At 45.5% G+C, this 54,385-nt stretch carries 54 protein-coding genes and 1 tRNA gene; 38 read left to right on the top strand and 17 right to left on the bottom strand.

Translation table 11 applies throughout. The features are described from left to right. Positions 1 to 26: 26 nt before the first annotated feature. The 4 genes from B3850_RS08275 to B3850_RS08260 all read left to right on the top strand — a co-directional run bounded on the left by B3850_RS08275 (position 27) and on the right by B3850_RS08260 (position 4,529). On the top strand, positions 27 to 1,010 hold the full coding sequence (locus B3850_RS08275; RefSeq protein ID WP_286873834.1) for a hypothetical protein: 984 nt from the start codon (positions 27 to 29) through the stop codon (positions 1,008 to 1,010). Then, positions 1,007 to 2,335, top strand: a complete 1,329-nt coding sequence (locus B3850_RS08270; RefSeq protein WP_286873832.1) for a glycosyltransferase family 2 protein — start codon at positions 1,007 to 1,009, stop codon at positions 2,333 to 2,335. Before B3850_RS08275 ends, B3850_RS08270 begins: the two co-directional genes overlap by 4 nt. Beyond that, positions 2,335 to 3,387 (top strand): HlyD family secretion protein, encoded by a 1,053-nt coding sequence (locus B3850_RS08265; RefSeq protein WP_286873830.1) that lies wholly within the window; start codon positions 2,335 to 2,337, stop codon positions 3,385 to 3,387. The genes B3850_RS08270 and B3850_RS08265 overlap by 1 nt, the downstream gene beginning before the upstream one ends. A gap of 128 nt (positions 3,388 to 3,515) precedes the next feature. Further along, on the top strand, positions 3,516 to 4,529 hold the full coding sequence (locus B3850_RS08260) for a helix-turn-helix transcriptional regulator (protein ID WP_286873828.1): 1,014 nt from the start codon (positions 3,516 to 3,518) through the stop codon (positions 4,527 to 4,529). A 4-nt stretch (positions 4,530 to 4,533) separates the two neighbouring features. Here the strand turns inward: B3850_RS08260 and B3850_RS08255 are convergent, their stop codons facing one another. After that, a complete protein-coding gene (locus tag B3850_RS08255) occupies positions 4,534 to 5,457 on the bottom strand; it encodes a metallophosphoesterase (protein ID WP_286873825.1) in 924 nt (307 codons plus the stop codon). A gap of 327 nt (positions 5,458 to 5,784) precedes the next feature. Beyond that, positions 5,785 to 6,024, bottom strand: a complete 240-nt coding sequence (locus B3850_RS08250) for a hypothetical protein (protein WP_286873822.1) — start codon at positions 6,022 to 6,024, stop codon at positions 5,785 to 5,787. Between the two features lie 395 nt (positions 6,025 to 6,419). Between B3850_RS08250 and B3850_RS08245 the strand changes: the two genes are divergently transcribed. Next, positions 6,420 to 7,576 (top strand): IS3 family transposase gene (locus B3850_RS08245; RefSeq protein ID WP_414653518.1). Its coding sequence is split into 2 segments (ribosomal slippage): positions 6,420 to 6,654 and positions 6,654 to 7,576, totalling 1,158 coding nucleotides; the frame shifts between segments, so codons are not numbered across the junction. Here B3850_RS08245 and B3850_RS08240 read toward each other — a convergent pair. Then, the gene (locus B3850_RS08240) at positions 7,565 to 9,157 is read right to left on the bottom strand and encodes an AAA family ATPase (RefSeq protein WP_286873814.1); all 1,593 of its coding nucleotides are present in this window, start codon (positions 9,155 to 9,157) and stop codon (positions 7,565 to 7,567) included. The genes B3850_RS08245 and B3850_RS08240 overlap by 12 nt on opposite strands. 161 nt (positions 9,158 to 9,318) lie before the next feature. On the opposite strand from B3850_RS08240, the gene B3850_RS08235 reads away from it, so the two are divergent. From B3850_RS08235 to B3850_RS08225, 3 genes are read left to right on the top strand one after another with little or no spacing between them, the layout of a single operon-like run. Continuing rightward, positions 9,319 to 10,911: a hypothetical protein gene (locus tag B3850_RS08235; protein WP_286911624.1), complete on the top strand. Its 1,593-nt coding sequence runs from the start codon at positions 9,319 to 9,321 to the stop codon at positions 10,909 to 10,911. Then, positions 10,908 to 12,026 carry an ATP-binding protein gene (locus B3850_RS08230; protein ID WP_286873807.1) on the top strand — a complete coding sequence of 373 codons (1,119 nt, stop codon included), beginning with the start codon at positions 10,908 to 10,910 and terminating at the stop codon, positions 12,024 to 12,026. The genes B3850_RS08235 and B3850_RS08230 overlap by 4 nt, the downstream gene beginning before the upstream one ends. Further along, on the top strand, positions 12,023 to 13,129 hold the full coding sequence (locus B3850_RS08225) for a DUF2201 family putative metallopeptidase (protein WP_286873805.1): 1,107 nt from the start codon (positions 12,023 to 12,025) through the stop codon (positions 13,127 to 13,129). The genes B3850_RS08230 and B3850_RS08225 overlap by 4 nt, the downstream gene beginning before the upstream one ends. 24 nt (positions 13,130 to 13,153) lie before the next feature. Here B3850_RS08225 and B3850_RS08220 read toward each other — a convergent pair whose 3' ends face one another. Next, positions 13,154 to 14,170, bottom strand: coding sequence for a hypothetical protein (locus B3850_RS08220; RefSeq protein WP_286873804.1), 1,017 nt, complete (start codon positions 14,168 to 14,170; stop codon positions 13,154 to 13,156). 162 nt (positions 14,171 to 14,332) lie between these two features. Here B3850_RS08220 and B3850_RS08215 point away from each other — a divergent pair, with 162 nt between their 5' ends. Beyond that, positions 14,333 to 14,986 (top strand): HEPN domain-containing protein, encoded by a 654-nt coding sequence (locus tag B3850_RS08215; RefSeq protein ID WP_286873801.1) that lies wholly within the window; start codon positions 14,333 to 14,335, stop codon positions 14,984 to 14,986. 19 nt (positions 14,987 to 15,005) lie between these two features. Here the strand turns inward: B3850_RS08215 and B3850_RS08210 are convergent, their stop codons facing one another. Beyond that, positions 15,006 to 15,260 carry a hypothetical protein gene (locus B3850_RS08210; protein ID WP_286873799.1) on the bottom strand — a complete coding sequence of 85 codons (255 nt, stop codon included), beginning with the start codon at positions 15,258 to 15,260 and terminating at the stop codon, positions 15,006 to 15,008. A gap of 125 nt (positions 15,261 to 15,385) precedes the next feature. On the opposite strand from B3850_RS08210, the gene B3850_RS08205 reads away from it, so the two are divergent. The 3 genes from B3850_RS08205 to B3850_RS08195 are packed head-to-tail and all read left to right on the top strand — an operon-like array spanning position 15,386 to position 22,299. Continuing rightward, positions 15,386 to 16,555, top strand: a complete 1,170-nt coding sequence (locus B3850_RS08205; protein ID WP_286873796.1) for a hypothetical protein — start codon at positions 15,386 to 15,388, stop codon at positions 16,553 to 16,555. Positions 16,556 to 16,582: 27 nt separating this feature from the next. Further along, positions 16,583 to 19,171 carry a PD-(D/E)XK nuclease family protein gene (locus B3850_RS08200; RefSeq protein ID WP_286873794.1) on the top strand — a complete coding sequence of 863 codons (2,589 nt, stop codon included), beginning with the start codon at positions 16,583 to 16,585 and terminating at the stop codon, positions 19,169 to 19,171. A 14-nt stretch (positions 19,172 to 19,185) separates the two neighbouring features. Then, positions 19,186 to 22,299, top strand: a complete 3,114-nt coding sequence (locus B3850_RS08195; protein WP_286911623.1) for a UvrD-helicase domain-containing protein — start codon at positions 19,186 to 19,188, stop codon at positions 22,297 to 22,299. Here the strand turns inward: B3850_RS08195 and B3850_RS08190 are convergent. Genes B3850_RS08190 through B3850_RS08180 form a run of 3 tightly spaced genes read right to left on the bottom strand, consistent with a single transcriptional unit; the run spans position 22,271 to position 26,753 of the window. Further along, complete coding sequence (locus B3850_RS08190; protein ID WP_286911622.1) at positions 22,271 to 24,202, bottom strand: FG-GAP repeat domain-containing protein; 1,932 nt, start codon at positions 24,200 to 24,202, stop codon at positions 22,271 to 22,273. The genes B3850_RS08195 and B3850_RS08190 overlap by 29 nt on opposite strands. A 9-nt stretch (positions 24,203 to 24,211) precedes the next feature. Further along, a complete protein-coding gene (locus tag B3850_RS08185; RefSeq protein WP_286873780.1) occupies positions 24,212 to 24,715 on the bottom strand; it encodes a hypothetical protein in 504 nt (167 codons plus the stop codon). Positions 24,716 to 24,731: 16 nt separating this feature from the next. Further along, positions 24,732 to 26,753, bottom strand: coding sequence for an AAA family ATPase (locus B3850_RS08180; RefSeq protein ID WP_286911621.1), 2,022 nt, complete (start codon positions 26,751 to 26,753; stop codon positions 24,732 to 24,734). Between the two features lie 110 nt (positions 26,754 to 26,863). On the opposite strand from B3850_RS08180, the gene B3850_RS08175 reads away from it, so the two are divergent. The 4 genes from B3850_RS08175 to B3850_RS08160 all read left to right on the top strand — a co-directional run bounded on the left by B3850_RS08175 (position 26,864) and on the right by B3850_RS08160 (position 29,931). Continuing rightward, on the top strand, positions 26,864 to 27,529 hold the full coding sequence (locus B3850_RS08175) for a hypothetical protein (RefSeq protein ID WP_286875355.1): 666 nt from the start codon (positions 26,864 to 26,866) through the stop codon (positions 27,527 to 27,529). 54 nt (positions 27,530 to 27,583) lie between these two features. Next, the gene (locus B3850_RS08170) at positions 27,584 to 28,699 is read left to right on the top strand and encodes a helix-turn-helix transcriptional regulator (protein WP_286875356.1); all 1,116 of its coding nucleotides are present in this window, start codon (positions 27,584 to 27,586) and stop codon (positions 28,697 to 28,699) included. A 58-nt stretch (positions 28,700 to 28,757) separates the two neighbouring features. Further along, a complete protein-coding gene (locus B3850_RS08165) occupies positions 28,758 to 29,204 on the top strand; it encodes a hypothetical protein (RefSeq protein WP_286875358.1) in 447 nt (148 codons plus the stop codon). A 286-nt stretch (positions 29,205 to 29,490) separates the two neighbouring features. Then, positions 29,491 to 29,931, top strand: a complete 441-nt coding sequence (locus tag B3850_RS08160) for a helix-turn-helix domain-containing protein (protein ID WP_286911620.1) — start codon at positions 29,491 to 29,493, stop codon at positions 29,929 to 29,931. Between the two features lie 94 nt (positions 29,932 to 30,025). Here B3850_RS08160 and B3850_RS08155 read toward each other — a convergent pair whose 3' ends face one another. The 3 genes from B3850_RS08155 to B3850_RS08145 form a co-directional block, all read right to left on the bottom strand. Further along, positions 30,026 to 31,024 carry an NADP-dependent oxidoreductase gene (locus B3850_RS08155; protein WP_286875362.1) on the bottom strand — a complete coding sequence of 333 codons (999 nt, stop codon included), beginning with the start codon at positions 31,022 to 31,024 and terminating at the stop codon, positions 30,026 to 30,028. A 217-nt stretch (positions 31,025 to 31,241) separates the two neighbouring features. Next, a tRNA-Val gene (locus tag B3850_RS08150) sits at positions 31,242 to 31,318 on the bottom strand. A 98-nt stretch (positions 31,319 to 31,416) separates the two neighbouring features. Further along, on the bottom strand, positions 31,417 to 32,460 hold the full coding sequence (locus B3850_RS08145) for a DUF3080 domain-containing protein (protein ID WP_286875363.1): 1,044 nt from the start codon (positions 32,458 to 32,460) through the stop codon (positions 31,417 to 31,419). A 30-nt stretch (positions 32,461 to 32,490) separates the two neighbouring features. Between B3850_RS08145 and B3850_RS08140 the strand changes: the two genes are divergently transcribed. Then, positions 32,491 to 33,099, top strand: coding sequence for a riboflavin synthase subunit alpha (locus B3850_RS08140; protein WP_286875365.1), 609 nt, complete (start codon positions 32,491 to 32,493; stop codon positions 33,097 to 33,099). Here the strand turns inward: B3850_RS08140 and B3850_RS08135 are convergent. Both B3850_RS08135 and B3850_RS08130 read right to left on the bottom strand, forming a co-directional pair. After that, complete coding sequence (locus tag B3850_RS08135) at positions 33,093 to 33,302, bottom strand: CPXCG motif-containing cysteine-rich protein (RefSeq protein WP_053953839.1); 210 nt, start codon at positions 33,300 to 33,302, stop codon at positions 33,093 to 33,095. The genes B3850_RS08140 and B3850_RS08135 overlap by 7 nt on opposite strands. A gap of 76 nt (positions 33,303 to 33,378) precedes the next feature. Next, on the bottom strand, positions 33,379 to 33,501 hold the full coding sequence (locus B3850_RS08130) for a hypothetical protein (protein ID WP_286911619.1): 123 nt from the start codon (positions 33,499 to 33,501) through the stop codon (positions 33,379 to 33,381). Here B3850_RS08130 and thrS point away from each other — a divergent pair. The 7 genes from thrS to B3850_RS08095 all read left to right on the top strand — a co-directional run bounded on the left by thrS (position 33,500) and on the right by B3850_RS08095 (position 40,446). Continuing rightward, positions 33,500 to 35,413: a threonine--tRNA ligase gene (gene thrS, locus B3850_RS08125; protein ID WP_286911618.1), complete on the top strand. Its 1,914-nt coding sequence runs from the start codon at positions 33,500 to 33,502 to the stop codon at positions 35,411 to 35,413. The genes B3850_RS08130 and thrS overlap by 2 nt on opposite strands. 22 nt (positions 35,414 to 35,435) lie before the next feature. Continuing rightward, a complete protein-coding gene (gene infC / locus B3850_RS08120) occupies positions 35,436 to 35,981 on the top strand; it encodes a translation initiation factor IF-3 (RefSeq protein WP_129496489.1) in 546 nt (181 codons plus the stop codon). 73 nt (positions 35,982 to 36,054) lie between these two features. Beyond that, a complete protein-coding gene (gene rpmI / locus B3850_RS08115; protein WP_053953836.1) occupies positions 36,055 to 36,252 on the top strand; it encodes a 50S ribosomal protein L35 in 198 nt (65 codons plus the stop codon). A gap of 14 nt (positions 36,253 to 36,266) precedes the next feature. Then, positions 36,267 to 36,620, top strand: a complete 354-nt coding sequence (rplT, locus tag B3850_RS08110) for a 50S ribosomal protein L20 (protein WP_053953835.1) — start codon at positions 36,267 to 36,269, stop codon at positions 36,618 to 36,620. A gap of 134 nt (positions 36,621 to 36,754) precedes the next feature. Then, positions 36,755 to 37,735 carry a phenylalanine--tRNA ligase subunit alpha gene (pheS, locus tag B3850_RS08105; RefSeq protein WP_286911617.1) on the top strand — a complete coding sequence of 327 codons (981 nt, stop codon included), beginning with the start codon at positions 36,755 to 36,757 and terminating at the stop codon, positions 37,733 to 37,735. A 26-nt stretch (positions 37,736 to 37,761) separates the two neighbouring features. Beyond that, a complete protein-coding gene (gene pheT / locus B3850_RS08100) occupies positions 37,762 to 40,149 on the top strand; it encodes a phenylalanine--tRNA ligase subunit beta (protein WP_286874867.1) in 2,388 nt (795 codons plus the stop codon). Between the two features lie 3 nt (positions 40,150 to 40,152). Beyond that, complete coding sequence (locus tag B3850_RS08095; protein WP_126751387.1) at positions 40,153 to 40,446, top strand: integration host factor subunit alpha; 294 nt, start codon at positions 40,153 to 40,155, stop codon at positions 40,444 to 40,446. Positions 40,447 to 40,472: 26 nt separating this feature from the next. Here the strand turns inward: B3850_RS08095 and B3850_RS08090 are convergent, their stop codons facing one another. From B3850_RS08090 to B3850_RS08080, 3 genes are all read right to left on the bottom strand, one after another. Beyond that, entirely contained in the window at positions 40,473 to 41,153 is a 681-nt protein-coding gene (locus B3850_RS08090) for a ChrR family anti-sigma-E factor (RefSeq protein WP_286911616.1), read from the bottom strand. Beyond that, positions 41,143 to 41,763, bottom strand: coding sequence for a sigma-70 family RNA polymerase sigma factor (locus B3850_RS08085; protein WP_053953830.1), 621 nt, complete (start codon positions 41,761 to 41,763; stop codon positions 41,143 to 41,145). The genes B3850_RS08090 and B3850_RS08085 overlap by 11 nt, the downstream gene beginning before the upstream one ends. A gap of 82 nt (positions 41,764 to 41,845) precedes the next feature. Continuing rightward, positions 41,846 to 42,427: an LON peptidase substrate-binding domain-containing protein gene (locus tag B3850_RS08080; RefSeq protein WP_053953829.1), complete on the bottom strand. Its 582-nt coding sequence runs from the start codon at positions 42,425 to 42,427 to the stop codon at positions 41,846 to 41,848. A gap of 137 nt (positions 42,428 to 42,564) precedes the next feature. Between B3850_RS08080 and B3850_RS08075 the strand changes: the two genes are divergently transcribed. The 11 genes from B3850_RS08075 (at position 42,565) to B3850_RS08025 (ending at position 51,255) form a co-directional block, all read left to right on the top strand. Beyond that, positions 42,565 to 43,533 carry a YbgA family protein gene (locus B3850_RS08075; protein ID WP_286875945.1) on the top strand — a complete coding sequence of 323 codons (969 nt, stop codon included), beginning with the start codon at positions 42,565 to 42,567 and terminating at the stop codon, positions 43,531 to 43,533. 12 nt (positions 43,534 to 43,545) lie between these two features. Beyond that, on the top strand, positions 43,546 to 44,952 hold the full coding sequence (gene phrB, locus B3850_RS08070) for a deoxyribodipyrimidine photo-lyase (RefSeq protein ID WP_286911614.1): 1,407 nt from the start codon (positions 43,546 to 43,548) through the stop codon (positions 44,950 to 44,952). Further along, positions 44,945 to 45,379, top strand: coding sequence for a nuclear transport factor 2 family protein (locus B3850_RS08065; protein ID WP_126751381.1), 435 nt, complete (start codon positions 44,945 to 44,947; stop codon positions 45,377 to 45,379). The genes phrB and B3850_RS08065 overlap by 8 nt, the downstream gene beginning before the upstream one ends. Then, entirely contained in the window at positions 45,376 to 46,101 is a 726-nt protein-coding gene (locus B3850_RS08060; RefSeq protein ID WP_286911613.1) for an SDR family NAD(P)-dependent oxidoreductase, read from the top strand. Before B3850_RS08065 ends, B3850_RS08060 begins: the two co-directional genes overlap by 4 nt. After that, on the top strand, positions 46,102 to 47,376 hold the full coding sequence (locus tag B3850_RS08055) for an NAD(P)/FAD-dependent oxidoreductase (RefSeq protein WP_286875923.1): 1,275 nt from the start codon (positions 46,102 to 46,104) through the stop codon (positions 47,374 to 47,376). It abuts the gene before it with no gap. Further along, positions 47,373 to 48,092 (top strand): DUF1365 domain-containing protein, encoded by a 720-nt coding sequence (locus B3850_RS08050; RefSeq protein WP_286875925.1) that lies wholly within the window; start codon positions 47,373 to 47,375, stop codon positions 48,090 to 48,092. The genes B3850_RS08055 and B3850_RS08050 overlap by 4 nt, the downstream gene beginning before the upstream one ends. A 21-nt stretch (positions 48,093 to 48,113) precedes the next feature. Beyond that, positions 48,114 to 49,349, top strand: coding sequence for an SAM-dependent methyltransferase (locus B3850_RS08045; RefSeq protein WP_286911612.1), 1,236 nt, complete (start codon positions 48,114 to 48,116; stop codon positions 49,347 to 49,349). A 27-nt stretch (positions 49,350 to 49,376) separates the two neighbouring features. Beyond that, positions 49,377 to 49,877, top strand: coding sequence for a DUF2878 domain-containing protein (locus tag B3850_RS08040; RefSeq protein ID WP_286875931.1), 501 nt, complete (start codon positions 49,377 to 49,379; stop codon positions 49,875 to 49,877). Further along, positions 49,874 to 50,392, top strand: a complete 519-nt coding sequence (locus B3850_RS08035) for a chalcone isomerase family protein (RefSeq protein ID WP_286875933.1) — start codon at positions 49,874 to 49,876, stop codon at positions 50,390 to 50,392. The genes B3850_RS08040 and B3850_RS08035 overlap by 4 nt, the downstream gene beginning before the upstream one ends. Next, positions 50,392 to 50,922 (top strand): DUF3833 domain-containing protein, encoded by a 531-nt coding sequence (locus B3850_RS08030; RefSeq protein ID WP_286875934.1) that lies wholly within the window; start codon positions 50,392 to 50,394, stop codon positions 50,920 to 50,922. Before B3850_RS08035 ends, B3850_RS08030 begins: the two co-directional genes overlap by 1 nt. Positions 50,923 to 50,997: 75 nt before the next feature. Continuing rightward, on the top strand, positions 50,998 to 51,255 hold the full coding sequence (locus tag B3850_RS08025; RefSeq protein ID WP_053953854.1) for a DUF3912 family protein: 258 nt from the start codon (positions 50,998 to 51,000) through the stop codon (positions 51,253 to 51,255). Between the two features lie 74 nt (positions 51,256 to 51,329). Here the strand turns inward: B3850_RS08025 and B3850_RS08020 are convergent, their stop codons facing one another. Further along, on the bottom strand, positions 51,330 to 51,746 hold the full coding sequence (locus tag B3850_RS08020) for a hypothetical protein (RefSeq protein ID WP_286875936.1): 417 nt from the start codon (positions 51,744 to 51,746) through the stop codon (positions 51,330 to 51,332). Between the two features lie 139 nt (positions 51,747 to 51,885). On the opposite strand from B3850_RS08020, the gene B3850_RS08015 reads away from it, so the two are divergent. The 3 genes from B3850_RS08015 to B3850_RS08005 are packed head-to-tail and all read left to right on the top strand — an operon-like array spanning position 51,886 to position 54,304. Continuing rightward, entirely contained in the window at positions 51,886 to 52,647 is a 762-nt protein-coding gene (locus tag B3850_RS08015) for a Nif3-like dinuclear metal center hexameric protein (RefSeq protein ID WP_286911611.1), read from the top strand. Positions 52,648 to 52,658: 11 nt separating this feature from the next. Then, positions 52,659 to 53,438 carry a methyltransferase domain-containing protein gene (locus B3850_RS08010; protein ID WP_286875942.1) on the top strand — a complete coding sequence of 260 codons (780 nt, stop codon included), beginning with the start codon at positions 52,659 to 52,661 and terminating at the stop codon, positions 53,436 to 53,438. Next, positions 53,435 to 54,304, top strand: coding sequence for an NAD(P)-dependent oxidoreductase (locus B3850_RS08005; RefSeq protein WP_286875944.1), 870 nt, complete (start codon positions 53,435 to 53,437; stop codon positions 54,302 to 54,304). Before B3850_RS08010 ends, B3850_RS08005 begins: the two co-directional genes overlap by 4 nt. The last annotated feature ends 81 nt before the right edge of the window (positions 54,305 to 54,385 follow it).

The raw sequence follows: 54,385 nt of genomic DNA, 5'->3' as shown, positions 1-54,385 counted from the left end.
ACACAGAATATTGAACACTCTCAACGATACAGCCGAAAATTGAGCCATCTAAAAGTTATATCTTTAGCTACCCTTTGCTTAGCGCTTTTGGCTTAGAACCCGAGGAAACCGGGCGATTTTTGTCCAGTCTTCAAAATAACGACTGGATAGCTAAAGACAGCTTAAAAAATCGCGTTCGTTACTGCGCAAGTTGCCACTCTGGTCACTTAAACTATATTGATGTTTGCCCCAAATGTGAAAGCATCGATACTCACAACCAAAGTAGCTTGCACTGTTTTAGTTGCGGGCATGTTGGCGGCGAGGAAACATTTAAAACAAGCTCTGCAATTAGCTGTCCGAACTGTATGGCGCGACTGCGTCATTTGGGGGTTGACTATGATCGCCCCATAGAAACACAAAAGTGCCGCTCCTGTGACAATTTATTCAGTGAGTCTTCCGTTGTCGCGCAGTGTTTGCATTGTCATGTATCCAATCCAGTAGACAAACTTCATATAAAAAATATTCATAGTTACTGCCTAAGCTCGTTTGGACAGACCATTGCACGCCAAGGTATTGAACATATTAACTTTACGCCTGAAGTTGGCGAGAACATGCCAATATCGCAATTTTATTGGTTAGTCGGATGGTTAGACAGACTGGCCCAGCGGCATAGCGTTAACCATTGCATTATTTCTTTAGCGGCCAGTAATTTATCAGAGTTTCTCAGCGAAAAAGGTGAAGTGGAAGGTATGCTGAGGTTAGATGCAATAAAAGAGCGACTCCAAAGCGTTGTTCGAATGACGGATGCGTGTTGTAACGATGCTGATGGCAACCTGTTAATGCTTTTACCTATGACAAAGTCAACTCAGCTTGGTGTTGTTATGGAGAAACTTGAAAGCGTTAAAAATCAACAACACGACCAATTCTTGGAGCTAGAAGTTAAAGTTGTTGAGTTACCAGGGAGTGTTGGGAGTAATGCAGGAGCCTGGTTAACTGATACTTTAAATTCTACTGAACCTAAGCTGTTATGAGTGAAGTCAATAGCATACTTTATTTGCTGATAGACACCTTTCATCAGGCATCGACAGACTTTCTTGGGGCATTTGGGTTAATTCCAGTGTTTATTCTTTATGAAGCTCCGCTCGTAATATTGATAGTGACAGGTATATTAAAATACCACTATCAGCAAATGACTAAGCACAATGAACTCAGCTTTTACAAACCTAAAGTTTCTTGCATTGTCACCTGCTATTCGGAGGGCGAGTCAGTTGCTTTAACAGCTCGGTCATTAGCTGAGCAAACTTATCCTGGCGATATAGAAATAATTTTGGTTGTCGATGGGGCAGCTAAAAATAAGGAAACGTACCAAGCTGCAATAGCTGCCTCTCGAGAAAAGTTAAAAGAGAATAGAAATATTCTGGTTTTACCAAAATGGCAGCGTGGTGGTCGGGTATCAAGTTGTAATGCGGGTCTTGATATTGCCTCAGGCGAGATTGTCATGGCACTAGACGGTGATACCTCTTTTGATAACGACATGATTGCACGTATAGCGCCACATTTTGAAGACCCTAATGTACCTGCAACCAGCGGCGCTATTAGAGTCAGAAATGCAGGGGGCTCGTTGGTTGCTAAATTTCAAAGTATCGAATATTTGTTGTCAATGCAGGCAAGCAAGACTGGGTTGGCAGAATGGAACTTACAAACCAATATTTCCGGGGCGTTCGGTGCATTTCGGCGCTCGGTTTTAAAGCGGGTCGGTGGTTGGACGACACACAGCGCTGAAGACTTAGACTTAACAATAAGATTAAAACAGTATCAGAAACGTCACCCAGAATGGCGCATACCGTTTGAACCTTTGGCTATTGCAAAAACAGATGTACCAACGTCTTGGAAAGATTTAATAAAGCAGCGGCTTCGTTGGGATGGTGACTTGTTCTTTATTTTCTTTAGAAAACACTGGTCCTCTTTTTCTACCAAGCTTGTTGGTTTAAAGCATTATTTATTTACGTTGCTCTACGGCTGGATTCAGAATGTTGTCATTCCATTTGTTGTAATTGGTTATACAGCCTATTTGTTTTTAACATTACCGATAACCGTAGCTTTTAGTATTTTTGTGGCCGTTTACATTATTTATGTATTAGTTCTGATGTTTTTTTATATTTTTACATTGGTTGCGTTATCAGAGCGAGTTAGAGAAGACTTACAGTTATTTCCGTTGCTCATTATTTTCCCTTTCTATTCCTTCTTTATGCGAGGAATCGCAATTTTTGCACTTGTGAATGAGCTGGTTAGGCGCTCACACCAGGAGAGTGCAATGGCACCTTGGTGGGTATTCAAACGTGGTGGTAAATTTTAATGAAAATAAATTTTGGTGTTTCCGATAAGAAAAATAATCCAGACGTTGATAAAGGGGTGAAGCTTGGCTACGCGCCAGCGAAAAGAGTTGGATACCGCTGGCGTTGGTATTTGTTGCTTGCTTTGTTTGTCATTCCGCTACTTGTTATCGCTTGGCTTATAGCTAAGCCGCATATTTTTATTCTGTCAGAGGGCGTAATAACAACTGATCCGATACAGCTGAAAGCGCCTTATGCTGCTCATGTAAAGGCGGTTAATGTTGGAAGAGGGGAGACGGTTGCAAAAAATACGTCACTAGTTCAACTGGCGTCTGAAGAGTTGACTGTCGAAATAAGAAAAATTGAAGAAGTACTGGCAACTTTATCTTCAGGTGGGGAGAGTTATAACGAGCGAATACTGCAACAGCTAGAAAAACAAATTAATGTTGCGGAGCAGGGAGTGTCTGACCAGGAAGAGTTTCTGGCTATCTATCAGGACTTTAAACGCTCAGGTGTTATACCAACCCATGAAATGGCGGTTATTTTAAGGTCTGTAACAGAAAGCAAAATAACTTACGAGAGTGCGAAAGCAAATCGCTTACAGGTTCAGCAAGAGTTAAAAGAGTCATCTGTAGCTGGTACAGTCACTCAACGTCGTCAAGAACTTGAGCGGCAGTTAGCAAGTTTAAAAGCACGGCAGGAAAAACTAAATATTCACAGTTTGAAGGAGGGGAAAGTAATAGATGTTTTAGTAAAGCCTGGAGAGTATGTACAAGATAACCAAACGGTTGCTTTAGTTTCAGGAAACAAGGAGCCAGTTATCTTTGCGTATTTAGAGGCTAAGTATTTTGAATATACAAAAGTTGGTAATAAAGCAACGGTAGAATTACCCAACGGTGATGAAATTAGAGCTAAAGTCACCGAACCACCTCAATTAACACAAAAATTACCGCCGGTTCTTGTTGGTCCATTTGATAATAAAACAGCAGTGCTAAAAGTAACTTTGGAACCAGACTCCGCTTTAAGTACAGCGATTGAAGGGCTACCAGTAGAAATTTATTTTGATTATTGGTGATTTAGTAGCAACCGCACCCTGTGAAGAGTAAGGGATCTGAATAATTGCGTAGGCGTGGTTTTGTGAATGTTACCTTTAGTACTTTCTGGTAGGCTAAAACCTATTGTTAATTGCAAAAGGAGCTTGCGATGTCATCACAAGGCTCACGACAAACGTTACTGAGACAGTGGGAATTACTGAAATTCTTGCCGACACGGCCACCGGGCATGACGGCAAGAGACATTTGCCAACAGCTCAATGACGAAGGCTTTGACGTGTCTAAACGCCAGGTCGAACGCGACTTAGACCAGCTGTCGCAGTCATTTGCGTTGGAATGTAACGACAAAGGCAAACCCTACGGTTGGCATTGGATGGAAGGTGCCGGTGCTGACATGCCGGCCATTTCTGCCGCCGAGGCGCTGTCCTTAACTATGGTTGAAAAGGTGCTAAGCCCGTTAGTGCCTAACACCGTGTTAAAATCCATTGCACCACGGCTGAATCAGGCTAAGGACAAGTTAGCGAAATTGCATCAGGGTGCTTCTTTAGGCTCCTGGAAAAGCAAAGTAGCCTATGTACCAGCAACCTTGCAGCAGCTTTCCCCTTCTATTAACGACAGCGTGCTTAATAACGTACAGTTGGCTTTGCTGCACAACCAATGCGTTGACGTGGTTTATCAGCCAGGGTCACAACCCGACGCAACTAAAACTTATACCTTGCATCCGCTGGCTATTGTTCAGCGAGGCGTCAGTACCTATTTAGTGGCCTGTGTTGACCCTTATGACGACCCGCTTTTATTCGCCCTACATAGAATGCATGACGCAACGCCGCGTGACGACAAGCAGACTAAAATTCCAGAAGGCTTTACCTTAAAAGGGTACTTAGAAAAGGGCGCTTTACAATTCTCTGACGGCAACACTTTTACATTAAAAGCACGCATTAACGACAACTTAGCCATGCACTTAACCGAAACACCGCTTAGTGACGACCAGCAAATAACGGCCGACGGCGAAACTAATATACTGACGGCAACCGTTATCGACTCATGGCAACTGCACTGGTGGGTGAAGTCTATGGGTGCACAAATTGAAGTGCTTGCGCCCGAAAGCTTTCGCGACAGCATAGTAGAAGAGCTTAAAGAGACGCTGGCGGCTTATAACCGGTAATGCGTCAGAAATACATTGCTTCAACGCTTTCTGACGTAAAAAACTGAGCATTACTTAGCGGCTGTCCGTTTAGCCGGTAGCCGACCATAGGGCCGTCTTTGCCTGCCGACCAGTCAACACAGGCAATGTGGTCGGTTTGTACGCAGGGTTTGCCCTGCATCCAGTAGTGACCAATAAACAGCGGCTTTTTGTTGTCGTAACCGGGCATGGCAGCCCCGGGAATTTCAGCGTCGGGCAGGTTGTTAATGTCGTCTACACCAATGGCCAGTTCGCGATAATGCGGATGTGCCTCGCGCCACCAGCGAGTACGAATTTCAGTGCGCGGGTGCCCGCTTTTATCTAAAAACGAGTAGCCTTCCGGTAGTGTGACTTCCCAACCTTTGCATAGCATCTCGATGGCATTGAACAGTTCATGATGCTTGGTGTTAGCGAGCACCCAAGCGTTTTCGTGCAATACACCGTTGGTCGCATAATTCGCTAATACCTCTAGAGACGGCCGATGCCAGCAGGCATGCACCACACGTAAATTGGGTAAGTCTAAATACATGGGCAAGGTTTTAAACCAAGCGATGGTGTTAGCGTACCAGGTAGGGTCTTGTTCAGCTTCTTTTAAAAAGGCCTCGTGCTGCTCGAAGTTTTTCTGAGAGTGCTCGCGCAGGTAGCTGCCTTTGTGGTCCTCAGTAGCCCAGGCCACCGCATTAAATTCGTGGTTGCCCATAATGCAAAGGGCGTTACCGCTTTCAACCATGCGGCGGATAATATCGACAGAGCGACGCTGCTGTGGTCCTCGGTCGACTAAGTCGCCCACCGAAATTAATGTGCGCTCTGAGTGTTGGTACACACCGTTCACTTCCTCATAACCCATATTGCTGAGCAATGCTTCAAGCTTGTCAGCCTGTCCGTGAATGTCTCCAATAATGTCGTACATGTATGTCCTTATTTATTTCGGTAACGGTAAATTATTGCGCTGGTGCTTCGGTTTTTTATCGTAATAAAAAATAGCGCCCTTGGGCGTGAATTCAATATCGTACAGATGGTTAAGATACCGATGCAAGCGCTTGGCAATGAGTCTATTAATTTACGCGAGCTCAAAGTCACGCCCGTTGTAATACAACTTGTAATCGAATGAACCGACGGTAATAGTTTCTGAAAACGTTGGGGAGTTTGGCATTATGGTTTGCATAGCGTCCTTGATTGCTTAACACAGGACAATAATAAAGTTTACGTGCGACATAACGTGTCGCAAGTGGACAGGTTATTTAGAAAGCAGCCACCATAAGCCGAAACTGGTTGTAACAATGCTGACAATGACTAAGCCGCGGTACTCCATTTTTATTCCTGTATAGTTTTTGTTTATACCCTGCTTGCTAACGTAGCTTTTGTATGAGGGCAAGATATTAGCGGTAATTAAAACACCGCCGGCTAAATACGCCAAAGTGCTACTACTAAAGATAAAAGCCAGCAGCATAGTGATACCAAACCAGCTCCAGAACATAAGTCTTTCCTTTTATGATTTCTTAATAGCTATGCTTATAGTGTATGGGTGCGTGCGTCATATTACGTCGCGCTACAAAACGGTTGATTTTAGGTGCGACCCAAACTGTCGCAGTTTGAGGCTAATGTACTAAGCATGGACATCACAGAGGAGGTGAGTGGGCAGGGAGGCTGCTTAATTGAAATGCTAATTTAGTGAATGACTAACAAATTTGATAGTGCCATTTTCAATATCCGTCTGGTAATGTAGGCAATAACGTACAAGAAGCTAATAATAATGAAATCTATGCAGATAAGGGACTATCATGCGAAATGCAATATGATTTTAAATGACTGAATCGCCACTGATTTGCTAGACACCTCATAGCCATAGATAATGGCATAAAAGAGGTGCTTATGAGTAACAACCGATACCCTGAAGAATTTAAAATCGAAGCTGTCCGGCAAATTACCGATAAAGGTTATTCTGTTGCTGACGTTTCAAGACGGCTCGATGTTTCCGTTCATAGTTTATATGCCTGGGTTAAGAAGTACGGTCCAGAAGCAGAAAAACACGCTGCTCAAACCGAAGAGCAGGCTGAGCTAAAGCGCTTAAGAAAAGAATTACAGCGTGTCACTGAAGAGCGTGACATATTAAAAAAAGCCGCGGCGTACTTCGCGAAGCAGTCCGACTAAGGTACGCCTTTATTAAGCATCACAAGGACTGTTGGCCGATACGTAAGTTATGCCGCTTACTGGACGTCCATCCAAGCGGTTATTATGCGTGGCGCAAAGAGCCTTGCTCGCGTCGACAAAAGCGCGATATTCGCCAGACAGGCCTTATTAAGCAATTCTGGTTAGAATCTGGTGGCGTCTACGGTTATCGAAAAATCCACAGCGATTTGTGCGAATATGGAGAGCGGATTGGTATCAATCGAGTTCACCGGTTGATGAAACTAAGCCAGCTTAAGGCTCAGGTTGGTTATCGTAAGCCTCGCCACCGTGGTGGTGTCTCTCATATCGTTACGCCTAATAGATTAAACCGGGTGTTTAATACTGAGCAGCCTAACCAGGCCTGGGTAACCGATGTCACCTACATTAAAACCCATGAAGGCTGGCTCTACTTAGCGGTGGTTGTTGACTTGTTCTCGCGACGGGTCATTGGATGGTCAATGCAGCAACGAATGACAAAAGAGTTAGTTCTTGATGCGCTACTCATGGCCATATGGCGACGAAAGCCTAAACAGAAAGTAGTGGTGCACTCCGATCAAGGAAGCCAATATACAAGCCATGACTGGAGCTCCTTCCTAAGGAGCAACAATCTGGAAGGCAGCATGAGTCGCCGTGGAAATTGTCATGACAATGCTGTTGCTGAGAGTTTTTTCCAGCTACTTAAAAGAGAGCGTATTAAGCGGAAAATATATTCAAACCGAGCCGAAGCTCGACGAGATGTATTTGACTACATTGAGATGTTTTACAACTCAAAACGCCGGCACAGTTCCAATGATCAGTTATCGCCGGTAGAGTATGAAAAACGTTTTGAAAAAACGGCTACTGAGTGTCTAGTGAACTAGTGGCGATTCAATTCTTATAAGGCAATCTTCAAACACAATAGGATTTGGGTGTATAAGCGTTGCAGAATCCGCAAAATACATGCCGCCGTTACAGTCATAACAGAGGTATCGAGCTAAAGCGGTTTTTCCTGAGCCTGTCACACCGCTAATAAGCAAACGAATACTGTCACCCTGGGTGCAAAACGTTTCAATACGTTGCTTGGGTAGAGCACATTCTACTGGAGCATGTGAAAACTCAAACTGGCCGAGCTCTTTGCTGTAAACATTGGGTAGATCCGGGTAGTTAAGGCTAATAATGTCATCTATGGACAGGCTGCTGTCCTGTAACCGGTTAGTGAGCAGTCTCATTTGAGCGATGGAGGCCGGGGTTTTTACCTTAAAGGCTGCTAAATTTTTTATGGTTTGCTGGCTTGCAGCCTTCTTTTTAAAGGCTTGCTGTAATAACTTAACGGCGGTTGAAAAGTTGACCTCGGGCATTTGCAGTACGTAGTCAAAGCGGCGCAGGAATGCCGAGTCGAAAAAACGCGTTTCGTTGCAGATCCAGTATGAGGTTGTCTCACGCCTTTCCAAAAGTTGGTTTATCCAGCCTTTGCGTTTCTCCTGGGTTTTCTTTTCGACTAAAACGTCTTCCACTTCATCAAATAAAATATGGTTTCTTGGTGAGCCGCTTAACAAGGCGTTCATACGAGAAAACCGTGACAGACGATACGTATTGGTATTGTCATATTCATCGTCATTAATGACGTGCACATCAAACAGGCAAGCATCGGCATACTCTGCTAATGCCTTTGCCAATTCTGTTTTGCCGGTGCCAGGGGGACCAACAAATAAAATACTCATCGGTTGCGTGTTACCTAACGTCGCCTGTTTTACGCAGTTTTTTAATAACGTCAGTTTATTTCCTAAATACTCAAAATCGTTTAATTTCAACGTTGAGGTAGAGCAAGGAGTTAGAAAACTGGACAATATATCCTCGTTAACCGATTGGCATTGGTTAATACTGTCGACGACAAATGAAACCATTCTGAATCTATCGCTGACTGAGCTGATATACGAATCTGGTGATCCGGCAAGGTACATTTTTACAATGGTAGAATCGTCTTTTGTTAGTTCTTTGATGGTCTTTGGATTCACTCCAATTAACTTACTGATAATGTCTAGCTCCGCTTGTGCAGAAAACTCGCGGTAAATGAAGTTAAGTATTACCTCCATAACTTGCGAGGCGCTAAATAAGTAAGCAAATGCAACCCAGCGATACTCGTCTTCAGAGAGGTTTAATTGTCGCTGTAGCGCTCTAACGCCAGTTATTTCAGGAACTCGAATACGCCAGTCGGTATTGCTGTTGCTAAACTCGGTTACTTTTTCAACGGTGTTAGCAGGCAGTTCGTAAAGGCTGACTGCATTCTCAAGTTTTTCAATTAAACCCGCCCGTCGCTGTTCGTTACCGCTCAAGTTGTAACATCGTGCTAATAAGAAAAAGCTCAATGGCGCCCAGAAAAACTCGAATGTATTTTCTTCACTTTGCTCAAATGAAATGGGAAGTTTGGGTAATGCTGGAGTCGAATTCGTTAATGTTGTCATATACACCTCACTTTTTATTGATGAGGCTATGTTAGGTTTAGGGTGCGACATCTGGTGTCGCAGAGGGGCATAGTGATTGGAGTGGGTGAGTTAGATAATCAATACGACATAAACTGTCGCAGTATTATGCAACCATAGTGTCCTAACAAAGGAGGCTATGAATGCAGGATAAAACCTCGGGCCTAGTGGTCCAGAACTATCTTTGTAAAGCCATTAACGTAGACATTTCGAACGCGCAATGGCTGGAAGTGAATAACCTACCGAATACCGAAACACTTCGCCTGTCTGACAAGAGCGACACCCCAGTTAAACGGAAATACTTACAACTGCGCACAACGCCGAAGTTGCAGCAGCTGCAGTTAACACAAGACTCCTGGGTACTGCACCTTGATTTAAGTGATAACCATAACTTGCTGAATATTCATGGCAATATTGAGCATTTTGACTATTGCTATGACGGTGGCGGCTATTTGCACAGTCAAACGAAGGCGCTTAAACAAGTGGTTATTTGCCCGGTCGATAGCGTTGATAAAAAACGTCAACTGCTTGAAAGCCTCGAACCAACGAGCCTACTGGTCATTCATGCGCGCCGAGACAGTAAGATTCCCAAACAATTACAACTTCGTACGCCGGCGCAGGTCAGTTTAGTTGCGTTACAGGGAATTGAAAAAGTGACGTTCGACAGCGTAAAGCCAGCTTCGGTATGCGCCCGTGACTGCCAAAACTTGCGCTGCATTAAGGGAGAGAGCGAGCGCTTGCGCCTTACGGAATGCGGGAAGAATCAGATACACATTGGTGGCAGCTGGAATACCATTGAGTTGGTCAGTTGCCGTATAGAGCGTTTAGCTATTGATGATGCCCATCTGCTGACTTTACGCGGCATGGTGCGTATTAAAAATACCTATGTACCCGATTACATGCAGGTTGAGAACCATGCATCGCATTACTTTCAGACTGATGTTTTTCCTGACATTAATGAGTCAACGTTAACGCGCTTGTTCGACGTTATAGAAAATACTGAAGGCGATGAGCAGGTGCAAGCCGTAGGAAACATGCTTAGCGCACTGCGACGTTGTTTCCGTCCATCGACCCGCTTTCATGGTGTCTGTTTGCTATTGGCGCTGGCAAAGCAGAGTACCGATTATGACGATGACATAGCTAGTGTGCTTGGCAAACTAATGCGGGGTAGTCTGCGTGAGCTGTTTACCGCTGATAGGCAGGTGGAGGGCTGGCTGAAATATATGGCGCTATGGAGGTTGCTCATTAATAGAGGCTGCCCGGCTGTGGAAGAAAAGTTAGGTCATGCCAATAACCGTTATATCGACAATATCGTATCGTTTTACGCTTTGGTTATGACCCTTTTGGAAAACGCAACCAGCTATAAAAATGAACAAAAAGCGCTGCGTAAGGTTATGCTGCAGGCCATTCGCCAAGGTGTTTTTGATACATCGGGAACGTTAAAGCTGCTGCCAAAGCTACAACGAAGACTGCTCATAGCTCTGCCGAAACTGAATAAATTAACCCAGCTGGCTTGTATTAAATTTTTATTGATTAATGCAAAAACTGAGCGTCAGCGCATTGCTCAAAAGCTGTTGCAGACTGCTCCTCAGGTAACCCGAAAAGTCGCTCTGCACTTGGCTAATAGGCTCCCGGAGCAACGCACACAGTATATGGCAATTGCTTTAGGCTCTGCCGCGGGTGTTTCTCGTAAAGAAGACGGAAGCGGACTGCAAAAACAAGGAGTTTTCTCATGAGTTTAGTGACTTCAGAAGCACAGTACGGGTGCACGCCCAGTGACGTTAAAGCTTTGGTTGAAACACAATTGCGATTGCTATGGCAGTCTCCTGATAACGCCAAAGATATTGCCCCACTCATGCTTTGGGGCGCTCCCGGCGTCGGTAAAAGCACAGTTGTTCGCGAGCTATGCGAAGAGCAAGGTATTGATTTTATTGATATTCGCTTAGCGCAACGCGAGCCTATTGATTTACGGGGGCTGCCAGTGCCGAAAGACGACCATGTCGACTGGCTGTTGGCCGGCGAGTGGCCCCGTGACCCAAACAGCAAAGGCATTATTTTATTTGATGAACTAAGCGCGGCCGACCGTATGTTGCAGGCAGCGGCTTACGAAATTATTTTAGATCGTCGCTTAGGTGACTTATACGAACTACCACCGGGCTGGTTAGTGATAGGAGCCGGTAACCGTTTAACCGACCGAGCGGTGGCATACAGCTTTTCAAGTGCGTTAGCGAATCGGTTTTGCCATTTAGAGCTGCAGCCGGATGTTCAACAGTGGTGTAGTTGGGCACAGCAACAGGGCTACCCGAGCCCGGTTATCGGCTTTTTGAAATTTGCGCCACAGCACTTTTTTAATATGGAAGGTAACACTGAACGTGGTTGGCCGAGCCCGCGCTCGTGGGAGCGTGTTGCAAAACTGCTGAAACAGCGCGAGCAGCTTCAGTTAAGCGATAAACAGCTGCGTATTATGGTTTCCGGATTAATAGGCGACGGTGCTGCTTTGCCATTTTTTGGTTTTTTAGACGTACAGGCTGAGCTGCCGGATGTGCAGGCGATGTTAGCTGGGCGTATTCCAGTAAGTATTCCCGAGCGGACGGACGCTTTATACGCATTTTGTGCCGCTGTGGCGTTTCATGTTCGCCGCAAAATGCAGCTGCTGGATAGACTTTTTGATATTAGCGACAAGTTAAGCTCCGATTTTGCAACGCTGTTGATGCTAGATATTTTACGTAACGAAAACGGCCTGGACGAAAAGCGTGCAGAAAAGGTGTTTTCACACCCGCGTTATGAGCAATGGACAGAGCAGCACGGTCAACAATTTGCTCAAGCGCTCGAGTTTGAAGGCAGCCTATGAGTGAGCGTTTTAATGAGACGTCGTTGGTTAATCAACTTGAACGCGACCGGGGCCTTTTGCTGTTACAACAGCCGTTTACTGCGGCATTGTCGTTGCGCCTGCAATTAAACGCGGTGAAAGGAAATGACATTCCAACTGCCGCTACAGATGGGCGGAGCGTGTTTTTTAACGTCGACTTTGCCAATCGTATTGATGACAAAACACGCCAGTTCGTACTGTGTCATGAGGTATGGCACTGCGTGATGGGACATTTTTCTAGGCAGCAAGGTAGAGAGCATCAACGTTGGAATAGGGCGGTTGACTACGAAGTTAATAGTATTGTTAAACAACTGCTGGGTTTTGTGCCGCCGCAAGCCTTGTATCGTTATGAGTATAAGGAACTGAGCGCAGAGCAGATTTACCCTCGGTTAATGGTTGATGAAGAAAAACCAGAGCAGGGCGTGCTAGATACGCACTTACCTATAAATAGTGAGCAGCAACAACGTTGGCGTGAATACGTGCAGCAGGCGAAGTTGGCGAATGCCGCGCATTGGAGCTCATTGCCGGGAAACGTCAAGAAGCAATTAGAGCAGGTGGTCAGCCCAAGCTTACCATGGCAGCATTTATTACAACGCTTTGTGCAGCGACAATTAATCGGGGAGCGGCAATGGCTGCCACCGTCTCGGCGGCACATTCATCGAGGCTTGTATTTACCTCGTCAACGCAGTGACTTTATTGAACTGACGGTCGCTTTAGATACCAGTGGCAGCTGTTCGGATGAATTGGCGGTGTTTTTACAGCAGTTATCGCATTTACTGGCCGCGTTTCAGGATTACCGGGTGACGGTGCTGCAGTGCGATCGTCGAATTCAGCACATCGATACCTTTACGCCAGACTCGCCATTGAATGCCGACAGTTTTACCGCAAAAGGCTTTGGTGGAACGGCGTTTAAACCGGTCTTAGATTACGTCGATAAACATCCCACAAATGCCCTGATATACTTCACTGACGGCTGCGCGGAAATACCTACAAAGCCGCCACAAACGCCGCTGCTTTGGGTGTTGCCGGAAACGGCTGGAAATGACCGTATTCCCTGGGGTGAGGTGGCGACCATAAGCACGTAGCTCGCGTCCTGACGCGAGCTCTCGTTAAAGCGCCCGCAAGCGCTCTAAAAATTCCTTTTTAAAAGTGTTCTTGTGCTTCATTTTTATGTTGTACAAATAGAACTGGCCCGAGCCACCGAGATAAAATACTTTGTCAATTAAACGTGGCGGTACGTTAAGCTCCTCACTGAGCTGATAGACGTACTCAATTGCCGCTTGTGGAGAAACGGTTTCTTGCTCCTTAAGAGCGGCTACGGCAGAAATGACGTGAGTGTCGGGTTTTACAAACTCAGTATGTCCTAAGTCGGCTAAAAAGCTACCTGATAACGCGTCGCCATATTGATGAATATGTTTTTGAAATGCCTTTGCTAATTTTTTAGCGGCTTTTGCGTTACCGACCGTTGCGTCCATGTCAGCCCATAGCTTCTCTGGGTTAAAATTGTAGGCGTCGTTTAAATACACAAGCCCCGTGTAAATACCGGTCAAGACTTTGGCCCAGGCATCATCCATGCCCAGTTTATTGGCAACTACATTAGACGCCTGCCAATGTCCCCCTTTGAGTTTGGGTAGCATGGCAATTGCCGAACGATCAATGTCGTCATAGAGACCAGGGTTTTTATCAACAACCTTTTGCCAATGTTCAGCATAAGCATGAGCGTCAGTAAGCTTTGCAAAATCCATTTCTTGCTCAAAAGTCTTCATGACGCGAGGCGTTAAGGTTTGGTCGCTAGCGCCGCGCACCACATGACGCACATATTGACGATTTAAATGCGTACGGACCATAACGCGCACCATACCGAGTGGTGTTCGTGTGTTTTCAAAAGCGAGTTGCTGCTCAAGCTGATGATAATTTTCATTACTCAGTTGTTCCTGAATCCACTCCGGCGATGCCTGCAGAATAGGCATGGCGTAATGGTTGGGATTAAGGTGGCTTTTGACTATAAAGTCAGCTGCTCCAATGAGGTTTGGAGTATTCTTACGCAGACCTTGCTCGGTGTGCTTAATTAGCGTGGCAACTAAGTCATTATCGAATAGGCGATTATGGGTGGTGGTAAGCGTCATAATATTCTCCTTCATATTTAACGCTGACTATCCTGCCATACTAGTACGACAGAATGTGTCGCGGTAGGAGCGTGCTTATCAGTGCATTCGCTGTCTTTACACCAGCACCGATATTCTTTACTGTAACTGTATAGATTCTGCACACTAGGACGGTTAACAGTAATGGACTACGATTCGCTAAAGGCTCATCAGCGCAAGCATCGAGATACCTGGACCCAGGGCGCTAACTTGCGTATTCACCGCGCACTCAGTTGGTTACAGAAGGCTGAAATTGAGCGAGGAAATGGCGATACCGACGGCGAATTCGTGTTTTTATGGATTGCCTTTAATGCCGCCTATACCAGCAACTACGCCGCACAAAGTAGCGACACCGAACGCGAAATATACGGCCAGTTTTTTGAGCGTTTAGTTCAAAGCGATAGCGAAAATAGACTGTATAATTTGGTGTGGACTCATTATAACGGCGCCATTCGCTCTCTTATTAGCAACGAATTCGTATTCCAACCTTTCTGGGACAACATTAACTACGAAGACCGCGGTAATGACTGGGAAGATCGTTTTAATGCCGCTAAACGACGTGCTAATGAAGCACTTGGCCAGCAAGATACCGTAACTATTTTGAGCATTATCATGGATCGCTTGTACACCCTGAGAAACCAAATTCTGCACGGCGGGGCGACCTACGCTAGCAGCGTAAACCGAGACCAAGTAAAAGATGGCTGCAAACTCTTGGGTGCCGTTGTTCCGGTTATTATCGATTTAATGATGGCTAAAGGCACCGAAGTGTGGGGGAGTGCGGCTTATTATGTTGAGTAGCTTGCTCCTTTGGTGCGAGTTACTTTTGGCGATTACTCCAAATAAAGCCAAGCAAAAAACCGCCTACGTGGATTAACCCGGCTTTAGTCGTGAACAGCCAGCTAAGGATGAGAAAGGTTAGGGCCGTGCCGACATAGTTACCATTCGGTGAGACAAGTAGAGCAAGCACTAACATGGAAATAACTGTCAGCGGTCGGGTAAGGGCAAATTCAATCCACATTACGACGAAGCCGATGGCGATTAAACTGACAATTACTGTAAAAACGATGTCCATAAAGCACCTCCAACTTAATGTGAGGTTAAACTTTAATCTGCTACTACGACGCTACGTGTCGCACTTAGCGTTCACATTCGAAGTTAGTGAGTGAAATTAGAGATTGATAGTGCCAGAGGAAAGCGATGCAACTGAATGTCAAAACTAAAAACTACAAAGCGAATGAGATTTTTTCTTTTAGACAGGTTAAACCCATCCCAGGATTGCCTAGTTTTTTTAATCTACAGTTTTATTCGATAGTAAAAAATAAATCGGCATTTGTCGGTCCAGGCATCTATATTGTCTCCTTTGATGGTAAGCCCATCTATCTAGGAAAGTATATGGGGGTGAAGCACGCTCCGTTTGCAGGCAATGTTATAAACCTTCGCTGGAGCAAGCATATAGCCTCGTTAACGTTGAGAGGTAAGAGGCTCTCCGTATCTAAGCGAGCGCTCAAACAGTCGATTGATATGGCACCTAAAAGCGCGATAGTTAGAGCATTGGGGGGCACAGAAGAAAGCCTACTAAACGCAGATAGAGGTTGTCAAACAACCGCTCGGAGAATCAACTTCGCGTATGACAAGTGGGGTGACTTTTGTTCATTAGATAATACCACCTTAGAGCGTTTTAAATTTACCTATATACGTGTCGCAGAACCCGATGAGCCAGTGTCGACTAAAAAGATAAGACAGCTAGTATCTGCTGCTGAATCTGAACTACTGCAAGATTACTCGTTGCCCTGCAATACGGCAGAAAATAATGGGTCAGGTTTAACGAATGTTGATTTGGGATTATTAGTTAGAGATTGTGAACGACGTTTGAGTGAGTTGGTAGGTGATGATTTAGGAAAGAGCATTCAATTGCAGTCAGATGATGGTTTAGTTGATAAGGTTGATAGTCAAGAAGCAGTCATTAACCCATTTGAAGCAAAACTAGAAAGTACTGAGGAGTGGGCTTCAGAGTTTATTGATAAATTGATTTCACACTTCGAAGAGAAGGAGTGTGTTGAAATTCACTATACCAAAACAGGCAAGGGAGACTTGCGGTTGCGGGTTTTCTGGGAGGCTGAGAATAAGGTAGAACATCAAAATTTCGCCACGATTCAATGGCAGGATAGACATAAAACTTTTCTTATCAAGACTGAAGCTGCTGCCCGAGATGTAAAGAAACTTTCTTTGCAACTTATACGTGACCCTTTGCCGGCTAGATTAAAGCTTTCAAAAGATATTTATATGGAAAATAAAACAGATCTTATGGGGCTTTTCGAAAATGCGGCTATTTTAATTAAGGCAAGAAATGGCGGTATAACACTTTGAATTTTAATTCGACGGGGAGCCCAAACGATGGAACGTGTCATTCATTTTGATTATTTAGCTAATCAAGATCTTATTGAGCCAATGTTTAATTGTACCAATGGCGCAGTCGGTAGCGATACTATGGGCTGTTCAGCATTAATAGCGTGGCTTGAAGAACAGCTAGGTATTATAAAGTTTGAACCTGAACAGCGTTTGTTTGCGTTTTATCGCATACTCAGTAAGCACGCTAAGACGAATAAGGCAATTTGTCGCTCGTTTGAAAAAAATCCAATAGCAACTGCGCGAGTTGTAATGTCGTGGTTCGATGGTTTAACGCTTATTGGCTGGCGAGGTGAGGCTCTTAAGGATGAGAGGTTACAGCGGTTTGGCTTTTTAACCGATTTATACAACGAGGCCTGTGACACAATAGCTGGTAAAAGTGACGCTTTACGTATTGAGCAGTGTATTGAGCGGCTACAAGGCTGTCAGCTTCAGCTAAATCGATTAGTATTGGCTCAACCTAAATATTTACTTCCAAACATTTGGCAGCAACTCTTTTGTGCGCTGGTTGATAAAAATGTAGCGATGAAAGAGTTACCGCTAGCGGACTCTCAAGCGAGCAAGAAATCGAATGTTAAACTTATATCTGCAGGTGGAGTTATTGATGCTGCTGACATAGCCGCTCAGTATGTATCTCTAAATGGGAAAAGTGCCGACGATATATTGGTCGTTAGCGAATACGGTACAATAATTGATCAAGCTCTTGGTCAATACTCGCAGCCTTCCGCAGGCTTTAAAACGAAAGTTGATACTCGTTTAATTACTCAGATTGTTCCCGCAATGCTCAACACGCTGAGCGGCAGCTATTCCATCGAATGTCTGGTTACGCTGTTTAAGCATCCGTTGTGGCTGGGAAACCGAGCAGAGTCTAAAACTTTAGCAAATAAACTAGTTTCAAGTTTAGGTATCGGGAATGAAAAATGGGAAGAAGCCAAAACAGACGTGCTTCAGCAAAACCCTGAACTAAAAGAATGGTTAGCCGCCATAGAGGAGCCGGAGCCTAATGCCGAGCAAATTAAAAAAGCTGTTGAGGCTTTGCGTCTAAAGGCGCTAAAAGTTCAGCAACCGGTTTACCGCGAGTTTGCTCGTCAGTGCAACGTTATTCTTGATGTGCTGACAACGGCAACAACTGAATTTAGTCAAAACCAGTGGACAAAACTTTTAAAAGAGCTTGGCGTAGGGCAGATGCCTATGATGGAGCCGCTTGCACAAGTAGGACGCACTACGTCCTGTCATGGTGTTATGCGGCCGGGGCACTTATCAACGAGTCCTGATATTACCCTGTGGGTGGGACCTTATTCTTTACCCGGGTATACATTGCCCGACTGGTATCAACCTGAGTTTGATGCGCTGTCTGATAGCTACGATGTATTTTCTCGGGAACATGACCTTAAGTTGCAGCGCAATAGCTGGAATCAGTTTATTGAACAAACGAGCAAAGAGTTGCTTATTGTGGACTTTGACAATGAGGCGTTAACGCACCCCTTGTTTGACGAATTGTCAGTGCTACATAAGTTGACTCACGAGTCGTGGAGTGACTACTTAGCTACGCAAAACAGCAAAGCTGTTGTCAAAGACTATAACACTGAGTCTTTATACCCTTATGCCCGTGTCGGCCGTATTAACAAAGCACTGCCTATTGCCAGTGACATGTCGGCGTCTCGGTTAGAACGCTTGATATTTAAGCCGTCTGACTTTGTGCTGAATTACAGTACAAAACTACGTGACTATGACATTAAGCTACCTGCAGTTGATAACCGAGCCAGGGGGATATACGCGCATGCGTTATTCGAAGCCTATTTCACGGAAAATCCGACACCTGACAAATGGATAGATTTGGAAAGCTGGGAAGAACAGCATCACGAACGTGTTTTTAAACAGCGCGCGTTAGTGTTCTTAGAGCCCGGGGCACACTACGACTTGCAGTCAGTAAGAGAGCAAGCGATAAAAGCGTTAACGTCGCTGGTTAATACGTTTCTACAGTCGGGGGTTATTAAGGTTACGCCTGAATTAAGCGTTAAAAACTGGCCTCTAAACCTTGCTGGCAGGACATTTAAGGCAACAGGCAGTATTGACTTACTCCTGGAAAAAGAAGATGGCAATGTGATGGTGCTTGATGCTAAATGGTCTAACTCCGGAGACAAACATAAGGAAACTCTAGAGGGTGGCTGTGCGGTGCAGCTTTATACTTACGCTAGTATTTACGAGCAGAGTAAAAAGCGCTGGCCTGAAGTCGGTTACTTTATAATTAAAGATCAGGCCTTCTTGCTTCGCAATAACGACTTCCTACAGGGGCAAGGTGTTACTCAGGTGGACTTTAAATTCAGCTCAATAGCCGAGTCTTGGCAGACAACGAATGAGCTTGCGGCATGGCGCTTTGAACAATTGGAGCGTGGCGAAATAGAGTTAAATAACCCAGGCTGCGATGAAATAGCAGGTGTTACCTATCCTGAAGATGATGACTTGAAAGGCATTATATCGGCGTATAGAGAAGCAAATAGCGACAAAGAGCGAGTTGGCGACAAGTACTCAGACTACCGCTACTTATTGGGGTGGCCGAAGGCAACGGCAGAATAAAGGAGTAATAAGGCATGGACTTTAGCAAGATAGAGATGATTAACGCCGGTGCCGGCAGCGGAAAGACTTATAAAATTACAGAGCTGCTCTTTGATGCTGTAAATGATAAAGGCGTTAAGCCGTCTCAAATATTTGCTACTACCTTTACCAACAAAGCAGCAGCAGAACTAGTGCAGCGTGTGCGCGCTAAGTTTTTAGAAACAGTGGATGGCTCAGCGCGTGCGAAAGATAATGCGTTACTCATAAACGAAGCTCGTATTGGCACATTACACAGCTTGTGTGGCGAATACTTGAAGCGGTTTGCTTTTGACTTGGGGTTAAGCCCGGATGTAGAGGTGCTAGACGAAGTTGGTGCTGACAACTTGTTTCTCAACGCTATAGATGAGGAAGAGCCAGATAAAATAAAAGAATTAAGTCGCTTGGGTCGTAAACTGAGCATTACTGGTGACTCATCTCGTGACGATGGCCCCATAGACTATGTAAAAAAGATAGCTAGTGAAGCGACGGCTAATGGCATTGACGCGGTTGAGTTGCCGAGTATGGGAGAGCGTAGTTGGGCGCTCTACAACAAATTACTTGATGAAGCTTGCGGAAAAGTCGACAAGACTCTAACGGTAGGTCTTATAAATAGCGTAACGGGAGACTGTCTGGCTGACTTCTCAAGTATTGATGAAAAAACAAAAGAGCAGAAAAACTTTAAGGCCTTGCTACGGGATCTGAAAAATAAACGATGGTGCAGCAAATGGTCTCATTTAGAGTCTATAAAAGTTCCTTCGAAGGCCGCTGAACATTTTGAACCTTTTATAAATTTACAAACAAAACTGGGACAATTTGGTGCGTTTCGAGCTGATATTAAAGCTTTTATTCAGTTAGCGTATGAAGTGGCAGCTAATAGCCTGAGCCGATATCGAGAACTTAAAGACAACCGAGGTGTCCTCGATTTCAGTGACCTTGAACGCCAGTTTTTTGAGCTGTTGGATAATCCTGCAGTGCAAAAAATTGTAAAAGAAGAGCTTAAGTTGTTGCTGGTAGATGAATTTCAGGACACCAACCCTATGCAGCTGGCAATTTACTTAAAGCTCACCGAACTTGTTGATAAAGCTGTATTTGTAGGTGATTTAAAACAAGCTATTTACGGCTTCCGCGGCTCTGATCCTGAACTGATGATTGCACTCCAAAACGAATTAGAGAGCCAAGGTATAACAATCGATAAGCTCGAGACTTCTCGTCGGTCAACCAAAACTATTGTCGAGCACTGCAATGATACTTTTAACCCTGTCTTTGGTGAAGAACAAACCAAGCTTGAAGTTTGGGATAAGTTAAAGCGAAAGCCAAGCTGTGGAAATCCCGAACTGTTTAGCTTTTCGGTTAGCGGACGAAAGAAGGCGGCATATCAAGCATTCGCAAACAAATTGAAATTATTTGTTGCTAACAGACCATTAGTGCTTGACAAGCATACCGATATTGAGCGGCCAATGCGGTGGGACGACATTGGTATTCTGACGTATTCAAATGATGATGCGAAGGAATTGGCTAAAATATTAAACGAGGCAAAAATACCAGCTCAATGTGAACAGCCGGGGCTGTTAGATGAGCCCGAAGTGGTTTTAATACGTGCCTTTATGGCGTTAATTTCTGGCGATGACAATAAAATAGCTTATGCGGAAATAAGGAGTATTGTTAAAAACCAAGGTCTTGATGATTGGCTTGGTGAGTTGTTAGAAGACACAGAGAAACCAGGGCGGCTCCTAGATACTGGGCTCATGGAAAAAGTTGCTGGCATACGAAAGAAGACTGCACAACTATCGCCAACGGAATTGTTGACGGAAGCACTTAATAATTTTGCGATAGCTGAAACGGTTCGCCAATGGGATAACAATGAGTTTACCACTCAGCTTCGGCTGGCAAATATTGATGCGCTTTACAAGCTGGTAGAAGGTTATGAGCAAGAGGCTGTTTCTTACGGGTTGCCGGTGACAATGGAAGGGTTAAACCGCTATCTTGCACAAAAAGCATGGGACATGAAGGATATAAAAGGAATTTCTACTGGGCGCGCAGTATCTGTGTTGACCATACACAAATCAAAGGGACTTGAATGGCCATGCGTTATTTTGGAGTTCATGGAGAAATCCCCTAGGGATAGACTGTTTGGCGTGACGGCAAAAAATGATTCCGATAGTTTTTATATCGATAAGCCGCTTAAAGGGCGTTGGGTACAGTTTTTACCACGCTACAATGCAGCAAATGCGTCGACTAAGCTTGAGAAAAAAACGGTGAAAGCGTTTTTGCATGCAACTGAGTTCGGTAAAAAGCGAGCAGAAGAAACGCGCAATGAAAATCACCGCTTGCTTTATGTTGCTTTTACTAGAGCGAGAAATTATCTGTCTTTTATTGACACAGGAAAAGCGCCCGAAGATAGCTTCAAGCAATTACTGAGTGAGGATGCTTATAGTTTTAGTGACGTGAGTGAAAATTGGCCAATAGAGAATACTGTTGATGAAGACCTCCAGCTACCCTTTGTGCGGCATTGTGAACAAGAGCTTAAACCTCGATATATTCATCCTTCAGCGACTGATATTGGTGGGCCGGTAGAGGTAGATGAGTCATCGCAATATGGCGAGGCGTTGAGGTTAGCTGGCAGTTTGAATACCGCAAAACTAGGCGATGCACTTCATCAACTGATAGGCTTTATTGTGCTAAATACAGATAAAAACGTCGAACTGGTCGCCCGAAGACTCTTGGCTCCGTTCACATCTGATGAAGCCCAAATAAAGAAACTGGTAAATCAGGCACAGCAATTTGTTGCTTGCGTGAAAGAGCAGTTTAAACCTAAGAACGTTTGGGTCGAGATGCCGGTAACGGCTAAAAATGAGGCCAATCAGAGTATCAAAGGCAGTATCGACTTATTGCTGGAAACGGAAGCGGGTCTAGTGGTTATCGACCACAAATTGAAGGGAGCTAAAACGCCGGACAAACAACAAGAGCTTGCACGTTTTTACGGTGGACAACTTAAAACCTATAAAGAAGCGCTTGAACGAAATGGTTATTCTGTTCAAGCGCTGGTTTTAAATGCTTTTAGCAGTGGCACCTTAGTTAACGTTAAAGACCATTCTGCTTGCGATTCATGATGTACCAAATCATTTGCTCTTCATCTCCTTCTTTAAGTAGGTCAGGATTAACAGTTCCCACTCTCGACAAGAGGCTAAAGCCGTCAGAGTGTCCTAAGTCAACAGGGTAAGAAGTGCCTAAGTTTGGTAAGTCGTTATCTTCAAAATTATACCCTTCGAAGCTGTATTCGGTGATTGAGGGAATATTGGTTATAGGGTTATAAACAAAGGTTCCGTCCCCCTGGTTCAGAAATACCGCAAGTTCTTGTTGGCAGTTTTCTTCTGAGTTGCAGTAGCTGCCACCCTGAGTCACATCAACAATATCAAGAGTACCGTCTTTATCGAAATCCATAAGGTGTAACGAGCCCTCACCGGATACGTAGCCATGATGCTCTGATCCCAGACGCAGATCATTGTTTTCTAGCCTATCGGTTAACTCAACCAAGTTCTCTTGTTCGTCGAGCGCAAACATTCTAAGGACTCGACCATCGTAATAGGGGTCGCGCCGTGTTTGTGCTATGACTAACTCGTCGCCCGGGTAGTCCTCCGCCAGGTCGCCCATAATGGCATAGTTTGTATGGCTGTTGTCTGCCCCCCAATACTCCTCTGGAAACGGAATAATGGTCGGTTGATTCACCATGGTAAGAGATGCGCCACTGGACGCACTTAGAAGGAGTTGGTTGCGGTAAATGTTTATAGGTTCGGGAAACACCTGACGGTAATCAAACATCGCTAAGTCTGTGTGCCCGTCATCATTCATGTCTCCTAGGGCAGAAGCAAAAGGTTGGGACCATTGCTCATCGGCGGTGAAATAGGCGTCCGTTTTATCAGTAAACATACCATTTCCATCATTTAACAATACTGAAAGGCCGGTATAAATGTCCGGGTGACCGTCATTATTGATGTCACCTACAGACATATTGTGGCCTACTGAATAGCCGTCTTCGATACTCATATGTAAGTTCAGTTGATCAGATGCATCGACTAATTGCCCTTCACCATTACTTAGTAACAAAAGGGGAAGCTCTGGTGCATTTTGATGTTGCGAGCGTTCTTCGACCCATTCGTCTGTTACACGTGATAACGAACTGGCGATAATATCAGGCACACCGTCACCGTTAAAATCGGCTGACTTAATTCGGTAAGCAGAAAACCGATGAATATTTTCGTAGTCGGCAATGATACTATTATTAAGCTTCATCGTGCCGTCGCCATTATTTTCAAAAATCATTACCCGAGCAGGGTACTCAGTAATATCTCGTGGCAGTGTATGGGGGAAATAAACAATACTAACGGCTACATCGGTATGCCCATCGTCGTTAAAGTCACCTCTCACATAGTCGGCGTTACCTTCATAAAAGGCGTATGACTCACGGCAGTCTTCCGGCGTAGGGTAACAAACTGTTTGTGGTTCGCCATCTTGCGTAATGGTTTCCGCATAAATACCGATGTTTTCCAACCGCCAGCTATCGGTTTCTGTCGCAACCTCTTCCGCTAATCGGTAATCGTCGTAATTTTCAGCATATAACTGACGAGGGTCGTTATCGATATTTACAGTCACAGTTTGCTCATCAACGGTGTTTCCATCCTGAATGAGTTCTACTGTAAATTCAGTACTGACATCGTCGGTTACCTCAGGCAAGGTGACTGTTAACGACGTTCCCTCCAGCGTAAGCCCAAGCGCTGGAGACGATTCTTGAGAAATATTTAACTCAGCTTCCTCTCCAGGTGTCCAGGATATATCGATGGTTTCTGATTTGTTTTCGGTAGCGCTAATCGAAGGAAGCGTATCTAAAGCGACCAGGTCGGGCTCAGGGGCTTGTGTCCCCGAGTCATTTGATGCACTTGAACCTCCTCCGCAAGCGGTAAGAGTGCCTAAACTAATAGCTATCACATAATAGACTTTCGATTTTGACAGGGACATAAAACCTCCTTATTCGCTTTTCATCATAGCGCTACGTAAAGATTTATCAAACGCATCCTCTTCCGCCACTACCAACACATGTAGCCCCTGTGTGGATGGGTCGACCATGCGCAGCAGCACGCGGGTGTTGTTCAGGCGCTCTTTGACGAACTGCCGGCTGACCTCTTCAAAGCTTTTATCGCTACGGCGGTTAGTGCTGGTAGAGGTTAACGTGGCTTCGTTTTCCACAACTGTCTGAATGCGCCCGGCTAGTTTAACCAGCGCTCTGGCTTTCGCTTCTGACTCGCTACCTGACTCGGAATAACCAGTCTCGGTAACGGGATAATCGTCAATGGGGTAACCACAAATCCACTTGGGTGCTGCTGTTTGCCCGTCTTTAAAGGTGCAATCAGCGATATACTCGTTGTATAAAGCCTGATCTTTGGCGGTGGTGTCGAGGATGCTATTGCTGCTTGAACAGGCAGCGATGATGCTGACGCCGCATAGCATGAATAAGCTTTGGATTGTTTTCATATTGATACTCCTGTGTTTAAGAAACACGCGCTAAAAAACCGATGGTGTTTTTGTTTTTTCCACTTAACGCTTGCGTTAAATAACTCATGTCACTGTGCAAACGGCACTGGCGCAACGCTTTAATCAGTTGTTGAGGAGTTGCTTGTAGTTGCTCTGGTACGCGAACAGCGTTCAGATTGTTGGCCTTGGCAAATTCATCAGAAAAATTTTGCAGTAACTCTGAGGGCCAGCTTTGAAGCTGCAGTGACAGGTCAAATGCATTATTGACGACTGTGTACTCGCTAAGTGCTCTTGGTTCGCTAAGTGTCATAACTAGTGGGTAACGAAAGTCACGTATCTGTGTAGCTAACCAGCGCGAAAAACTATCTGGGTTTGGAACAATGCGCATGGCTGTTACTAGCAACTGGTCAACTTCATCTATCACAAGCATTTCTTGTTTAAAAGAAGCTTGCTCGAAAGCATTTTCTATAACTGAAAGAAAAACAGCCGGATCGCCAATTAGAAAGTCTTCGGCAGTATAAAAGCGAGTGCTGTGATTGCATTCGTAACATAGGTAGCGTGCTAGTGCTGTTTTACCGCTGCCATTGCTGCCAGTAATAAGTGTACGTACGTTTTGATTTTGCTGACACAAAGCAGAAAGCTGCTGTAAAGGAAGTTCTGAGTGAGCTTGACAGTGTTCGACTTTGAACGGACCGAGCTCATCGCTGTACCAACTTGGTGCGTTAGGAAAAGTCATATCCAACATTTGGTCAGCGCTTAAACTTCCATGATTGATACGGTCAGCTAATTGAGTCAGGCGTTCAATTGTTGCGGGCGTACTAATGCGCGCAGCAGCCAATTCGTGAATACGTTGTTCGCTAATACCATGTTTGGCGAACGCATTATTCATCATGCGTACACGCGAGCGATAGTTAAGCGTTGGCATATATAAGACGTAGTCAAAGCGACGCAGAAACGCGTCATCAAACTCATCGACACTGTTGCAAACCCAGTAGGTTGTAACAGTGCGCTTTTCCAGAGTTTGATTTATCCAGCCTTTACGTCGGTTTTCATTTTCGCGCTCATTTAAAACATCCTCTACTTCATCAAACAAAATGTGGCAGTTAGGTGCGTTGTTGAGCATGTTTGACATACGAGAGTATTCACCTAAGCGGTACGCACAGTTTTCTTGTTTACGGGTTGTGTCGTCTACAACAGCAACTTCGTATAAAGAAGCGTCGACAGAGGCCGCTAGTGCTTTAGCAAGTTCGGTTTTACCTGAACCTGGTTTACCAACAAACAGAACCGATAGTGGTTTTCCATCTTTATTCGTGGCATCAGCAACACAGTCCTTTAATAACTGTAATCGTTGGCCGATATGGTCAAAGTTATCAATGCTCAACTTGGCGGGAGAGCTTGGGGTAAGCAGTCCAGCCAGAATGTCATCGTCAACAGACTTGGCGGTAATAACACGAGCAAGCACGTCTTCTTGCATATAGAATCGCTCCATCGACTCCATATGGAAAGAGTAAGGTGCAGGGCCGGTTAGGTGCATCTGTACAATAGTTGACTGGTCACTGGTTAGTACAGAGAACTGCGCACGGTCAATACCGACAAGCTTACAAACTATATCGAGCTGCGATTCATTTGAAAAAGTCTTTTCAATGAACTCTCGCAGTGTGCCAATTAAGCGCGAGTGAGAGCTTAAAAACGCAAACACAAGAATACGGTACTCTTGCTCATTTAACTCTAGCTGGCGCTGCAGAGCTCTCACACCGACAATTTCAGGTATGCGAGGAGCCCAGTCGACGTTTTTGTCATCGCCAAATTTAACTAATTGTTCAAACAAGTCATTTGGGAAGTTATAAAGCTTGGTCAAATGACGGATACGCATCATTAGTTTTTCTTTGCTTTTCTCATTGCCGCTCAAATTAAAGGCACGGGCTAACCAGAAAAAGCTCAGCGGTGCGCACTTAGCTTCAAAGCTGTCGTGATCAACATTTTCAAAAGTGACTGGTAGCTGTGGCAGGGCAGGCGAAACAGTTAATGTTGCGTTCATATCTATCCTCTTTATTGACCGTGTGCTGAGGATACTACCGTGTGAGTGCGACAAAATATGACGCAGTGATTCTTTAATCTTGCATGACTTGATCGAATTAAGGAGCTTGTATGCGTTTGCTACAGTCGTTTTTTACTGTCTTTGTGGGCTTTGTGATTAGTGCGTGCTCTGTTAGTGGACCTGAGTATAACTATTGTTCAGTTGTTGATGTTGAAGACCCGAATTGGGTCATGGCGGACAGGGAGCGACGGTATTTAGTTAGCAAAATTGGTATACGTCACAGCCGTAAGGCTGAGAGAGATATTGTTCGTCTGGCTAAACAGTCATTGGCTGAGAATATATATAGTGATGTGCACTCTTATACTCACAGTAACTACACCACTGATACAAGGGGGGAGACAAGTTTAGTAACGAACCAGTTGGTCAATGTTGCCACTAACCTGCAGCTGAAAAATGTAAGAACTGACTTTCAAAAAGTAGGTGGGTGTCTTGCTGCTTGGGCAACTATTTCTCCGCAGAATGCCGAAATTGCGTTGGAGAAGTCTCATCCAATTAACAGGAAAGAGTACCGAGCATGGCAGCGCATTGAGAACTCTCAGAGTGTTAGTGATTATAAAAAGCATCTGGAAAAGTATCCCCGAGGTTTATACAGCGAGACAGCTAAAGCTCGTATTGATGTGCTGCGTAAGCATAAAAATAAACAAGCAATTAACGACAGCAATATATCTCCTCCTGCACGCATGTTTTGGCATTTACTCAATAACATTTTTTATTGAAGTGGGTGCGACAGCTAGTATAGGTTAAGGTTAATTTAAACAAACGAGGTGTTTATGAGTAAGAGCGAATCAAAAAGCTCAAAAGAGAGCAGAGAAACGCTTAAGCGAATTTACGCGATGTATGAGTTTCTGCACCGTCAAGATGCAACAGCTGTTGAAATTTGTCAGGAGTTGCAAAACAAAGGGTATTCAATAGATAAAAGAAGTGTTCAAAGAGATTTAACTGATTTCAACGGGGTGATGGGGCTTCATACTGTTTCGGAAGCCCGGGGACCTAAAGCAGCTGTTTGGAGTGTTGACCATATAGACTTTTTATCGCTTAAAGATAACAACTACGCAGCAGCGCTGGCTATTGTAATGGCAGAAAAACAATTGGCTGCCACAGCTCCGCCAGAAATTATGACTCAGTTAAATAAACCGTTCCTAAAAGCAAAAAAATTAATTGAGAGTGACCAAGGGGTTATAGGCCGTTGGTATCAAAAAGTTAAAGTTGCCAACCCCTCTCACTGGCTAAAAGCGCCTGTTCTTAACGAAGATATTTACACCACGGTTAAAGAAGCAGCACTCGAGAATTCAGTTTTAGAAATGAAATACAAAAAACATGGTGGTGATAAAACGTTTGAGCACTTAACCGTTACTGCCAAAGCTATATTTTTTAGAGGTAATGTCGCTTATTTAGTTGCTTATCAACCAGCTTCTGAAGAAGAAAAGAGCAAGTTTCGCCGCTTTCCAATTTCGCGGATTATTCAGGTAAAAAGACGAAACTTCGAGGAGCCAAAAGGACCGAGCGAATTCGATATTAACGACGAACAAAACAGACACATGTTCGAATATCGATATGGTGAGCCGTTTACGTTGGAGTTAAAGGTTTTTAAAGCTGTGCAGCGCGAAGTTGAAGATGCTCACTTAGGCGATAATCAGGTAATGAAAGATATTCCCGGTAATGAGAACTTTAAGCTTCTTAAAGCTGACGTTCCTTATAATCTGAACTTAATACAGTGGCTGCTGGCACGCGCTCCGTACTTAAAAGTTGTTGGTCCGCCTGAGTTTAAAACTAAGTTTGAAGAGGAAGTTAAAAGGGCATATTACAACGCAGTAAATGATGAGCCAGATGTGCCTAAGGATAAAAATTTTAAAGTAGAAGACGCAAAATCTATTAGTGCGACTTAACTTGTCGTGCTTTGTTGGTATCTTTCACCTCGTAACTTAGTAACGAAAAAGGATGCTTATGAACGACTTTGCCTCTCTAGCTAATCAGTCACAAACTGGAATGGGAACTGTTTTTTCACGCCACCCGAAACTTGATTTAGGTCCCGAACAAGGTTGGCACGACGTTGAGTGCGTTATACCGGCTGATTACGATGGGAGTTTCGATGTTGACGGTTATGAGTACCACGTTAATTATTTACTCAGCCTAGATGATGAAGTTGAGTTTCTTACTATTGATCAAACGATTGAAGCTCCAGAGTTTTCCCTGGAGGTTTCATATCATAATGGGACTGAGTATGTTTCGGTAAGCTCCTCAGGAGCAGAGGCAAAAGTCTCGACCAGCTATGATAAAGATAACCGTATTCAGACAATTGAAGTTAAATGCGACGGAAAAACACGTAAATTCAAGCGTGACACCGAATATGCAGACGGTGTAGCCCCCATCTTTTTTCCAGAAAATCACTAGTTAAATATGAAGTGAACGTTTGTGCGCGTTGCTTTTAGTCGTGTGTTTTGCGGCTCTTTTGAGCCGCTTTTTTATTTCCGATATGGACTAACTTTGCTGTGCGACGTGTCGTAAATTGAAACCAGAAGCTACTCCGTCAATTATCCTTCTCTTCTTGGTTCTGAAACAATTTGACAACGCACAGGGAGGGTATCAAAATGATAGCTATCATTTTGATAGTTTTCGGCGGGTAAGATAAATCACCACTGTCAGTTCTTGTTACTGTTTGGGTTCATTAGGGGGTTATATGTATCATTACACTGAAAGCGGACTGCCGAATGTTTTTCTCAAAAATGGTTACACTGCTGCGATTATCGGTGGCGAAGAATGCACAAGCATTGAGGATATTGACGGCTTACACCAAGCGATAGCTGAAAGCATTATTGCTAATAAAAAGTCACTGTCTAAAAGCGAGTTTAAATTTTTACGAGTAGAGCTTAATCTCTCACAAAAAGTACTTGGGAAACGGTTTGGCGTAAGCGAGCAAACTATTGCACGATATGAAAAAGGGCAATCGGTTATTCCTAGAACAACAGATGCAGCTCTGCGCTCTTTGTATGCTGAGAGTCGATATAAGAATAACCCTGTTAGCTACTTTTTAGACTTATTAGCTGATGTTGAAGCCCGACAAGCGGAAGAAAAAATATTGCTGCAAGAAATACATAATCATTGGGAGAGGGTAGGCTAGGTGCTTTTCTCCAAAGAGGAATATGCAGTCGTAAGAGAGTATGCGCATCCGTTACTATGACTTGATACGAATGCGCACTTCGCTCTGGTAATGGCTACAGCTTAACCAACAACTTCCCTTTATTATCACCACTAAAGAACAGGTTCAGACCGTCGATGGCGGACTCTAGGCCTTCCAACGTGTGCGCACGGTATTTGATTTTGCCGCTCATGACATACGGGGTGAGTTTTTCCAATAGGCTAGGCACTTCGTGGAAGTGGTCCGGCATGGTGAATCCCTGAATCGTTAAGCGCTTTTTAATAATCGGGATCCAGCTTGGGCCGGGCGCTGGTTCGGCTTTGTCGTAGTCGGCTATCATGCCGCACACTACAATACGGCCGTGGGCATTCATGTGCTGCATTACATGATGCTGAATAGGGCCGCCGGTGTTCTCAAAGTACAAATCAACGCCGTCAGGCGTTAGCTCTTTCAGCTTGGTATCTAAGTCGTCAGTTTTGTAGTTTATAGCGCCGTCAAAACCTAATTCGTTGGTTATCCATTCGGCTTTTTCGTCGCTGCCGACCACGCCAATTACCCGCAAGCCGTCAGCTTTAGCCAGCTGCCCGACAATGGACCCCACCGAGCCAGCTGCACCGGTGACTACAAGGGTTTCACCAGATTTAGGTTTGCCGACGTTAAATAAACCTTGTGTGGCGGTTAAGCCAGGTAGGGCAAAAACGGATAACACCATTTCGTCGGGCACGTCGGCCTGTACTTTATTAATGCCTTGACCGTCGCTTAGCGCGTATTGTTGCCAGCCCATCATGCCCATTACACGGTCGCCTTTGGAAAAATCCGCGTGCTTGCTTTCCACCACTTCACCAACGCCCGAGCTGCGCATGACGGTATTCAGCTCGACCGGTGGAATGTAACTTTCGGTATCGGGACTCATCCAGCCAAACATGGCTGGGTCTAACGACATGTGGGTTTGCTTAATTAAAAACTGACCGTCGTTAACTGTTGGTAGCTCTTTTTCAACCACCTCAAAAATATCCGCATTGACCGGCCCCGGATTCGGGCGCTTAACCAAGTTAATCGCTTTGTAAGTTGTCATATTGTTCCTTATTACGTCTTTATTATGTGCCGTTAGCATAACGCTGTGGTTTGTATACGTAAAAGGAAAATAAACAGGTGTTTGAATTTATTGAGCTCTGTTTAGAAAAAATGATTTAGTAAGAAAACTCTTACATTGCTCGAGGCTACTACTGTTCGTTTGAATAGAAACGTTAAAAATTAATTAAAAAGAAGCGTGATGTTAAAGCTTAGAAAAGTGGTGCGTCCTAGTAGACTCGAACTACCGACCTCTGCCATGTCAAGGCAGCGCTCTAACCAACTGAGCTAAGGACGCACATTTTTGAGGTATGTCGTGAAGACGGGCGGTATATTAGTTATTTGCGGCCGCTCGTGCAAGTCATTTTTTGCAAAAAGTGACTGTTTGTCGAATTTCTAGTCAGGCGCAGGTGTGAAGTTACACGCGCTGTAAAAACGCTGCCAGGGCCGAACAAAGTGAACGGTGGCATCGGTCAACACTTTGCTGAGCTTACCAAGCTCTGCAATATAGTCCTTCAGCGCTGGCTGTGGCGCTATTCCCTGAAGGTTTTCCAGTGTCATTAACAGGCGCTGATGTTGCTCAATAACTTCTGCAATGTCGCCCTGCATTTCTTTAATGTATATGTTGTTAAATGAGTCTCTTAACTGTTCCGCTTTTTGGGGGACGCTGCCATTAGGGCAGTGCAGGGCCTCTGGAATTTCCGGTAACTGATCACGCATGGCATCCAGTTTGTGGGCGTAGTCCAGCATGGTTCTGAATAAGTCGGGTAAATAGTTACTGCGCTCAAGTCGCCCCAGCATTTTTATCATTTCGGACGGGTCATCCGCTTCTTTCGTATAGTTCCAACGCTCCAAAATGCGGGTGAAACGCTCCAGAGCATTAACAGCGTAGTTATATTCGGTAACATGAATTTTCGGCAGAGAATTGTTGCCAACGGACAAGGCTCTGCGAAGGCCGTCTTCAAACGCAAAGGCATTGGCCAGGCTGGCGTTTAATTGCGACTTTTTGTGCGCTAGTGCTTCTTCTAGTTGCGTTTTTACGTTAGCGGACTCAGGGTGTTTAATGCAGTCTTCCAACGCTTGTATCATGGTTAAGTCTGCATGGTATTTACTGAAGCCGTCTTTTAACTTGCCTAGCGAGCTGTTGTTTTCCGCAATTTCCTGACCCAGCCGACAATGATTCAGACGCATACTGTCCATAAAGCCGAGGCTGGTGCGTTCAACGTCACGCTTTAACTCACTTTTTGCAGGATACTGCAGCACTGGCTTCTCTGGAGTGATGGAGCGGGCCGGTAACTCAAGTGTGTCATGCACGTTGCTGTGCAGTTTGTCCGCGTACTCGGTTAACCCGGGGTCGTCAGAGCAAGCGACCATTCCCAGTGCGCTAAAGGCAATGAGTGCATAGCCAACGGGCTTAAAAATAAGTACACTTCGAGTCATTTCTCCGGTTCCTTGTCACACGGGTGGTTCATGTTTACAGGTATTGTACAAACACAAGCTACGATATTTTCGGTCTCTGACCAAGCTTCTTTTCGACATATTGTGGTCGAAACTGAACCTAAATTTTTAAAAGACTTAGCCATTGGTGCCAGTATCGCTATTAACGGCTGTTGTTTAACGGTCGTTGAATTCAGTGACACGCAGGTGCATTTTGATGTTATCGATGAAACCCTGCGTTTAACGAATTTAGGCAAGTTGAAAGAAGGTGACAAGGTTAACTTTGAGCGGTCACTGAAAGTTGGTGATGAAATTGGCGGCCATGGTGTATCGGGACATATTCATTGTTCAGGTAAAGTAACTGACGTGGAATTGTTGGAAAATAACTGTGCTATGTGGATTCAAATACCAGAAAAGCATAGCCGTTACCTGTTCGATAAGGGCTTTATAAGCGTTAATGGCGCCAGTTTGACCATTGGCCAGGTTAAGGGAAATTGTTTTTCACTGCACCTTATTCCGGAAACGTTGCGCATTACCAACTTAGGTGAGTGCGAAGTGGGCTCAGAAGTCAACATTGAGCTTGACCAGCAAACCATTACAACGGTCGATACGGTTGAGCGTGTTCTGGCGAAGCGTCAGTAAAACTGCTCGTCATTGCCGTCGACTTTAATACGCGCCTGTTGGTTGATTTCGTCGACCTGTAATTGCACGTGAATGAGATCACCACAGGCGGAGCACTCTTCCTGGTAGTCCTGGTTTCCCTCGGAAGCATCAATATCTAAAAAGGTATTGTGGCCGCAATGCGGACATTTCACTGGCACACTTTTTAGGTTCTCTTCGTTCATAAATAGCCCCTTCGCTTGAAAAATTAAGCTTATTGTAAGTATGGCTTAAATAGCTTAATACGCCAGTTAAGTTGCTCTAAATGGCTTGCTGTTTTATAGTACGGGGCTTGCGTTCGATGGTACCGAACGCACCAAATTTCAATAAATAGAGCATGTGGCACTTGGTAGGTGTCACCACTGGATAGGAAGGAAGTTTCATGCCTGTAATTACTCTCCCTGACGGAAGTCAACGCGAATTTGATAAACCGGTTTCAATCATGGATATCGCTATGGATATCGGGCCTGGTCTGGCGAAAGCGACTGTTGCTGGTCGCATCGACGGTGAGTTGGCCGACGCCTGCGATATGATTGAACACGACGCCAAAGTAGAGATTGTCACACCGAAAGACGATGACGGCGTGCATATTATTCGTCACTCGTGCGCGCATTTAATGGGTCATGCGGTTAAGCAGCTGTGGCCAGACGCGAAAATGGCGATTGGTCCGGTTATCGACAACGGTTTTTACTATGATATCGACGTTGACCATACTTTCACCGACGAAGATTTAGAGAAAATTGAAAAGCGGATGAAGGAGTTGGCGAAAACCAACTACCAGGTCATTAAAAAGAATGTCAGCTGGAAAGAGGCGCGTGAAACCTTCGTAGATCGTCACGAACCCTACAAAATTGAGATTTTAGACGAGAACATTCCAACCGACTCGCGTCCGGCGCTTTATCATCACGAAGAATACATTGATATGTGCCGTGGCCCGCATGTGCCTAGCATGAAGTTCTGCGAGCATTTTAAAGTGATGAAAATGGCGGGTGCGTATTGGCGCGGCAACTCTGACAATAAAATGTTGCAGCGTATTTACGGCACTGCCTGGGCAGACAAAAAACAATTAAAAGCTTATTTGAAACGCTTGGAAGAAGCCGAAAAACGCGACCACCGTAAAATTGGTAAGAATCAGGATCTATTTCACTGGCAGGAAGAAGCGCCAGGTATGGTGTTCTGGCATCACAATGGTTGGACTATATTCCGTGAACTCGAAGACTTTGTGCGCGAGAAACTGCGTGAGTACGACTATCAAGAAGTAAAAGGTCCAATGATGATGGACCGTGTGTTGTGGGAAAAGTCGGGTCACTGGGAGAAATTCTCTGATTTGATGTTCACAACCGCTTCAGAAAACCGTGAATATGCCGTTAAGCCCATGAACTGCCCGGGACACGTGCAAATCTTTAACCAGGGGCTTAAGTCATACCGCGATTTACCGTTGCGCATGGCAGAGTTTGGTTCGTGCCATCGAAATGAACCTTCGGGGGCATTGCATGGTCTGATGCGTGTACGTGGCTTTACTCAGGATGACGCGCATGTTTTCTGTACTGAAGACCAAGTTCAGCCTGAGGTTGCAGCCTGTATCAAAATGGTTTACGAGACCTATGAAACTTTTGGTTTCGACAAAATCGACGTAAAACTGTCAACGCGTCCTGAAAAGCGTTTAGGCGACGATGCAACCTGGGATCGCAGTGAAAAAGCCTTGGCCGACGCACTGAAAGCGCACGATATCGACTTTGAATACCTGCCAGGCGAGGGCGCATTCTACGGTCCGAAAATTGAATTTACTTTGTTCGATTGCTTAGGCCGTGCGTGGCAGTGCGGGACGATTCAGCTGGACTTTGCACTACCAGGCCGCTTAGGAGCGACCTACGTGGGTGAAGACAACGAGCGTCATACTCCGGTGATGATTCACCGTGCTATTCTGGGCTCGCTGGAACGCTTTATGGGTATTCTTATTGAAGAATACGCCGGACATTTCCCGGTTTGGTTAGCACCGACACAGGTTGTTTTGATGAATATCACCGATAATCAGAGCGATTATGTGAAAAAGGTGGTAAAATCACTGAATAAAAAGGGAATTCGTGCCACGGCTGACTTGAGAAATGAGAAGATTGGCTTTAAAATCCGTGAGCATACTCTTAAACGAGTTCCTTATTTGCTGGTTGTCGGCGACAAAGAAGTCGAAGCTGGCGAGGTTGCGGTTCGTACTCGTAGCGGTGAAGACCTGGGTAAACTGGCTCTGGAAGACTTCATTGCAAAAATTGAAGACGAAGTACGTACACGCAAAATTTAATAATTAGTTGGAGGAATAAACCATTAAAGGCGGAAAAAGAACTCAAAAAGCTGCAGATAAAAACCGTATCAACGACCAAATTACCGGCGTTGATGAAGTTCGCTTAATCGGAACCGATGGTGAACAAGCTGGTGTCGTCAGTATTAACGAGGCTCTTGATGCAGCAGCAGAAGCTGGTGTTGATTTGGTGGAAATGAGCCCTAACGCGGAGCCACCTGTCTGCCGCTTAATGGATTACGGCAAGTTCCTCTTCGAGAAGAGTAAAGAACAGAAAGAGCAAAAGAAAAAGCAGAAACAGATTCAGGTTAAGGAAGTTAAATTCCGACCTGGCACAGATGAGGGCGACTACCAGGTAAAACTGCGCAACCTGCGTCGCTTCCTCGAGGGAGGTGACAAAACTAAAGTCACTATCCGTTTCCGTGGCCGGGAAATGGCACACCAAGAGTTGGGTATTGAATTGCTAAACCGTGTTAAAGCGGACTTAGAAGAAATCTCAACTGTTGAGTCGTTCCCTAAAAGGGCCGAAGGTCGCCAGATGATTATGGTTCTGGCACCGGTTAAGAAGTGATCGTGGTTTACAAGTAGGCAGCTTGCTGTCTCACCCTTTCACACTTTCAATCAACAATGCGGAGTTTAATTTCATGCCAAAAATGAAATCAAACAAAGGCGCTTCTAAGCGCTTCAAAAAGACTGCTTCAGGCGGTTATAAGTGCAAGCAATCTCACTTGCGTCACATTCTGACTAAGAAAACTCCTAAGCGTAAGCGTCAGCTGCGTGCTAAGAGCATGGTCCATGAAGCGGACATTAAATTAGTCGATCGTATGTTACCGTACGCATAAGGGGAGATTAGCAAATGGCACGAGTAAAACGTGGTGTAATCGCGAGAGCGCGTCACAAGAAAGTCCTGAAGCAGGCGAAAGGTTATTATGGTGCCCGTAGTCGCGTTTATCGCGTTGCGGTACAGGCAGTCACTAAAGCTGGTCAATATGCATACCGTGACCGTCGCAACAAGAAACGTCAATTCCGTCAATTATGGATTGTGCGTATCAACGCTGCGGCACGTCAAAACGGTCTGTCTTACAGCCGCTTTATCAACGGCCTTAAGAAAGCATCAGTAGAAATCGATCGCAAGATCCTTGCTGATATCGCAGTTCACGATCAAAACGGCTTTGCTGCTTTGGTTGAGAAAGCGAAAGGCGCACTGTAAACAACGACTTTTTAAGTTCGTTTAAACAGATTTCAAAGGGAGCCATTAGGCTCCCTTTTTTGATCGTTTTTCTGATAGAATAACGCCTTTAAAAATCACGCTATAAAAGCCTATTGTCAGTGTTGAGGGAAACAATGCAATTAGAGGAAATCGTCGCACAAGCCGAAACGGCCATCGCCAATGCGGATAACCCGCAAGCGTTGGATGACGTTCGTGTTCAATACATGGGAAAGAAAGGCCAATTAACAGAGCTGTTAAAAGGCTTAGGAAAACTTGACCCGTCAGAGCGTCGCGAAGCCGGCCAAAAAATTAACGAAGCTAAGCAACAGGTTCAAACCAGCATCAATGCACGCAAAGAGTTGCTAAAAGCCGAAGAGCTAAAAGCCAAGCTAGAAGCAGAGCGTATTGATGTCACATTGCCTGGACGTAACTCTGCGGTTGGTGGTGTCCACCCGGTTACGCAGACTATTCGCCGTATTGAACAGTTCTTTGGTGATTTGGGCTTTAGTGTTAAAGAAGGTCCTGAAGTGGAAGACGGTTTCCATAACTTCGATGCATTGAACATTCCGGCGAACCATCCGGCTCGTGCAGACCACGATACCTTCTATTTTACTCCCTCAACGATGCTGCGTACTCAGACTTCGGGTGTTCAAATTCGTACTATGGAAGTGGAAAAGCCACCATTGCGTATTATTTCGCCTGGTCGCGTTTATCGTAACGACTACGATCAGACCCACACCCCAATGTTTCATCAGGTCGAAGGCTTGATGGTAGACACTGACGTATCCTTTACGCAGTTAAAAGGCATTTTAGAAGATTTCCTGACTCACTTTTTTGAAGAGTCATTGCAAGTGCGTTTCCGTCCGTCGTACTTCCCATTTACAGAGCCTTCAGCAGAAGTGGATGTCATGGGTAAAGACGGTAAATGGTTAGAAGTACTGGGCTGCGGCATGGTGCATCCTAACGTGTTGAAAGCGGTTGGCATTGACCCGGAAAAATACACCGGCTTTGCCTTTGGTATGGGCGTTGAGCGCCTAACCATGTTGCGCTACGGCGTAACCGACCTGCGCGCGTTTTTCGAAAACGACTTACGTTTCTTAAAACAATTCAACTAATCCAGAATTCAGAAGGCATTTGCAGCATGAAATTAAGTGAACAGTGGTTAAGAGAGTGGGTTAACCCAGCCGTAGACAGCAACGAGCTTAGCGAGCAGCTGAGCATGGCTGGCCTTGAAGTCGACGGCGTTGAGCCAGTTGCAGCAGACTTCCACACAGTTGTGGTGGGTGAAGTAGTCGAGTGTGGTCCTCACCCCGATGCGGACAAGTTGCAGGTTACCAAAGTGAACACCAACGACGGCGAGTTGCTAGACATTGTGTGTGGTGCGCCAAACTGTCGTCAGGGTATTAAGGTGGTTGTCGCTAAGGTTGGCGCAGTTCTGCCGGGCGACTTCAAAATTAAAAAAGCGAAACTACGTGGGCATCCGTCGCACGGTATGCTGTGCTCGTTCAAAGAGCTGGGCTTAATTGACGACCATGAAGGTATTATAGAATTGCCGGAAGACGCACCGGTTGGCACAGATTACCGAAAGTATTTAGGCCTTGAAGACCACAGTATCGATATCGACTTAACGCCAAACCGCGGTGACTGTTTAAGTATTCGTGGTATAGCTCGTGAACTGGGTGTATTGAATCGATTGGATGTTAACGAGCCCGAAATTAACGACGTAGCAGCAAAAATTGATGAGCAAAAGGCGATTCATTTAGACGCGCCGGAGCAATGTCCGCGCTACTTAGGTCGTGTCATTAAAGGTATTGATGTGTCACGTCCAACGCCTATCTGGATGAGTGAAAAGCTGCGTCGTAGCGGCATCCGTAGTATTGACCCTGTGGTGGATATTACCAACTACGTATTGCTTGAGTTGGGCCACCCAATGCACGCGTTCGACTTAGATACGCTGCAAGGCGATATTCATGTGCGTTTGGCTGCAGCGAAAGAGAAGTTGACGCTGCTAGACGGTGAAGAAGTGGAGCTCGATGACGATGTTCTGGTTATTGCCGATGAGCAAAAAGCCTTAGCAATGGCAGGCGTTTACGGTGGTAAAGACAGTGGTGTGACTGTTGAAAGCAAAAACATTTTCTTAGAAAGTGCGTTTTTTGCGCCGGACGCTATTTTAGGTAAAGCACGTCGCTTCGGCCTGCACACGGATGCATCTCACCGCTATGAGCGAGGTGTTGACCCGCAATTGCAACGTACTGCTATGGAGCGTGCAACGCAGTTATTGCTGGATATTTGCGGCGGCGAAGCAGGGCCAGTTACTGAGTCTGTGTCTGAGAAGCACCTGCCCGAGCGGGCTAACGTCAAATTACGCAGCGCTCGTTTGGCCAAAGTACTGGGCGTGCAAATTGCTGATGACGAAGTAACAGAGATTCTTCAGCGTCTGGGTCTGGAAGCAACCTATAACAGCGGCGAATGGCAGGTTCAGGTTCCGTCATATCGTTTTGACATTGCCATTGAAGAAGACTTAATTGAAGAAGTGGCGCGTGTGTACGGTTACAATGCGATTAAGGCAGCGGCGCCGGCGGCACAGCTTCGCATGACTGATCGCAAAGAAGCTTCGGTTAGCCGCCATACCTTAACGAATGCACTTGTTGAGCGCGGTTATCAGGAAGCCATTACTTACAGCTTTGTTGATCCTAAGCATCAGGCCATGTTGTTTAACGAAACCGCAGCATTAACCTTGCCGCACCCAATTTCGGTCGATATGTCGTCTATGCGTGTCAGCCTTTGGCCTGGGCTAGCTGGTGCTGTTGCGCACAACCAGAAACGTCAGCAAGCAGTATTGGCGTTTGTCGAAACAGGCTTACGTTTTATTCCAGATGAAAGCGCTGAAAATGGCGTTCGTCAGGAACCGGTGCTTGGCGGTATTCGTGCCGGAAAAGCACATACTGAACACTGGTCAGAAGGTGAGCGTGCTGTCGACTTTTTCGATGTAAAAGGCGACGTTGAAGCTTTATTGGAAAAAACAGGCGAGGCGCATTTGTTCCGCTTTGTGGCTGACCAGCACGATGCACTGCACCCAGGGCAGTCTGCGGCAATTTATAAAGGTGAACGTAAAGTCGGCTTCATGGGCGCTTTGCACCCACAGCATGAAAAGGCGCTAGGCTTAAATCAGCGCGCTTTTGTGTTTGAAATTGAGCTGGACGCAATAGCTGTACGTCGTATTCCGGCAGCGCAGCCTGTGTCGCGTTATCCGAGTATTCGTCGTGACTTAGCCGTTATCGTTGATAAGCATATTGCGGCGGGTGAACTCTTAGCTGCGATGGAAAATATTGGCGTAAAACAGTTAGTTGACCTAAACTTGTTTGATGTATACGAAGGTGACGGTGTGCCGGAGAACAAACGTAGTTTGGCATTGTCTGTAACATTACAGGATGCCGATAAAACGTTAGAAGAGGCAGACGTTACCGAAATAATGACTCAATTTGTAGAGACCTTAAAAAGTGAGTTTAATGCAACACTGAGGGATTAAACTATGGCGCTAACCAAAGCAGAATTGGCGGAAGTCCTGTTCGAGAAACACGGTATTAGTAAGCAAGACGCTAAAGCGCTTGTTGAAGAATTTTTTGAGGAAATACGCGCTGCTTTGGAAAGTGGTGAGCAGGTTAAATTATCAGGTTTTGGTAACTTTGAGCTGCGAACTAAAGGCCAACGTCCGGGAAGAAACCCTAAAACGGGTGAAGAAATTCCAATTAAAGCTCGCCGTGTGGTGAGCTTTAAACCAGGACAGAAATTTAAGAGTCGTGTAGAAAATGCAGAGCCTGAGTAAAATCAGGCTCTTTTTTATGGAAGCAGTTAAGCTCTAAAGAACAAGCTGCTGAACGGGTTTAGCAGTCTGCTGATACCAGAAGTGAAGTGCAGCGGGGCATCAAGCGTTGCCAGAGTCAGGCAGTCTTGCTCCTGAGTTTCAGGCGTATGTGTTTTAGACGGATCCAGCAGCACAAAATCACCATCTTTGTACTCATCTTTCTCGTCATTGAACACACCATCCAATACAAGTGTCGCTTCTTTGCCTTTATGAGTGTGCTCTGGCACTTTGGCGCCCGGCGCCATGTAAATCAGGTTCGTCTGATTACCGTTGTCCAGAGTCAAAGGTGCACGCCACAATTTACCAACCAACTTCGACCATTCGCCAATACGGTGGCTGTTATGAGCCAAAGTTCGGGGCAGGGTGAAACGGCGACCTTCAAGGTACAACGTCTCGTTAGGTTCGTTTTCAAGCTTACTGCAGGCAGACGACTCGAAAATGGCTTCCAACATTTGGTCGCACTGACTTTTAGTCATTGCGTTGCTGGCCACATTAACAATAGTGTCGAGGTTGTCCTCACACAGCTTTTGTTCAATGTCGCACACCGTCCGACGACATGCTTTACACATATCGACGTGAGTCCCTACGACTATCGTCATCGCTGCGCTGAGATCACCTGCAGCGTATTGATATAAAAGGCCTTCGCCCGGGTGCGATTTAATCATCATTTACTATCAACTCTTTTAATTTCTTAAGTGCTAACCGAGTTCGGGATTTAATAGTCCCTAAAGGCACGCCAAGCGCATCAGATACTTCCTGCTGCGACTTACCTTCAATGTAAATTTTCTCAATAACAACACGTTGAGCGTCAGGAAGTTGCGCATAATATTGCGAAATTTCCTGCATCAACACATCGTTATCCAGACTGTAACCATCATCTAAATTATCGTTTTGCTCTGACAAAATAGGCCAAAGATCATCGGCACTGATGTCGTCCTTACGCTTTTTATTTTTGCGTAAAAGGTCAAAACGAATATTACGCGCAATGGTGAATATCCAAGTTGACGGCGAACCTTTGTCCGGCTTGAACAAATGAGCTTTATGCCAAACGTTAGTCATGGTTTCCTGAACCAGGTCCATGGCGGTTTGTTCATTGCCAAATTGCCGTGTTGCGTAAGATTGCAGTTTAGGCGCGAAATGTCGGAACAGCTCACTAAATGCCGCTCGACTTCGCGTTTCCGCTATACTTGCAAGCAGTTCCGCTGCACGTTCTGCAGCGTCTGTTTGGGTGGTATTCATAGACCCCCGGGTCGATGTTCTTCCTGACACCATCTGCATAATTAGACCTGCTATCTTTCCACAATGTACTAATTAATACTTACGACCTGAGTATTCAGATCACTCGATGACAGAAATTTATTTATTTGCCCATTAAGTCTAGCAAATATTCCTTCGTTTTTAGACAGTTTTCCTCTTTTATTAAGGTTTGTTTCGTCTCTGTATCGAGTGGCAGAATCTCAAGCCAGCGAGAACAAAGCCAGTCAAGGCGTTCATAATTTAAGCTAGGCAATAATTCAGACAATTCAGGGTAGGTTTCGTAAGCCTCCTGAAGCTTCTCCATTAAGTTTTTACAGGTTTCCGGAAGTTCCGCTTGTGGCCATGGCGGCAAGTACTCAACGTTGCCGACCCGAAGATTGTCTGACTCTAACCAGTGTCCGAGAATGCGAACGCGGTTTTGTCCTTCAACCGTAATACCCAATAAGCCATCGTCACGTGGTTCGAAGTCAATAATTTTGACGGATGTTCCGTACGGAGGAATGTAGTCGTCCTCTGACGGTGATTTATCGTTGTCAAACATGGCAATAACGAACTCGGCATCGTTCTGAAGCGAGTCTTTTACCAACCGTATGTAACGAGGCTCAAATATGCGCAGTTTCATGCGCCCCTCAGGCAACACTTGGGAGGTGAGGGGAAAAATCGGTAACTGCTTAGACAACGACATAACACCTCATTTCGTTGAATTCGTATGAATTACCCTCTTCTACGTGCGTTAAATCAAAGTTGGATCTATTTTTGTTACAACAAACGAAACTATTTTTTACAAAGCGTCGTAAATTAGACCAGCACAACACTGGAACGATGTTACAAGAGGGAAGCACAGTGCGTTTGAAAGTTGGTATTAGCTCCTGCCTTATGGGTGATGAAGTACGGTTCGACGGTGGACACAAACGTTCAGCGTTTGCCACGGACGAATTGACTCGCCACATTGATTTAGTTCGTTTTTGTCCCGAAGTCGGCATTGGCATGCCAGTGCCCAGACCCACGATTCGATTGGAAAAGCACGCTAACGACGGCAGCGAGACCGTTGAAGCGGTAGTGCCTAAAACTGGTGAAATAGTCACAACGAAGCTGTCTGAGTTTGCCGACAAAATTCAGATTAAGGCAAAAGATTTGAGCGGCTATATTCTTTGCGCAAAGTCACCCAGTTGCGGAATGGAACGCGTGAAGCTTTATGACCCTGAAACGGGGCATGCTCGTAAAGAAGCCACGGGCATTTTTGCTTCTCGCCTGCAAGAAAATAATCCGGCCATGCCGCTAGAGGAAGACGGTCGCTTAAACGACCCTCATCTACGCGAAAACTTTATCATGCGGGTTTATGTGTATGGGCAATGGAAGCAAATTGAGGACACACCAACGAAGAATAATCTGTTGAGTTTCCATAGTTCCTGCAAGCTTTTGCTATTAGCACACAACCAGCAACGCTACAGAGAGCTGGGGAAACGACTGGGCGAGGCAGATACTGTCGATGCTGAGTTTGCTACGCAGTATATCCGGGACGTAATGGAAGCGTTATCAGAGCCGGCATCGCGTCGTAACCACACTAATGTGCTGCAACATATACAAGGGTATTTTAAGAGTGACTTAGAACACCAACAACGCGAGGAGCTAAGCGATATTATTTTGCAGTACCGTGAAGGTGTTCTGCCGTTAATGTCTCCGCTAACGCTTATCAAACACTATCTGCGCGAGTTCCCGAAAGAGTATCTCGAGAACCAGTGGTATCTGAACCCGTATCCAGTCGACTTGAAGCTTCGTTACGGTTTGTAAGGAATGAGCACATTGAAAAAAGCAATTTGGTTTCGCAGTGACTTGCGGACACTGGACAATGAAGCATTGTACCTTGCATGTCAGTCAAAGAGTGCTCCTGAAGCGATTTTTCTGGTGTGCGAAGACACTTGGCAGCGTCACCATTGGGCGCCTGTAAAGCAGGACTTTTTGTGGCGCACTTTAGAGGTGTTGAATGAAAAATTGTCGGCTCTGGGTATTAAACTGCATATAAAAAACGCCGGGCGCTTCTCAAACGCTGGTGGGGCGCTTCGGGAGTTTTGCAAAGAACACAGTATCGATAAGCTGTACTTTAATGCCGAATACGCACTCGATGAGAAAAATCGTGACAGGGCGGTTACTGCGGTACTGGAGAATGACGGCGTTGAGGTAAGTCAGCATCACGGCAACCTGTTAATTAAGCCCGGCATGGTTAAAAACCAGCAAGGTGAGTACTATAAAAAGTTCACACCTTTTAATAAGCGCTGGCGGGCGGTTTTAGCGAAGGAAATGGACGTAACACCGCTTAAACCGAACTCTTTCCCGAACGTTAATGCCGAACCTTTACCGAACATTTCTTTAAAAACAGAAGACTCGTCGCACTATTCGGCAGGGGAAGATGCGGCATTGAGTAAGCTCGGACAGTTTGTTGGTCACTCTGTAGAGACCTACAAGTCGGGGCGCGACCGTCCTGACCAACGCCATACGTCTGAACTTTCTGCCTACCTTGCGGTTGGAGCTATTTCTCCTGTGACCGCAGCTAGAGCATTACAGCGATTCTCGCCGGAGTTTCCTTATGGCTTACCGGAAGGACCGGATACCTGGCTCACAGAGCTTGCCTGGCGGGAGTTTTATCAGCATTTAATGGACTTTGAGCCTAGACTGTCAAAAGGGGAGAGCTTCCAGAGAGAAACCGACAGTATTCAATGGCGCGATGACGATGAAGGGTTTAAGGCCTGGTGCGAAGGGAAAACCGGCTACCCCATTGTCGATGCCGGTATGCGTCAGCTGAAAGAAACCGGCTGGATGCATAATCGATTACGCATGATTACGGCTAACTTTTTAGTCAAAGACCTACTCATTGACTGGCGCAAAGGTGAGGCTTTTTTCATGCAACACTTAATTGACGGAAGCTTTCCGGCAAACAATGGTGGTTGGCAGTGGAGTGCGTCTGTAGGCACTGACGCGGTGCCATATTTTCGAGTATTTAACCCGGTAAAACAGAGCGAGAAATTTGATCCGCAGGGTACGTACATTCGTAATTGGGTTAAAGAGTTGGAGAGTGTGCCGGACAAACACATTCACTGGCCACATGAGTGGTTAAGTAAGAATCAACAAAATGAATATTGCCCACCTATCGTCGAGCACAAAGCTGCTCGCGAACGTTTTTTAGCAACCTTTAAGCAGGTGAAACATGGATAACAAAGAGTTGGTCGACGCACTAAAGTCATTTTATGACGAATTAAAAACCGACAACCTTGATGATATGGACGACATGTATCACGACGAGGTGAGTTTCACAGACCCTATTCATCAGGTTGTTGGGTTAGAAGACTTAAAAGAGTACTTCAAAGGCACAATGGAGAACGTCGAATACTGCCACTTCACATTTGACGACGAGTGCGTCAGCGAAGATAAAGCATATTTGTCCTGGCAGATGCGCTACTCGCACCCAAAAATTGGCAATGGTATGGAAGTGATATTACCTGGCGTGTCTTATATTAGCTTTGAAGACGGCAAAATTAGAGAGCAACGCGACTACTACGACTTAGGCGCGATGCTTTATGAACATGTACCACTAGTGGGCTACGTGATAGATAAAATTAAAAGCAGGCTAGTAGGCGAATGAGTATTCTAATTACGGGTGCGTCGTCGGGTATTGGACGTCAGCTGGCGTTGGACTATGCCGAAAAAAGTGAACGTGTCATTGTTTGCGGGCGTAACCAGAGTGCTCTTGAGGAAGTGCAGTCGGAGTATTCTGAGTTTATAGATACGCTGGCGTTCGATATTACCGACAAGAACGCAACCATAGAAGCGCTGAATACTGTTGAGACGCTAAACAGCGTTATTTTGTGTGCCGGTGTCTGTGAGTATTTGGACACTAACAGCTTCGACGCAGATATGTTTGAGCGAGTATTCCGGGTGAACGTATTTGGCACCATGAACTGCGTGGAAGCGGCGTTACCGAAAATGGGGCAGGGCTCAAAGCTTGTCATTGTGGATAGTTTGGCACGGTTGTTGCCATTCACCAAAGCGCAGGCTTACGGTGGCTCGAAAGCGGCCATGCACTACATTACGCGCAGCCTGGAAGTGGATCTGAAAAAACGCGGTATTCGAGTGCAAAGTGTTTCCCCCGGTTTTGTTAAAACACCGATGACCGACGCAAACGACTTTGAAATGCCGATGCGCGTAACCGTAGAAACGGCATCGAAAGCCATTATTAACGGCATAGATAAAAACAAAAGAGATATCGCATTCCCGAAACTTTTCAGTGGTATGCTTAAGTTTATGGGACTTCTTCCGGAAGGCATGCAAGTGAAGCTTTCCGAATACATGGCAAGGAAGCAGTAAATGAAAATTGCAGTTATAGGTAGTGGTATTGCAGGGCTAACCTGTGCCTATTATTTAAGTCGAGAACATGAAGTCAGTGTGTTTGAGAAGCGAGACCGCATTGGCGGGCACACCTGCACTAATGACGTAAAAGTCAATAATACGATGTACGCGGTGGATACCGGTTTTATTGTCTTTAATGACAAAACGTATCCACGCTTTAAGCGGTTATTGCGGGAGTTAAAAGTGGCGTGGCGAGACACCGAAATGAGTTTCAGTGTGACTGACCCCGAATCGGGGCTTGAATACAACGGTCACAATTTAAACACGCTGTTTGCGCAACGCAGTAACCTTTTCAGTCCTAAGTTTTACCGTCTGGTGTCGGGTATATTGGCTTTTAACAAAGCAGCCAAAAAAGCGTATGGGCAAGACAGCGAGACGCTTGATAAAGTCACTTTGGGTGAGTTTTTAAGAAAAAACGATATTCCACAGGCGGTGTCGGACTATTACCTGCTACCCATGGTGTCAGCCATTTGGTCGTCCACATTGGCCGACGCAGAACTGTTCCCGTTAGGCTTTTTTCTGCGCTTTTTTAATAACCATGGTTTGTTAAACGTGAGCGACAGACCGCAATGGCATACGCTTGTTGGCGGTTCAAAAGCCTATATTCCCATGCTCACAGCGCCTTATGCAGAGCGTATACACTTGGGCAGCGAAATTACCGCGGTCACGCGTCAGTCCGATCAGGTGACGTTGACGTTTTCTGACGGCAAGCAACAGTTTTTCGATGAGGTTGTTTTTGCCTGTCACAGCGACCAGACATTGCAATTACTGGGTGACGCAACTGACGATGAAAAAGTGATTCTCGGTGGTATTCCTTATCAACCGAATGAAGTGGTGCTGCATACCGATACCGCTTTGTTACCGAAGAAAAAGCGCGCCTGGGCGAGCTGGAACTATTTATTAAGAACAGACGAGGGTGCTGAACAACAACCCAGCTCTGTGACCTATAACATGAACATTCTTCAGGGCATAAACTGCGAAGAGACCTTGTGCGTGACTTTGAATAACACCGCAATGATAGATCCGGAAAAAATCTTAAAAACCATGACCTTTGATCACCCGCAGTACTCTGTGGCGTCAATGGCAGCCCGTAACCAGAGAAACCGTATTTGCGGGCAGAAAAACACACATTTTTGCGGTGCATACTGGTACAACGGCTTCCATGAAGATGGCGTGCGCAGTGCGCTTGATGTGGTTAATCGCTTGAATAAAGAGCAGGTTCCCAACCAATGAAAAGCGGTATTTACTGGGGGGACTTATACCATGCCCGATACAAGCCTAAAAAGCATGAGTTCCATTACAAATTCTTCCAGTGGGCAATAGACCTGTCGGAGCTGGAAGAGGCGCACAAGTTGAGCCGCTGGTTCTCCTGCAAAGGCTTTGCACCGCTATGGTTTCGCCGAAAAGACTATTTGAAAAAAGTACCTGGGACCTTGCAGCAGGCCGCTCTGGCAAAAATGTCCGAACTGGCCAATGAAAAATTGGAAGGTCGCGTGGTATTTGTCGGCAATATTCGAACTTTTGGACTGTTTTTTAGCCCTGTTAACCTCTATTTTCTCGAGCAGCAGGGTACGTACACCTATATGCTGGCGGAAGTCAGTAATACTCCCTGGTTGCAGCGGCATTATTATTTAATCGACTTAAGTGAAAAAGAGCCGACCAGTAAAAAGGTGTTTCACGTATCTCCGTTTAATCCTATCGATATGACTTACCACTGGCGTATAAAACCGCCGGCTGAAAATTTGTTTGTGCAAATAAGTGCGCATCAGAACGAGAAAGATTTTGTCGCCGGTATGAATTTATCGCACTCACCGCTAAACCAAGAAGGCATCCACCGCGTATTAAAGAAAACGCCTGTTATGGCTTTAAAAATAATAGGCGGTATTTATTGGGAAGCGTTAAAGCTATTTATAAAGCGGGTACCGTTTTACGGTCATCCAGGACAATAATCTTAGTAAAGGAAAAGCGTTATGCCTGGCAGTGAGGTGGCATTAGAAACTCGAACTCAGCGCGGGTTTTGGAATAATCAATTTCGCCATGTGGCGTTTAAACTATTAAGCCATTTAGAAAAAGGCGAGCTGGTTATTGCCGAAAACGGACGCACGATTGAACGTTTTGGTGAAAAAAACTCTGATCTAAGCGCGACAATTAACGTGTTGTCCGCGGACTTTTATCGCCGCTTAGTGACCGGTGGAAGCATTGGTGCGGCCGAGCTTTATATTGATAAGAGTTGGGAAACCGATGACTTGACCTCAGTTATTCGCGTGTTTGCTCGCAACCTGCCTGCACTAGACACACTAGAAACGCGACTCGCATGGCTGACGTATCCGTTCAATAAGTACCAGCATTGGTCAAACCGAAATCATAAATCGCAAGCAAAGAAAAATATTTCGGCTCACTATGACTTAGGTAACGAACTGTACACTCGGTTTTTAGATGATGCGATGCAGTATTCCAGTGCTCTGTTTTTAACGGACAGTGACTCGCTGGACACCGCTCAGAACAACAAAATGAAGCGTCTATGCGACTCTTTAGAGCTGACAAAAGACGACCACTTGCTTGAAATTGGCACGGGTTGGGGCGGTTTGGCGGTTTTTGCAGCGAAAAACTACGGCTGCAAAGTCACCACCACAACCATTTCTGAAGAACAATTCCAGTACGCAAAAGCGCGAGTTGAGAAAGAAGGGCTGGAAGAGCAAATAACGCTGCTTAAGAACGACTACCGTGACTTAGAAGGGCAGTACGACAAGCTGGTGTCGGTTGAAATGATAGAAGCGGTTGGTAAGCAGTATCTACCGACCTTCTTTAAAACCTGTAACCGGCTGTTAAAGCCGCATGGAAAAATGGCGCTGCAGGCAATTACCATAGCGGACCAACGTGAGAAAGCTTATGCCCGTTCGGTCGACTTTATTCAGAAGCATATTTTCCCGGGCGGTTTTCTACCGTCTTTGAGCCAGATGACTCAGTTATTTAAAAGAAACACCAACATGGTCGTCAGAGACGCTTTTGATTTCGGTTTGAGTTACGCCAAAACTTTGAATATTTGGGCGCAAAACTTTAATGAAAAAGCCGAAGAACTAGCCAAATTTGGTTATGACGAGCGCTTTTCAAGGCTGTGGAATTATTATTTCAGTTACTGTGAAGGTGGCTTTTTAGAAAAGCGTGTATCGGTTGTACAAGTTGTTGCGGACAAAAGCCAACTGTAAACCCGGGCGCTGAAACGGAAGGTATTTATGCACAAAATTATCAGCTTTGTTTTGTTTAACGGTATTTGGTTTAGCGCTGTGCTTGGGCGCAGTGACTACCTCTGGCTGACAATTGCCTTAGTGCTGGTACAGGTCGTTTATAGCCTGCGTATTGGGAAGGTTCACTGGACTCTCGTAGCACGGTTGTTTGCTGTAGGACTGTTACTTGAGGCTATTAGTATCAGTCTGGGCGTTATTGATTTTGTTGGTGGTTACTTTCCGCTATGGCTGGCCTTGTTATGGCTGGGGTTCTCAGCAATGGCACCGGTCGCACTCGACTGGTTAGCCAAAAAAACTTGGTTGGCTTTGTTGGCTGGGGCGGTGTCAGGACCCATTACCTACATAACCGGTGTTGAATTTGGCGCAGCAGCTATTGAGTCAACCGTTATAACTGTCGTGACTTATGCCATTGTTTGGTCATTGATGATGGGTTATTTCGTTTACCTTATGACGAGCAAGCCTAACGAACGTAAGGAGGTATTGCCATGAGAAAATTTATGCTAGCGGCATCGGCTTTGCTAGTGAGCGCATTGAGCACTCCTGCGTTTGCGGCAAGCTGTGAAGCGTCAGTTCCCGGAGACTTCTCCAAGGTTGGTGAAACCCGCCTGAGCGTTTTGTTCTGGGATGTTTATGACGCCACGTTGTACAGCCCTTCCGGTGAGTACGAGAAGAGTGAGCGTCAGGCGCTTCGACTGGATTATTTGCGAGATATTGATGCTGCTGACCTTATCGAAACCACAGAAGAAGAGTGGCAGAAATTAGAGCTAGACTCGTCGGAGCATGGTGAGTGGCTGGCGAAGCTGAAAGATATTTGGCCGGATATCAAAGAGGGCGACTGCCTTCTTCTGGTGGAAAGTGATAATGGCTATGCCGAGTTTTATCAGGGCGAAGAGCTGTTAGGCACAGTTGAGAGCCAGGTGTTTACTGACCAGTTCTTAGCCATTTGGTTGTCACCGGAAAGCCGCTTTGAAGACGAGCGCAACGAACTTGTAGGAGCAAAATAATGGTTAAACTCATAAAAACCTGTTTTCTTATCAGCGCTTTTGCGCTGTTGTCGGCTTGCTCAACCGGTATTGATACTTACAAGTCAGCTAAGCCCGTCTTGAAGCTGGAAGAGTTCTTTAAAGGCGACTTAGTGTCTTATGGCATGGTTCAGGACTACAGCGGTGAAGTGATACAGCGCTTTACTGTTGAAATGACCGGAACCTGGGACGGTAACGAAGGTAAACTGGATGAATACTTCACCTATGCCGATGGCCGCGAGCAGCGTCGTATTTGGTACATTACCAAAACTGGTGAAAACAGCTATGAAGGCCGTGCTGACGACGTCGAAGGCGTCGCAAAAGGCACTACTGCCGGTAACGTTCTTAACTGGGAGTATCAGTTAGAGGTGGAGATGGACGGAGAGCCGCTGGTTCTAACTCTTGATGACTGGCTGTATTTAGTGGATGAGAACAATATGATCAACCGCACTAATATGTATAAGTGGGGTATTCCGGTTGGTGAAATCACGCTTTATATCGGTAAAAAATAAAGGTTAAGAAACGCTGTCATAAGCCGATAACAGACGTATAATGCACGTAAGTTAAACGTAATCTGGGAATCGGCTGTGGCAATTAATTATCCGTCATTTACTTACAATAACCCGCGTATACAGGGACAAACTGTATTCATTAAGCGTGGCCCGCATCAGGGAAAGCTGGGTATTATTGCCAAGGTAATGGACAACGAACGTTTCCTGGTATCTCAGGCGGACTTTGGCTCTGAACAGGTAATTTTCAAGCGAAGTGATTTTTTAGTGCACCGTTACCGTAAAATTAAGGTGCCTATTGATCGCGTAGCGGGTAAAAACCCCGACGTGTTATAGCATTAGCTATGAGCAAGGTATTAAAAAAGCGACATTGTAATAATGTCGCTTTTTGCGTTTCTGAGCAGCAAAAATTAAGCAGAGCCGCGCGGTAAACGACAGTCGGTGCCTTTGTCTTCCAGCTTCTGCTTCCACAGCTCTTTTGCTGTTAAGCCGCCAGAGTTTGACTTTTTAACAGCCGGCTTTTTAGGCGCTTCTTTCTTAGCTGCTGTTTTCTTAGGCGCAGCCTTTTTAGTATCAGACTTAGTTTCGGTTTTCTTTGCTGCCGCCTTTTTAGGCGCCGCTTTTTTGTCTGATGCTTTTTCAGCTTTAGCCGGTTTGCCTTTTGCTAAAGCTTTCGCTTCTTCGTCCAACTGCGCAAGACGAACGTTTTTACCGCCGTCAACGCTGTACCAGCCATTACTTGCTTCAATCTTTGGCTTTTTACCATGAGCTTTTTCATAAGCTTCGGTATATTCTGCCAGTACCTTTTCTTTATCCAGTTTGCTCATGCAAATTTTCCTTTATTCAAGGGTTACTTTAAAACTCTGCTTAAAAAAGCTTCACACTTCGTTTATACCGTTTTTTCGGATTATTGTCTAATTTACGTTAATATAACGTTTTTTCAGGCCTTTTAAACGAGAAAGCAGTATGACAATTAAGCGTTCTGAACTTCACCATTATTTGAATTCGTATTTGAACAGCGGGGCGATAAAAGACTATTGCCCAAACGGGTTACAGGTAGAGGGCTCTGAGTTTATAGGCAAAGTCATTACCGGAGTGACAGCGTGTCAGGCGCTAATTGACAGAGCTGTTGACGAGCAAGCTGACGCTATTCTCGTGCATCATGGTTATTTCTGGAAGGGCGAGCCTGAGCCTATAACAGGCATGAAAAAAGCACGTATCAAACAACTGCTTAAGCACGACATTAATTTATTTGCGTACCATTTACCGCTCGATGTTCATCCTGAGGTGGGTAATAACGCACAGCTGGCAAAGCTTATGGGCTGGCAAATGGAAGGGCCGGTAGATGCAAATGATCCGGCGTGCCCTTTAGTTATGGGCTCTTTAAAAGAGTCGGTGACAGGGCAGTTGCTGGCAAATGAGCTTGAACAGAAACTCCAGCGGCCATTGACCTGCTGGGTAGAGCCTATTCGGCCCATTCAGAAACTAGCCTGGTGTACCGGTGGCGGGCAAGGCTTTATCGACCGGGCGGCAGCGTTGGGTGTCGATGCGTTTATTACCGGCGAAGTATCAGAGCCAACCATTCATAGTGCACGCGAACAAGGAATTGGTTTTTATGCGGCCGGTCACCATGCTACAGAGCGCTACGGAGCAAAGGCCTTAGGTGAGCATATTGCTCAGAAGTTTAGCCTGGACGTTCAATTTATTGATATAGACAGCCCAGCTTAGGCGGAACGGAAATGAAAAATGAAAAACGTTCGCGTGGCGACTTTAGCGGTATCAGTAAAAAGTTCTCGAAAAACATTTACGATAGTACGAAAGGCCGCTTGAGAATGGCGGTTCTTAAGGAAGACTTACAACCGCTATTAAACGGCGAGCCTTGTCGGGTACTGGATGTCGGTGCGGGCCTGGGGCAGGCCAATGAGTGGTTTTTGGAAAAAGGCTTCGAGGTTTTGCACACCGACATTTCAGAAGAGATGGTTGAAGCCGCTCGGTTGCGTCACGAAGAGCTCGGGTCAGCCGATAACTGTCGCTACCAAACCGCCGATTTAGCGACGTTAGCAAGTAATGAAGACCAATTCCCAATAGTGCTCTGTCATGCGGTTTTGGAATGGATGCCAGATGCTGAAACAGCATTAACCCAATTAAAGACGTTATTAGCACCGGGCGGTACACTCTCGCTTATGTTCTATAACCGCAATGCAAAGCTGTTTGCTAATGCAATTTACGGTAATTTTGATTACATAGAACGAGGGTTAAAGGTTAAGAAAACAGTACGGTTAAGTCCGCAGAATCCGTTAGTGCCGGACGAGGTTCAAAACATACTGAATGAGCTTGGACTCGAGGTTGTGCAAAAAACCGGTGTTCGCTGTTTTCATGACTATCTGAGAAACCTGGAACATCAGCAGCGCTTTGACGAACTGCTGGCCATTGAACTGAAATATAATCAGCAGCCGCCTTATCGCGATTTAGGGCGCTACCAACATTGGTTGATTAAGAAACCGGAGAACGAACAATGACAACACAGTGCGCATTTATTGGTTTAGGTGTTATGGGCTATCCAATGGCCGGACACTTACAAACGAAAGGCTTTGATACCTGCGTGTATAACCGTACTGAAAGTAAAGCAAAAGCCTGGGTTGAAGAGTATCAGGGGCGGTATGGTGCAACACCGGCACAAGCGGTGCAAAATGCGGATATTGTTTTAGTCTGTGTGGGGAACGATGATGATGTGCGTAGCGTGTTTTATGGCGACGACGGCATTCTAAGTGGTCTAAAAAATGGCGCTACTGTGGTTGATCACACCACGGCGTCAGCAGAGCTGGCCAGAGAGCTTAACGAAGCGGTACGTGAGCAAGGTGGTCAATTTCTTGATGCGCCCGTATCGGGCGGCCAAGCAGGCGCAGAGAATGGTGTTCTGACAGCCATGATCGGTGGCGAACAGTCTGCTTTTGACGAAGTTAGCGACGCGTTAGCGTGTTATACCAAAACGCGTGAGCTGATGGGTGAAGCGGGAGCTGGGCAGTTGGCCAAAATGGTAAACCAAATTTGTATTGCGGGTGTGGTACAAGGGTTATCTGAAGGTCTGCAGTTTGCGCGCAAGGTAGGGTTAGACCCGGACAAACTTATTGCGGCTATCAGCCAGGGCGCCGCTGGCTCCTGGCAAATGGAAAACCGTTATAAAACCATGTGGAATAACGAATATGAGCATGGCTTTGCGGTCGACTGGATGCGCAAAGACTTGAAAATTGCATTGAACGAAGCCGACAGACAAGGCCTTTCTATGCCGTTAACAGCCTTAGTTGATCAGTTCTACGCCGATGTTCAGAAAATGGGAGGCAACCGCTGGGACACTTCAAGTCTGTTGGCCCGCCTGGAAAAATAATCTAACCGCGGTGGCCTGATGCTACTGCATCAGGTGAGATGTCAAAAAAGAGCATCTGGCAATATCGAGTAGGGTGAGGCG

The organism is Idiomarina sp. UBA4520 (assembly GCF_002388365.1).
Lineage (GTDB): Bacteria > Pseudomonadota > Gammaproteobacteria > Enterobacterales > Alteromonadaceae > Idiomarina > Idiomarina zobellii.
Note: the sequence above shows the minus strand (reverse complement) of the source record. Positions and strands in the feature narration are given on the sequence as shown.

What these genes read in the sequence shown, in the direction of transcription:
- B3850_RS08190 (WP_286911622.1), bottom strand. Translation starts at nt 24,202, where the DNA reads ATGTCCCTGTCAAAATCGAAAGTCTATTATGTGATAGCTATTAGTTTA.
- rplT (WP_053953835.1), top strand. Translation starts at nt 36,267, where the DNA reads ATGGCACGAGTAAAACGTGGTGTAATCGCGAGAGCGCGTCACAAGAAA.
- B3850_RS08210 (WP_286873799.1), bottom strand. Translation starts at nt 15,260, where the DNA reads ATGGACATCGTTTTTACAGTAATTGTCAGTTTAATCGCCATCGGCTTC.
- B3850_RS08265 (WP_286873830.1), top strand. Translation starts at nt 2,335, where the DNA reads ATGAAAATAAATTTTGGTGTTTCCGATAAGAAAAATAATCCAGACGTT.
- pheS (WP_286911617.1), top strand. Translation starts at nt 36,755, where the DNA reads ATGCAATTAGAGGAAATCGTCGCACAAGCCGAAACGGCCATCGCCAAT.
- B3850_RS08145 (WP_286875363.1), bottom strand. Translation starts at nt 32,460, where the DNA reads ATGACTCGAAGTGTACTTATTTTTAAGCCCGTTGGCTATGCACTCATT.
- B3850_RS08130 (WP_286911619.1), bottom strand. Translation starts at nt 33,501, where the DNA reads ATGAAACTTCCTTCCTATCCAGTGGTGACACCTACCAAGTGCCACATG.
- B3850_RS08225 (WP_286873805.1), top strand. Translation starts at nt 12,023, where the DNA reads ATGAGTGAGCGTTTTAATGAGACGTCGTTGGTTAATCAACTTGAACGC.
- B3850_RS08185 (WP_286873780.1), bottom strand. Translation starts at nt 24,715, where the DNA reads ATGAAAACAATCCAAAGCTTATTCATGCTATGCGGCGTCAGCATCATC.
- pheT (WP_286874867.1), top strand. Translation starts at nt 37,762, where the DNA reads ATGAAATTAAGTGAACAGTGGTTAAGAGAGTGGGTTAACCCAGCCGTA.
- thrS (WP_286911618.1), top strand. Translation starts at nt 33,500, where the DNA reads ATGCCTGTAATTACTCTCCCTGACGGAAGTCAACGCGAATTTGATAAA.
- B3850_RS08260 (WP_286873828.1), top strand. Translation starts at nt 3,516, where the DNA reads ATGTCATCACAAGGCTCACGACAAACGTTACTGAGACAGTGGGAATTA.
- B3850_RS08135 (WP_053953839.1), bottom strand. Translation starts at nt 33,302, where the DNA reads ATGAACGAAGAGAACCTAAAAAGTGTGCCAGTGAAATGTCCGCATTGC.
- B3850_RS08230 (WP_286873807.1), top strand. Translation starts at nt 10,908, where the DNA reads ATGAGTTTAGTGACTTCAGAAGCACAGTACGGGTGCACGCCCAGTGAC.
- B3850_RS08015 (WP_286911611.1), top strand. Translation starts at nt 51,886, where the DNA reads ATGACAATTAAGCGTTCTGAACTTCACCATTATTTGAATTCGTATTTG.
- B3850_RS08165 (WP_286875358.1), top strand. Translation starts at nt 28,758, where the DNA reads ATGAACGACTTTGCCTCTCTAGCTAATCAGTCACAAACTGGAATGGGA.
- rpmI (WP_053953836.1), top strand. Translation starts at nt 36,055, where the DNA reads ATGCCAAAAATGAAATCAAACAAAGGCGCTTCTAAGCGCTTCAAAAAG.
- B3850_RS08215 (WP_286873801.1), top strand. Translation starts at nt 14,333, where the DNA reads ATGGACTACGATTCGCTAAAGGCTCATCAGCGCAAGCATCGAGATACC.
- B3850_RS08180 (WP_286911621.1), bottom strand. Translation starts at nt 26,753, where the DNA reads ATGAACGCAACATTAACTGTTTCGCCTGCCCTGCCACAGCTACCAGTC.
- B3850_RS08040 (WP_286875931.1), top strand. Translation starts at nt 49,377, where the DNA reads ATGCACAAAATTATCAGCTTTGTTTTGTTTAACGGTATTTGGTTTAGC.
- B3850_RS08005 (WP_286875944.1), top strand. Translation starts at nt 53,435, where the DNA reads ATGACAACACAGTGCGCATTTATTGGTTTAGGTGTTATGGGCTATCCA.
- B3850_RS08155 (WP_286875362.1), bottom strand. Translation starts at nt 31,024, where the DNA reads ATGACAACTTACAAAGCGATTAACTTGGTTAAGCGCCCGAATCCGGGG.
- B3850_RS08090 (WP_286911616.1), bottom strand. Translation starts at nt 41,153, where the DNA reads ATGATGATTAAATCGCACCCGGGCGAAGGCCTTTTATATCAATACGCT.
- B3850_RS08270 (WP_286873832.1), top strand. Translation starts at nt 1,007, where the DNA reads ATGAGTGAAGTCAATAGCATACTTTATTTGCTGATAGACACCTTTCAT.
- B3850_RS08055 (WP_286875923.1), top strand. Translation starts at nt 46,102, where the DNA reads ATGAAAATTGCAGTTATAGGTAGTGGTATTGCAGGGCTAACCTGTGCC.
- B3850_RS08175 (WP_286875355.1), top strand. Translation starts at nt 26,864, where the DNA reads ATGCGTTTGCTACAGTCGTTTTTTACTGTCTTTGTGGGCTTTGTGATT.
- B3850_RS08075 (WP_286875945.1), top strand. Translation starts at nt 42,565, where the DNA reads ATGTTACAAGAGGGAAGCACAGTGCGTTTGAAAGTTGGTATTAGCTCC.
- B3850_RS08080 (WP_053953829.1), bottom strand. Translation starts at nt 42,427, where the DNA reads ATGTCGTTGTCTAAGCAGTTACCGATTTTTCCCCTCACCTCCCAAGTG.
- B3850_RS08065 (WP_126751381.1), top strand. Translation starts at nt 44,945, where the DNA reads ATGGATAACAAAGAGTTGGTCGACGCACTAAAGTCATTTTATGACGAA.
- B3850_RS08200 (WP_286873794.1), top strand. Translation starts at nt 16,583, where the DNA reads ATGGAACGTGTCATTCATTTTGATTATTTAGCTAATCAAGATCTTATT.
- B3850_RS08095 (WP_126751387.1), top strand. Translation starts at nt 40,153, where the DNA reads ATGGCGCTAACCAAAGCAGAATTGGCGGAAGTCCTGTTCGAGAAACAC.
- B3850_RS08255 (WP_286873825.1), bottom strand. Translation starts at nt 5,457, where the DNA reads ATGTACGACATTATTGGAGACATTCACGGACAGGCTGACAAGCTTGAA.
- B3850_RS08220 (WP_286873804.1), bottom strand. Translation starts at nt 14,170, where the DNA reads ATGACGCTTACCACCACCCATAATCGCCTATTCGATAATGACTTAGTT.
- B3850_RS08020 (WP_286875936.1), bottom strand. Translation starts at nt 51,746, where the DNA reads ATGAGCAAACTGGATAAAGAAAAGGTACTGGCAGAATATACCGAAGCT.
- B3850_RS08010 (WP_286875942.1), top strand. Translation starts at nt 52,659, where the DNA reads ATGAAAAATGAAAAACGTTCGCGTGGCGACTTTAGCGGTATCAGTAAA.
- B3850_RS08195 (WP_286911623.1), top strand. Translation starts at nt 19,186, where the DNA reads ATGGACTTTAGCAAGATAGAGATGATTAACGCCGGTGCCGGCAGCGGA.
- B3850_RS08250 (WP_286873822.1), bottom strand. Translation starts at nt 6,024, where the DNA reads ATGTTCTGGAGCTGGTTTGGTATCACTATGCTGCTGGCTTTTATCTTT.
- B3850_RS08060 (WP_286911613.1), top strand. Translation starts at nt 45,376, where the DNA reads ATGAGTATTCTAATTACGGGTGCGTCGTCGGGTATTGGACGTCAGCTG.
- B3850_RS08160 (WP_286911620.1), top strand. Translation starts at nt 29,491, where the DNA reads ATGTATCATTACACTGAAAGCGGACTGCCGAATGTTTTTCTCAAAAAT.
- B3850_RS08085 (WP_053953830.1), bottom strand. Translation starts at nt 41,763, where the DNA reads ATGCAGATGGTGTCAGGAAGAACATCGACCCGGGGGTCTATGAATACC.
- B3850_RS08050 (WP_286875925.1), top strand. Translation starts at nt 47,373, where the DNA reads ATGAAAAGCGGTATTTACTGGGGGGACTTATACCATGCCCGATACAAG.
- B3850_RS08140 (WP_286875365.1), top strand. Translation starts at nt 32,491, where the DNA reads ATGTTTACAGGTATTGTACAAACACAAGCTACGATATTTTCGGTCTCT.
- B3850_RS08170 (WP_286875356.1), top strand. Translation starts at nt 27,584, where the DNA reads ATGAGTAAGAGCGAATCAAAAAGCTCAAAAGAGAGCAGAGAAACGCTT.
- B3850_RS08235 (WP_286911624.1), top strand. Translation starts at nt 9,319, where the DNA reads ATGCAGGATAAAACCTCGGGCCTAGTGGTCCAGAACTATCTTTGTAAA.
- B3850_RS08205 (WP_286873796.1), top strand. Translation starts at nt 15,386, where the DNA reads ATGCAACTGAATGTCAAAACTAAAAACTACAAAGCGAATGAGATTTTT.
- B3850_RS08035 (WP_286875933.1), top strand. Translation starts at nt 49,874, where the DNA reads ATGAGAAAATTTATGCTAGCGGCATCGGCTTTGCTAGTGAGCGCATTG.
- B3850_RS08045 (WP_286911612.1), top strand. Translation starts at nt 48,114, where the DNA reads ATGCCTGGCAGTGAGGTGGCATTAGAAACTCGAACTCAGCGCGGGTTT.
- B3850_RS08030 (WP_286875934.1), top strand. Translation starts at nt 50,392, where the DNA reads ATGGTTAAACTCATAAAAACCTGTTTTCTTATCAGCGCTTTTGCGCTG.
- B3850_RS08240 (WP_286873814.1), bottom strand. Translation starts at nt 9,157, where the DNA reads ATGACAACATTAACGAATTCGACTCCAGCATTACCCAAACTTCCCATT.